The sequence below is a fragment of the Aeromicrobium sp. genome, assembly GCF_047607065.1.
Classification (GTDB): Bacteria; Actinomycetota; Actinomycetes; order Propionibacteriales; family Nocardioidaceae; genus Aeromicrobium.
Genome location: NZ_JASGDU010000052.1, coordinates 1 through 49,209 on the forward strand (window position 1 = coordinate 1; position 49,209 = coordinate 49,209).

Below are 49,209 nucleotides of genomic sequence, written 5' to 3' on the forward strand. Positions count from 1 at the left end.
GGCGGCGCGGGCGGCGGCGCGGCCCGCCGCGTCGCACGAGGCACGGCGACGACCGCATCGATAGGCATGGGGGCCGCCGGACCCGGCCGGGGGACGGCACTAGAGTCCGGTCCGTTCGGTCCCCATCCCTGTGGCCAGGGGGGTAGGTGCGAGAAGACCTCGACGGACTCCTCCGGCGACGGCGCGACGGGGATCTCCGTCAGGAGCGCTGCGGCAGCGGCGGCGCTCGCTGGCCGGTCGCCGGGATCGGTCGCCACGAGGCAGGTGAGCAGTGGCGCGAAGGGGCCGGGCGGCACGTCGATCAGTCCGTGATGACCGGGGCGCACCGCAGTGAGCATCTCGATCAGGACGACTCCGGCGGAGTACAGATCCTGGCGCGGGTCGGGGTCGGCAACCGTGAAGGCCTCGGGCGCGGCGTAACCGGGCGTATGCACGACCTCCCAGGCACGGGTGAGGCGAGGCTCGTCGAGCACTGCGGCGATCCCGAAGTCGGACAGCCGCAGCACGGGTGGTCCGGTGCCGGTGGCCTCCAGCAGCAGATTGGCCGGCTTGACGTCGCGGTGAACGAGTCCGGCGTCATGCACCGCTTGCAGCGCGGCGAAGAGCTGCAAGCCGACCGCGCGTACCCAGTCGTGCGGCAGCGGACCGTGGTCGGCGATCACCTGGGCGACCGATCCGCCGTCGATGATCGGCATCGCGAACAACACGGTGTCGTCCTCGGCCGACCATCCCGTCGGGGCGACGACATGGGCATGCTCGACGCGGGTCGAGGACTCGCGCACGAAGCGCAGGAGTGAGGCGCTGTCGGCCTGGCGCTGAAGTTTGGCGGCACGGTACACACACTCGCGCCGGTCCCAGACGCGCCAGACGTCGCCCATGCCTCCCCGCCCCAGGAGGTCCACGAACTCGTAGCGACCGGCGAACACCTGACCCACCCGTTCAGCCTAATGTCCCGCCACCGATAGCGACCCGTCCCCTGCGTGCTCGTCCCCTACCAGAGGCCGCCTCTGACGCGAGTCCGACCTCGGCTCGGCGTCCGGACACGCCCTGTCCTAGACTCAATCGGCAGCCCTGACGCTCCTGAGGAGATCGATTCGTGAGCACCCCCTTGCGCAAAGTCCTGATCGCCAACCGTGGCGAGATCGCCGTCCGCGTGATCCGTGCGGCCAAGGACGCCGGCATCAGCAGCGTGGCCGTCTACGCCGAACCCGACCGCGACGCGCTCTTCGTCCGCCTCGCCGACGAGGCCTACTCGCTGGAGGGTGCCACCCCGGCCGACTCCTACCTGTCGATCGAGAAGATCATCGCCGTCGCCCGCCAGAGCGGCGCCGACAGCGTCCACCCCGGCTACGGCTTCCTGGCCGAGAACGCCGAGTTCGCCCAGGCCGTCATCGACGCCGGGCTGATCTGGATCGGCCCCTCGCCGGAGGCCATCGACGGCCTCGGCGACAAGGCCAAGGCCAAGCAGATCGCCCTCGCCGCCGGCGCGCCGCTCGCGCCGGGCCTCAAGGACGCAGTCTCCGGTGCCGACGAGATCGTCGCCTTCGCCACCGAGCACGGCCTGCCGGTCGCCATCAAGGCGGTCTTCGGCGGCGGCGGACGCGGCCTCAAGGTCGCCCGCACGCTCGAGGAGATCCCCGAGTTGTACGACTCGGCCGTCCGCGAGGCGGTCACCGCCTTCGGCCGCGGCGAGTGTCTCGTCGAGAAGTTCCTCGACAAGCCGCGCCACGTCGAAACACAATGTCTTGCCGACTCCCACGGCAACGTCGTGGTGGTCTCGACCCGCGACTGCTCACTGCAGCGCCGCCACCAGAAGCTCGTCGAGGAGGCGCCCGCGCCGTTCCTGACCGACGAGCAGCTCGAACGCCTCTACACCTCCTCGAAGGCGATCCTCAAGGAGGCCGGTTACGTCGGCGCCGGAACCTGCGAGTTCCTCGTGGCCCGCGACGGCACCATCAGCTTCCTCGAGGTCAACACCCGCCTGCAGGTCGAGCACTGCGTGTCCGAAGAGGTCACCGGCATCGATCTCGTCCGCGAGATGTTCCGCATCGCTGCCGGCGAGGAGCTGGGTTACGACGACCCGGAGATCATCGGCCACTCCATCGAGTTCCGCATCAACGCCGAGGACGGCGGCCGCGGCTTCCTGCCCGCACCCGGAACCCTGACCACGTGGGAGCCGCCGTCGGGTCCCGGCGTCCGCCTGGACTCGGGCTACGTCGAGGGCGAGACCATCCCGGGCGCGTTCGACTCCCTCGTCGCCAAGCTCATCGTCACCGGCCGCACTCGCGAGCAGGCCATCGAGCGCTCACGCCGCGCCCTGGACGAGTTCGTGGTCGACGGCATGCCGACGGTCATCCCGTTCCACCGCGACGTGCTCGACAACCCCGCCTACAACGCTTCCGAAGGCTCCTTCGACGTCTACACGACGTGGATCGAGACCGACTACGACAACCAGCTGGAGCCGTATGTCGCCACGCCGGCCACAGCGCTGGATGGAGGGCAAGACGAGCCGGCCGAGCGTGAGCGGGTCGTCGTCGAGGTGGGCGGCAAGCGCCTCGAGGTCGTGCTGCCCGGTTCGCTCGGTGTCAGTGCCGCCCCGGCGGCCGGCAAGAAGAAGGCCAAGCGCAAGGCCGGCGGCGGTGCGGGAGCAGCGGTCTCGGGCGACTCGCTGACCTCGCCGATGCAGGGCACCGTCGTCAAGCTCGCCGTCGAAGAGGGCCAGGAGGTCGCCGAGGGCGACCTGGTCGTCGTCATCGAGGCGATGAAGATGGAACAGCCGATCAACGCCCACAAGGCCGGCATCGTGACCGGCCTGGCCGCCGAGGTGGGTGCCACCATCGGTGCCGGCGCCGTCATCGCCGACCTCAAGGACGCCTGAGCGTTCATTCGCGTCACCCACGGAGAAGGCCCCGACCACAGCTGCTGCGGTCGGGGCCTTCTCCGTGTTCACCCGTGTCTTCTCTCAGGAGATCGGCGAACCCACCGTGTAGTAGGACTTCTGCACTGCAGGTAACTGCTCGATCGGCGGAACACTGCCTCCTCCGAGTCGAACCAAAGCCTCGTAAGAGGAGACGTGCTGAATCGTGCGGCCGTTTCCTCGGTAAACCTCCGGTAACCCAGAGAACTGGATGAAGGAATTCGCTGCGAGTTCGGGAGCACCCACAGGGAAGGCCGCAACCACCGAAGCGCTCCAACTCAATATCCTCGGGTCGCCATCCGCCGCGAGTTCAACTAAACGCGACCACGATCGGACATGGTGCATTTGTCCCTGCTCGATCAGGTACACAGCTGAATTTGAGGTGGACTTAACGAAGAAGGGTGGCTCCAAGGTCTCGGCTGCGGTATCAAAAGCAGGGCACGCCTCGTCCGAGACTTTCACGGGCGTGAGGCCCGACGTACCCCAACTCTCGATCTTGAAAGTTTTGCCGTCGCCGACAAGATAGTCGCTACTGCCACAACTGAAAGCAGGACCAAGAGACCCTGACGCTTTCGGATTTCCTGTCAACAACCCGTCCCCCACCGTTACGAGGCGACTCGACCCCATGTCGCGAGCAAGAGCAAAGGAGGGAATGTGCACGAGCTCATTGTCATTGACGCTGAGATATACCGACGGCGACGATTGCTCCTTGACCAAGACCGACGGCTCCAGCAGCGCAGGACCCACGGAATATCGCGCCGCATTACCAGCGGACATGCGAGCGACCGATGTCGATGTTCCACGCACCTGAACCCAAGCGGCATACGTGGTGATATGTCGCCGAGTCCAACCATCCATGAGATAGAGGGCATTTCCGGATTCCACGGCGAAGATAGAACCCACTTCTTCACCAGTCGTGAATCTATCAAGTTGCTCGGTAGTCAGTGGCAAGTAAGAGTCAACTTGGTATCCGTATTTGCCGACGAGATCAATCGTCGGAAAACGGTGTTTCGTGCCGTCCGCATGCAGCAGGTACAAAGTCTGGGTCTGCTGATCGCGCGCATAACGCGTCGCCGAAGGTCCAGTGGGATAACTAGAAAGAACACTGGCGTCAATTGTTTGGATAGTTCCAAACCGGGAAGCTAGAACGGCAAATTCACTACCGTCGACAACATGGTGCTTATTGCCATTGGCCAGGAGATACACTTTGTCGTCATTTGGTGCCTTGACAAAACCCACGGAACCGGTCAATATCGCCGCTTCGACCTGGTCCCGCAGGCCGCCGGAGGCGTTGAGCCAGTTGAAAACCTGCTGGCCCGGACAGGCCGTTGCCTTGACGCTGCGGTGCCCGTCGATCCGCTGGATCGTCACGCCGCCGATGGAGTACGAACCCTTCGCCGGCACGTTGAACAGCGAGTGACGCCAGGCAATGAGTTGCACGAGGGAGTTCTTCATCGCGTCCGGGGGCACCTCGCTGGTGAATTCGCCCATGAGCGAAACCCCAGTCGTATTGGCGTTGACCGCCGTATTGCCCGCGTGCGCACCGTAGGGGGTATTGGTAATGCCACCCGCACGGCCCTCGAAGATCTGGCCGTAGCGGTCGATGAGGAAGTTGTAGCCGATGTCGCACCAGCCTTGGCCGTCCATGTGATAGGCCTGGATCGACTTGACGATGCCCGCCGACTGCGCGGCGGTGTAACTGTTGCTGCCGGCGGTGTGGTGCACGATCGTGCCGGTGAAGGTGCCATTCGCGGGAGCCGAGCCACAGCCGCTTCCTCCGTACGCCTGCGCACCCCATTGGCTGCGCATGATGATGGAGGGCTGGGACACCGACGCGGCCGGCGTGAGCGTCGGCGTCTCGCCAGGATCGACGGTGACGAGGGTCAAACCCTTCGGTTCGATGTCATCGGCGGCCACCACCCGCGCCTGTGCGGCGTCGGACGGACCGACCCACTTCGGGGCGGTGCCGGGGACCCCGCCCTCGACCTCGCCGTCCTCGGGGTCGAGCAGCGTCCACGGTGACCACGTGCCGTCTTGACGCCAGCGCACCTGCACCTCGGCCACCCCCGCAGGAACCCCGTCGGTCCAGGTGACGCCGAGCAACTCGAATCCGGGCAGGTCGTGCGGCTCGAGTTCGGCGACGATCGTGCCGTTCTGGATCGTCGGGGTGACCGGGTCGACCGAGACCACGGCCGCAGCATCGTCGGGGGTGTAGGCGGGACGCTCTTCGTCGGGGATGACCGGGAATTTCTGCTTCTCCACGTCGGCGGGCGCAACCTCGGTGTCGACCTCGTTGTCTGAACGGACGGAGACCACCACAGCCGTCAGCAGTCCACTGATGAGCACTGCCGCGAAGGCCACGAACGCCAGGCGCAGCCCGAGGCTGCGGCGTGAGCGGACTCGCAGCGAACGCAGATGTCGACTAAACATGCATCTCTCCCCATCCGGGCGGCACAGTCGAAGGAAGCTTCACCACCCTGGTTGATTAGACAACATGCAGCGGACCCCTGTCACATCGCGCCGCGAGAAGCCGGACCCCTCACTCCTCGCGGTGGATGCGGCGCGCGACCTCGGCGACCGTGCCCGACAACGACGGGTAGACGGTGAAGGCGTTGGCGACCTGATCGACCGTGAGATGACTCGTGACCGCCAGCGAGACGACGTGAATCAACTCGCTGGCCCGCGGGCCGACGATGACGCCGCCGAGCACCGTGCCGCTGCCGCGCCGGGCGAACAACTTGACGAAACCGTCGCGCACGCCCTGCATCTTCGCCCGTGGATTGGCTGCGAGTGGAAGCATCGCCACGTCGGCGGCGACGCCCTGTTCCTCGATGGCCTTCTGCGACAGCCCCACGGTGGCGATCTCCGGCGAGGTGAAGATGTTGCTGGAAACCTGCGAAAGGTCGAGCGGATGCACCGCCGAGCCGAGGATGTGGGACATGGCGATGCGTCCCTGCTGCGCCGCCACGGATGCGAGCATGAACACGCCCGTGCAGTCGCCGGCGGCATAGATACCCGGAGCCGTCGTGCGTGAGACCCGGTCGACCTCGATGAACCCGCCGTCGTCGAGGCTCACCCCCTGCCCGGCCAGCCCGAGGCCCTCGGTGTTCGGAATGGACCCCAGGGCGAGCAGGCAGTGTGATCCGGAGACGACCCGGCCGCCGGTCAGCGTGACCCGGACGGTATCGCCGTCGCGCTCCACCGAGGCCATGCGCGAGTTCCCGAGCACCTCCATTCCCCGGCGGCGGAAGACGTCCTCGATGGTGTCGGCAGCGTCGGCGTCCTCGCCGGGCAGCACGCGGTCACGGCTGGAGACGAGCGTGACCCGCACGCCTAGGCCGTTGTAGGCGCTGGCGAACTCCGCGCCGGTCACGCCGGAACCGACGACGATCAGGTGCTCGGGCAGTTCGGTGAGGCCGTAGATCTGCTCCCAGGTGAGGATGCGCTCGCCGTCGGGCCGGGCCGAGTCGACGACTCGGGGATGGGCACCGGTGGCGACCAGCACGGCGTCGGCGACGATCCGTTCGGAGTCATGCCCGCCGGGGGCGGTGACCTCGACGGTCGTGGCATCGACGAGGCGGCCGGCACCCCGCAGGATGCGCACGCCGCTGGAGGCCAGCCGTTCGCCGATGTCGGCCGACTGCGCTGCGGCCAGATCGAGGACGCGCCGGTTGATCCGGGCGAGGTCGGCGTGGACCCCCGAAGGCAACTCGACGCCGAGTTCGCGCGATTCGTCGACCTCGGTGAGAACGTCGGCCGTCGCGATGAGGGTCTTGCTCGGCACGCAGTCGGTCAGCACGGTCGAACCGCCCCAACCGTCGCGCTCGACGATGGTCACGCTCGCGCCGTAACGCGCAGCAACGAGCGCCGCCTCGTAACCGCCGGGGCCGCCGCCGATGATCGCCACATGAGGAGTAGGAGGAGTCACCCTCGCATTGTGGCGCACCGCCGGGCCGCCGGACCGAGGCATCCGACGAAAGTCCGGTGCGTCATGTCTGTCGTAGGGTGGGCCGGTGAACCCCTACGACCACGCCCGGCGCGCCGCCGACGCCCTGCGCGAACGCACCGGAGGAACCGACCACGACATCGCCGTCGTCATGGGATCGGGCTGGATGCCGGCCGCCGACGCCCTCGGCACCCCGGAGTTCGAGGTCCCGCTCGCCGATCTGCCGGGCTTCAGCGCCCCGGCCGTCGCCGGCCACGGCGGAACCGTCCGCTCGCTGCGTCTCGGCGAACGCCGCGTGCTGGTCTTCCTCGGGCGCACCCACTACTACGAGGGGAAGGGCGTCGAGGCGGTCGTCCACGGCGTGCGCACCGCCGCCGCCGCCGGGGTCGGCACCCTCGTCCTGACCAACGGCTGCGGCGGCCTGGTGCCCGAATGGGTGCCCGGCTCCCCCGTGCTCATCAGCGACCACATCAACCTGACGGCCGCCTCGCCGCTGGTCGGGGCGAGGTTCGTCGACCTCACGGAGGTCTACTCCCGGCGTCTGCGCGACCTCGTCCGGTCCGTCGATCCGACGCTGCCCGAGGGCGTCTACGCCCAGGTCACCGGACCGCACTACGAGACGCCCGCCGAGATCGGCATGATCCGCGCCATCGGCGGCCACCTCGTCGGCATGTCGACCGCGCTGGAGGCCATCGCCGCGCGCGAGGCGGGCCTGGAGGTCCTGGGCATCTCCCTGGTCACCAACCATGCTGCGGGCACCACCGGCGAACCGCTCAATCACGACGAGGTGCTGGAGGCCGGGCAGCTGGCCGCCACCCGCATGGGCGGCCTGCTCGGCGACATCCTGCCGCGGATGTGACGAGGAGCGCGACGATGACCGATCCCGACCTGCTGGCCCGCGCCGAGGCCTGGCTGGCGCAGGACCCCGATCCCCGGACCCGTGACGAGCTGCACGCGCTGCTGGACGCGGGAGACGACGCGGCCCTCGCCGAACGCTTCTCCGGCCGGCTCCAGTTCGGTACCGCCGGGCTGCGCGGCGAGCTGGGGCCCGGGCCGATGCGCATGAACCGCGTCGTCGTGGCCCAGGCGGCCGCCGGCCTGGCCGCCTACCTGCTGGCGCGCGAGACCAGTCCCCGTGTCGTCATCGGCTACGACGCCCGCCACAACTCCGACGTCTTCGCGCGCGACACCGCCGAGATCCTGACCGGTGCCGGGGTCCGTGCGGTGCTGCTGCCCGAACCGCTCCCCACGCCCGTCCTCGCCTTCGCCATCGGCCACCTGGAAGCGAGCGCGGGGGTCATGGTCACGGCCTCGCACAACCCCCCGCGCGACAACGGCTACAAGGTGTATCTGGGCGACACCAGCCAGATCGTCCCGCCCGCCGACACCGAGATATCCCAGGCCATCGACCGGGCCGGCCGGGTCGACGAACTGCCGCGCGGCACCGGCTACGAGGTCGCCGGCGAGGAGGTGGCTGCCGCCTATGTGACCGCCGCCGCAGCCACCGTGCCGAGCGACCCGCAGCGCCCGCCGGTGACGGCGGTCTACACGCCGATCCACGGCGTCGGCCGCGCGACCCTCGAACGCGCGGTCGCCGAAGCCGGTTTCGCCCCGGTCGTGACCGTGCCCGAGCAGGCCGACCCCGACCCAGACTTCCCCACCGTCGCCTTCCCGAACCCCGAGGAACCGGGCGCGATGGACCTCGCGCTGGCCCTGGCCGACGATGTTGCCGCAGATCTGGTCATCGCCAACGATCCCGACGCCGACCGATGCGCCGTCGCCGTCCCTACCGACGGCAGCTGGCGCATGCTGACCGGTGACGAAGTGGGCGCACTCCTCGGCGATCTGCTGCTGCGGCGCGGTGTGAGCGGCACCTACGCCGCCTCCGTGGTCTCCTCCGGCCTGCTCGGCCGCCAGGCCGCCGCCTGCGGCCGCGCCTGGCGCCAGACGCTCACCGGGTTCAAATGGATCGGCAAGATCGACGACCTCGCCTACGGCTACGAGGAGGCGCTCGGCTACTGCGTCTCGCCGCACCTGACCCGTGACAAGGACGGCATCACCGCAGCGCTCGCGGTCATCGCGCTCGCCGGCGACCTGCGCGCCGAGGGCCGCACCGTGCTGGACCGGCTCGACGACATCCACCGCGAGCACGGCGTCCACCTGACCGGGCAGGTGTCGGTGCGCGTCGACGATCCGGCCGTGATCGCGCGGGCCATGAACGTCCTGCGCACCGCCCCGCCGGCTTCTCTCGGCGCGCTGGAGGTCACCGCCGTCGACGACCTCGCCGACGGCTACGCCGGGCTGCCGCCCACCGACGGGATCCGGCTCGGCTTGGCCGGCGGCGCACGGGTGATCTGCCGCCCGTCGGGCACCGAGCCGAAACTCAAGTGCTACGTCGAGGTGGTCGAGTCGGCCGGTGACGACCTGGCTGCGGCTCGTGAGCGAGCGGCGGCGCACCTGGCCGCGATCCGCACCGACCTGCGAGCCGCCCTCGGTTTCTGAGAGGTGCGCAGATAGGAGGAACCCGGTCATTGAGGTGCGGAGCGAGGAACGAGCGGAGCCGGGTCCTGAGGTGCGAGGAGCTTGCGACGAGCCTCGAAGGGCGAAGCCTGCCGTGGGCGGGTCCCTTCGAGGCTCGCAAGCTCGCACCTCAGGGACCGGCAGGCGGCACACAACCCGAATAAATCAGCACTTCCCTGAGCCGAACCGGTCAGGGCAGCGTCAGGACGACCTTGCCCGTGGCTCGGCGCGACTCCAGCTCCAGCAGCGCCTGCGCCGCCGATTCCAGCGGGAAGGTCGGACCCACGACGGGCGCGATCACGCCCGAGGCCAGGTGCGGTGCCATCGCCTGCCACTGGGCACCGATGGAACCGGGCCGCTTGAGGCAGTAGGCACCCCAGCCGACGCCGACCACGCTGACGTTGTTGAGCAGCAGCCGGTTGGCCTGGACCGTCGGGATCTCGCCCGCAGCGAAGCCGATCACCAGCAGCCGGCCGTCGTCGGCCAGGCAGCGCAGGGAGTCGGTGAAGCGGTCCTTGCCGGGCTGGCTTCCGGGCGGGTTGCCGACCGGATCGACCACGATGTCGATGCCGTCGAGTTCCGGATCGTCCATGACTGCGGCCTTGAAGTCGTCGGAGGGGACCCAGGCGTCTGCGCCTGCGGCGACGGCGAGTTCGCCTTTGTCCGGCGAAGACACGACCGCCACGACCCGGCCCGCGCCGAAGGCCTTCGCCACCTGGATCGAGGCGGTGCCGATGCCGCCCGCAGCCCCGTGGACGAGTACCGACTCGCCAGGGGCCAGGCCGCCGCGCTCGACCAGGGCGAAGTAGGCCGTACCGTAGTTGAAGATGTAGGAGGCGCCGACCTCGAAGGAGACGTCGCCCGGCAGCGGGAAGGTCAGCGTCGGATCGGCGACCACCTGCTCGGCGAAACCGCCCAGCAGCGGGAGCGCGGCCACCCGGTCGCCGGCGGCGAACCCGCTGCCCTCAGGGGCCGAGACGACGACGCCGGCGACCTCGGCCCCCGGCACGAAGGGCAGCGGCGGCTTCAGCTGGTACCGGCCGCGGGTCTGCAGCAGTTCGGGGAATGCCACACCCGCGGCCTTGACATCGATCAGGACGCGCCCGGTCGCGTCGGGGGTCTCGATGTCGACGAGTTCGACGGCCTCGGGACCGTCGAGGCTGGTGATCTGGATCGCACGCATGGCCCCACCCTAGAGAACCGGTGATGTACCTAACGCGGTCAGTACGAGGAGGTGTCGCTGGCACCCGTGCCAGGTCCGCCGGCCTCGCGCGCGGCGGCATCGTCGAGGATCGTCGCCGTCGCACTGGTGCCGAAACGGCTCACCCCGACCTCGCGCATCGCCAGCAGCGTGTCGAGGTCGCGCACCCCGCCGGAGGCCTTCACCTGGACCCGTGGCCCGACGCTCGCGCGCATCAGCCTGAGGTGGTCGACGGTGGCTCCTCCCCCGGCGAAGCCCGTCGAGGTCTTGACGAAGGCCGCCCCGGCGCGCTCGGCGGCCTGCGAACCGGCCGCGATCTGCTCCTCGTCCAGCAGCGCCGTCTCGAGGATGACCTTGACGACGTGGCCGGCGGCGGCCTCGACCACGGCGGCGATATCGGCCTCGACGTCGCCGATGAGGCCCGACCGGAGCCGACCGATGTTGAGCACCATGTCGAACTCGACCGCCCCGTCGGCCAGCGCCTGTACGGTCTCGGCGGCCTTGGCCTGCGTCGTGGTGGTGCCGTGCGGGAAGCCGATCACGGTGCCGACCGCGACCCCGCTGCCGGACAGCCGCCGCACCGCGTGAGCCACGTCGCTCGGGCGCACGCAGACGCTGAAAATGCCGTACCGGGCCGCCATGTCGAGGTCCGCGTCGACCTCGGCCCGCGTCAGGTCGGGCTTGAGGATGGCATGGTCGATGAGCGCGGCGATCTCGGCGGCCGTCACGATGGGGTCGGCGGTCTCAGGCATACCGCCATCCTAGGCGCGCGGCGGTGCGGTCAGCCGAGGGCCGCGTAGCCGGGCTTGATGACGTCCTCGATCAGGGCGAGGCGCTGGTCGAACGGCAAGAAGGCGCTCTTCATCGCGTTGATCGTGAACCACCGCAGATCATCCACCCCGTAGCCGAAGGCGTCGGCGAGCAGGCCCATCTCCTTACTCAACGAGGTGTTACTCATCAGCCGGTTGTCGCAGTTGATCGTCACCCGAAAGCCCAGGTCGGCCAGCGGGCTGATGGGGTGGTCGGCGAGGGAGGTCATGCCGGGCACGGCCCCGGTCTGCAAGTTCGAGGACGGGCACATCTCCAAAGGGATGCGGCAGTCCCGCAGATAGGAGGCCAACCGCCCGAGCCGCGGGCCGCCGGGGGCGTCGAAATCGATGTCGTCGACGATGCGCACGCCGTGACCCAGCCGGTCGGCACCACAGCGCTGCACCGCCTGCCAGATCGACGGCAGCCCGAAGGCCTCGCCCGCGTGAATCGTGAAGCGGGCGTTCTCGCGGCGCAGATACTCGAAAGCCTCCAGGTGCAGGATCGGCGGGAAACCGTCCTCGGCACCGGCGATGTCGAAACCGGCCACGCCCTGATCGCGGTACCGCACGACGAGTTCGGCGATCTCGACGCCCCGGTCGGCGTGCCGCATCGCGGTCAGCAGCTGGCCGACGACGATCTTGCGTCCCTCCGCGCGCGCCTCGGCCCGGCCCTCGGCGATGCCGGAGCGCACCGCCTCGACGGTCTGCGCCAGCGTCAACCCGCCGCGCACATGCTGCTCGGGTGCCCAGCGCAACTCGGCGTAGACCACGCCGTCACGGGCGAGGTCGAGCACGGCCTCGCGTGCGACGCGGGCGAGGTCTTCGGGACGCTGCATGACCGCGACGGTGTGCTCGAAGGTCTCCAGATACTGCGGCAGCGACCCGGACGACGCCGCCTCGGCGAACCAGGCGGCGAGCGCCTCGGCACCCTGCGCCGGCAGGTCGTGGCCGATCTCGGCGGCGATCTCGGCCACCGTCGAGGGACGCAGGCCGCCGTCGAGGTGCTCGTGCAGCGCCACCTTGGGCGCTGCGGCGATCTGCTCCGGCGTGGCCGGTGTGCCGCCGCCGCGCCGGGTCGCGCCGGTACCGCTCATGCCCGGCCGCCTTCCATCAGGAGCACCACCGTCTCGGCGACGCACGCCGGGCGGTCCTCGCCGCGAATCTCGACGGTGTGCCGCAGTGTGGCCCGCTGGCCCTTCTCGATGTCCTCGACCCGCAGCAGGTCGATGGTCACGCGAACCTTCGAGCGCACGCGGACCGGAGTGATGAAACGCACCGCGTTCAGCCCGTAGTTGACCCGGGCCACATGGCCCGCGAAGGCGTAGACCTGGGCGCCCAGGAAAGGCAGCAGCGACAAGGTCAGATAGCCGTGGGCGATGATCGTGCCGAACGGTCCTTCGGCCGCCCGCTCGGCGTCGATGTGGATCCACTGCCGGTCCCCGGTAGCGTCGGCGAACAGGTCGATGCGGTCCTGCGTGATCGTCAGCCACTCGCTCGATCCGAGTCGCGTGCCCGCTGCGGCGGCGATTTCGGCGGCGTCGTTGAACACCTTCATCAGTCACATCCGGGGTAGTTCCTCATGGCGCTTCGACCCTAACCGAGATTCAGTCCACCCGAGCCAAGACGACCGACTCGGGCGCCTCGGGCGCGTCGCCGCCGATCTCGAAGGCCCCGTCCAGCGCCTCCATAGCCCGCGCGAACCGCTCCGGGGTGTCGGTGTGCAACTCGATGAGCGGCTGTCCGGCGCGGACCTGCTCGCCGGGCTTCGCGTGCAGGACGACCCCCGCAGCCGCCTGCACCTGCTCCCCCGGCCCAGAGCGGCCCGCACCGAGACGCCAGGCGGCGACCCCCACCGCGAGCGCGTCCAGCCGGGTCAGCACCCCGTCTCCGGGCGCGGTGAGCACGTGGGTCTCTCGCGGTGTCGGCAGGGGCGCATCAGGGTCGCCTCCTTGGGCGGCGATCATGCGACGCCACACGTCCATCGCGCGGCCGTCGGCGAGCGCATCGGCCGGGTCCACATCGCCGCGCCCAGCCGCCGTCACCATCTCCCGCGCCAGCGCGAGGGTCAGGTCGACCACATCACGCGGACCGCCGCCGGCCAGCACCTCGACGGACTCGGCCACCTCGACGGCGTTGCCGGCCGTCCGCCCGAGCGGCGTGGACATGTCGGTCAGCAGCGCCACGGTCGAGACGCCCGCGTCGGTGCCGAGCGCCACCATCGTCTCGGCCAGTTCGCGCGCCTGATCGAGATGCTTCATAAAGGCACCGCTGCCGACCTTGACGTCCAGGACCAGCGCCCCGGTGCCCTCGGCGATCTTCTTGCTCATAATCGAACTGGCGATGAGCGGGATCGCCTCGACGGTCCCGGTCACGTCGCGCAGGGCGTAGAGCTTCTTGTCGGCCGGGGCCAGGCCGCTGCCGGCCGCGCAGATCACGGCACCGACGTCCTCCAGCTGCGCGACCACGCGCTCGTTCGTCAGGTCGGCGCGCCATCCGGGGATGGATTCGAGTTTGTCGAGCGTGCCGCCGGTGTGACCGAGGCCCCGGCCCGACAGTTGCGGGACGGCGACGCCGCAGGCGGCCACGAGCGGGGCCAGCGGCAGGGTGATCTTGTCGCCGACACCGCCCGTGGAGTGCTTGTCGGCGGTCGGCCGGCTCAGGCCGGAAAAATCCATGCGTTCGCCCGAGGCGATCATGGCGGCGGTCCAGCGCGCGATCTCGGCGCGGTCCATGCCGTTGAGCAGGATCGCCATAGCGAGCGCGGACATCTGCTCGGGCGCGACCACGCCCCGCGTGAACGCATCGACGACCCAGTCGATCCGCGCATCGTCCAGCCGATGCCCGTCGCGCTTGGCCGCGATGACCTCGACGGCATCGAACGGTTCAGTCATGTCGCTCCCCCAAGTCACAGACCAGGCTCGCATAGCCGCGCAGGACCCAGGTGGGGCGGCGCGGGGACTCGACCAGCTCGATGCGGCCGAAGTGCTCCAGCAGCACGCGCAGGCTGATACCCAGTTCCAGCCGGGCCAGCGGCGCGCCGAGGCAGAAGTGACGGCCCAGGCCGAAGCCCACGTGCGGGTTCGGGTCGCGGGCCACGTCGAAGGCGTCGGCCCGCTCGAACACTGCCTCGTCGCGGTTGGCCGAACCCATGAGGCAGGCCACCTTCTGCCCGGCCCGCACCGGGGTCCCCACGATCTCGGCGTCGCCTGTGGCCGTGCGCTCGAACAGCTGCAGCGGCGCGTCGTAGCGGATCAGCTCCTCCAGCGCCGTGGGCACATCCACCGCGCCGGAGCGGACGCGCGCCTCCTGGTCCGGATGCGCCAGCAACGCCACCAGCCCGTTGCCGAAGGTGTTGACCGAGGCTTCGTGACCGGCGTTGAGCAGTAGGACGACCGTCGCCACCAGCTCTTCGTCGGACAGTTTCTCCCCCTCGTCGCGCGCGGCGATGAGATCAGTGACCAGATCGTCGCCCGGACGGCCGCGCCGCTCGTCGATGACTGCGCGGACGTAGTCGGCGAAGGCCGTGCTCGCCTCGACTGCGGCCTGCTTGGTGGCCTCGTCGACGGACGGCTCGTACATATGCACGATGGCCTGCGACCACTCCCGCAGCGACACGTGATCCTCGCGCGGGAAACCCAGCAGGTCGGCGATGACGAACACCGGCAGCGGCTCGGCGAAGTCGGCCAGCAGATCGGCCCGCGGCCCGAGCCGGCCGGCCATCTCGGCGGCCAGCGACTCGATTCGCGGCCGCATCCGTTCGACGTGGCCGCGCCCGAACGCCCCGGCCAGCAGCCGCCGCATCCGGGTGTGCTCCGGCGGCTCGTTCTCCATGAGCTGATTGCGGTGCAGCGTGTTGAACGGCTCCATACGGCCGGTCGGCTCGTGGTCGACCCAGATCCGCCCGAAGGCGCGATGGCGCAGCACCGCGCTGACCGCGCCGTGCGTGGTGGCCAGCCAGCGGCCGCTCGGGGAGTGCCACAGCAACTCGCCGGCGGCCCTCAGTTCGGCCAGCGCCGGATACGGGTCGGCGACGAAGGCCGGATCGGTCAGGTCGAGATCGGTAGTCACCACCCCGGCTTCTCCAGGTCAGTGACGTCGAAGGCGTCGGGCAGCACCTCGCTCATGGGCTTGATGCCCGAGGCGGTCTGCAACTGCAAATCCGGCCCGCCGTTCTCCCACAGCAGCTGGCGGCACCGGCCGCACGGCATGAGCGGGCGACCCTGTGCATCCACGCAGGCCACGGCGATCAGCCGTCCGCCGCCGGTGGCGTGGAGAGCCGAGACCATGCCGCACTCGGCGCATAGGGCCACCCCGTAGGCGGCATTCTCGACATTGCAGCCCAGGACCACCCGGCCGTCATCGACCAGGCCCGCGACGCCGACCTTGTAGCCGGAATAGGGCGCATAGGCGCGCGCCATGACCTCAGTGGCATACCGGGTCAGCGCCTCCCAGTCGACCGGCTCCCCTGCGCCTCGGATACCCAGTCCGGTCGAACCCAGATCCACCACTACCCCGCCCCTCCTCGTCGATAGGGTTTGCCGTCGGCTGCGGGCATACGGAGCCGCTGCGAGGCGACAGCGAGCACGAATAGCGTCACCACATACGGGGTCATGCCCGTGAACGACGCGTCGACCGAGTCCGAGGCGAAGTACCAGACGAAGGCTCCCAGCGAGATCGCCCCGACCACCAGGGCCGCCACCGGTTCGCCTCCGCGCACCTTGAGGACGGCGTACACCGCCAGGCCGATGGCCACGAGCAGCAGCAGCGCATGGACGATGGCACCGCTGCTCGACAGCAGCGCGATGCCGTCGGTGTAGCCGAACATGAGCGATCCGGTGAGCACGCCGCCAGGACGCCAGTTGCCGAAGATCATCGACGCCAGGCCGATGTAGCCCCGTCCGCCGGTCTGCCCGACCGTGAACGACGACGAGGCGACCATCGTCAGATAAGCACCGCCCAACCCGGCGAACGCACCCGAGACGAGCACGGCGATGTACTTGTAGCGATAGACGTTCACGCCGAGCGTCTCGGCCGCCTGCGGATTCTCGCCGCACGAACGCAGCCGCAGGCCGAACGCGGTGTGCCACAACGCCCAGGCGGTGAGGCCGACGAGCACGAACACGAGGACCGTCAGCAGCGAGACCCGCGTCGTCAGGCCCGCGACCGCCCCGGCGAGGTCGGACACCACGAACCAGTGCCGCCCGGCGAGCCAGTTCGCACCGTCGGCCACGAACGGCACGGTGAAGTCCGGCGGTGTCGCATAGCCTGAGAGGTTACGCGGACCTCCGCCGGTCAGACCGTTGAAGGTCGTCTTGGCGAGGAAGCCGACCGCTCCCAATCCGATGATGTTGACGGCGACGCCGGAGATGATGTGATCGACGCCGAAGGTGACCGTGGCGACCGCGTGCAGCAACCCGCCGATCAGTCCCATGACCGCCGCGCCGAGCACTCCCGCGAACGGCCCGTAGTGGTAGGCGAAGAAGGCCGCGCCCCAGGTGCCGAGCAGCATCTGGCCCTCCAGCCCGATGTTGACCACGCCGGCCCGTTCGGCCCACAGCCCGCCGAGACCGGCCAGCAGGATCGGGCAGGCACCGATGAGCGCGGCGCGCAGCGTGCCCGGCGCGGTGAGGGCGTCCGCGCCGGTGTAGAGGCGCACGATCGACACCGTCACCAGGGCGGCCAGCACCGCCAGCCACCACGTCGAACGGAAGGTGCGCGCGCGAATGACCGCCGCACTGGGGTTCACCGCGCTCATGCCGCCACCGCCTCGGAAAAACGCACGCTAGGCGATGCCGGCATGAGAAGACACCTCTCACTCGCTCGCTGACGCTCGCTCATGCCGCCACCGCCTCGGACTCGGCGGCGAGCTGTCGCGACACCCGTTCGGCCTCGGCCTTGGCCCGCCGTCGTCCAATGACCTCATAGGCCACGACCACGGCGAGCACGACGATGCCCTGGGTGATGTCGATGACGTCCTTGGCTATCCCGGCCGACTGCAGGGCGTTGGACTGCCCGGATAGGTAGGCGAACAGGATCGCGCCGAAGAAGATGCCCAGGGTGCGATTGCGGCCCAGCAGCGCGACCGCCAGACCGAGGAAGCCCAGTCCCGCCTGGAAGTTCTCCGGCGGGCCGAAGGTGTGTACCGAACCGAAGTAGGCCGGCATCCACACCAGGCCCGCCACGGCCCCGGACAGCGCCATAGCGACCAGGGTCATGCGGCGCACGTTCACACCGCTGGCCGCGGCGGCGGTCGCCGACTCACCGGTGACCCGCAACTCGAAGCCGAAGCGGGTGCGCGACAGGGCGAACCAGTAGCCGAGGCCGATGATGATCGCCAAACTCGACAGCGCCCACACGTCGCCGGGCGCGTCGGGGAAGATCTTGAAGCCGAGCGGCTGGCTGTCTGGCGGCAGCTTCTCGGTCGTGTAGGTGTAGCCGCTCTCCTTGCCGTACTTCGTCACGAGATAACCGGCCGTCGTCACGGCGATGTAGTTGAGCATGATCGCGCTGATGACCTCGCTGACCCCGCGGAACACCTTGAGCAGGCCCGCGATGGAGGCGTACGCGGCTCCGGCCGCAGCAGCGACGATCAGCGTCGCCACGATGTTGAGCGGCCCGGGTATCACGCCGCTGCCGGCGAAGAACGCCCCCGCACACGAGCCGACGATGTACTGGCCCTCCACCCCGATGTTGAACAGGCCCATGCGAAAGCCGATGGCCGCCGCAAACGCCGCGATGGACAGCATCGCCGACTGGTTGATGATGGTCAGCCGCACCCGCTCGTTGGGCAGGGAGACCATCGTGCTGAGGAAGTCGCCGGCCGATCCGCCCGACAGCGCGATGACCACGCTGGTGACCAGCATTGCGCCGACGACGGCGACCAGCGGCGGCACCAGCGCCCCCCATACCAGGTCAAGGACTTTCCGCTTCATGCCGCCACCGCCGCTCGGTCATTGAGGTGCGAACGAGGAACGAGAGAGCCTCGAAGGGAGCCATCGGTGGGCTTCGAGGCTCGTCGCTGCGCTCCTCGCACCTCAGCCAGCGTGTGTCTCTTCATGCTGCCTCGCCTCCGCCGGTCATGGCCTCGCCGAGGTCGCTCGCGGTAACCCGTGCCGGATCGCAACGTGCCGTGAGCCGCCCGCGCAAGATGACCTCCAAGCGGTCCGACAGGCCGATCAACTCGTCGAGGTCGGCCGAGATCAGCAACACCCCGAGGCCCTCGCGCCGGGCGGCACGAATGTGGTCCCAGATTGCCGCCTGGGCACCGACATCGACGCCGCGGGTCGGGTGCGAGGCGATCAGCAGCTGCGGCGCACCGCTCATCTCGCGGCCGACGATGAACTTCTGCTGGTTGCCGCCCGACAGCGCCCGTGCCGAGGTCTCCACGCCGGGGGTGCGCACGTCGAACTCCTCCACGATCCGGCGGGCGTCCGCGCGCGCTCCGGCCCGGCTGATGAGGCCGCGCCTGACCGCCGGTGCCGAGGTCTGATGCCCGAGGATGCGGTTCTCCCACAGCGGGTAGTCGAGGACGCAGCCGTGCCGGTGCCGGTCCTCGGGGATGAAGCCGACGCCCAGGTCGCGCACCGCTCGCGTGCTGAGGCCGGTGATGTCGTCGTCACCGAGGTGGATCGACCCGGCGCGCGCCCGCACCATACCCATGACCACCTCCACCAGTTCGGACTGGCCGTTGCCCTCTACCCCGGCGATGCCGACGACTTCGCCGGCATGCACGGTCAAGGAGACCTCGTGCAGCACGTCGCGGCCGGTGTCGTCGGCCAACGTGACCCCGGTCAACCGCAGCACGGGCCGGTCGGTCACGGTCGACTCTGACGTCTCCGGCGACGGCAACTCACTACCGACCATGAGTTCGGCCAGCGCGCGCTTGGTGGCCGTGGCCGGATCGGCAGTGCCGACCGTCGTGCCGCGACGCATCACCGTGATGTCATCGGCGATCTGCAGCACCTCGTCGAGTTTGTGTGAGATGAACAGGACCGAGCAGCCCTGGCCGACGAGTTCGCGCAGGTTGGCGAACAGCGCGTCGACTTCCTGCGGCACGAGCACCGCAGTCGGCTCGTCAAGGATGATGAGGCGAGCACCACGGTAGAGGACTTTGAGGATCTCGACGCGCTGACGGTCGGCGACGCCGAGCCGCTCGACCAGCGCGTCGGGGTCCAGGCCGAAGCCGAAGCGCTCGGAGATCGCGCGGATCTCACGGCGGGCCGCCTCGCCGATGCCGTGCCGCTTCTCGGCACCGAGGACGATGTTCTCGGCGACGGTGAGGTTGTCGGCGAGCATGAAGTGCTGGAACACCATGCCGATGCCGGCCGCGATGGCATCGGTCGGCGAAGAGAAGGTCACCGGCACCCCGTCGACGAGGATCTCGCCGTCGTCGGCCGACTGCACGCCGTAGAGGATCTTCATCAGCGTGGACTTGCCCGCGCCGTTCTCCCCGATCAGCGCGTGGACGCTCTGCGGGCGGATGTCCAAGGACACTTCGTGGTTGGCGATCACGCCGGGGAATCGTTTGCCGATGCCGCGCGCTTCGACGTGCATACTCGTCACCGACACATCCTCTCCTCCGTGGAGTCTCTCGCAGATCGGGGGCAGGGACGCGCAGGCCGGTCCCTGAGGTACGGGTGCGCCTCGAAGGGACCCATACGAGTCCCTTCGAGGCACACCCCAGGAGCCGAGGCCCCTGTGACGACCGAACTACTCGACCGTGTCGGGGACCTTGATGTCACCGGCGATGATCTGCGCCTTGAAGTCCTCCAGCTGCGCGATCGTGTCGGGCGTCAGGAAGTCGCCCGACGTCGAGTAGCCGACACCCTCGTCGGCCAGGGTGAAGGTGGTGAAGCCCTGGTCCGGCTCCCCATTGACCGCCGACTTGATGAACTCGTACGTCGCGGTGTCGACCCGCTTGAGCATCGAGGTGAGGATGTGCGGGGCCTGCTCCGGACCGGCGGTGAGGAACTGGTCGGAGTCGACGCCGATGGCCCACTTGTCGGCCGCGACCGCCGCGTCGAACACGCCCGTACCCGACGCGCCCGCCGCATGGAACACGATGTCGGCACCGTCGGCGTACTGCGCCTCAGCGGCCGCCTGACCGCCGGCGGGGTCCTGGAAGCCCTTGGTGTCCTTCTCCTCGATGTACTTCGTGAGGACGGTGATGTCGGGGTTGACCGCCTCGGCACCGGCGCGGTAGCCGGCCTCGAACTTCTGAATCAGCGTGTTGTTGACACCGCCGACGAAGCCGATGGTGCCGGTCTCGGACTGCAGGGCCGCGGCCGCGCCGACGAGGAAGGAACCCTCCTGCTCGGCGAAGCCGAGGTAGGCGACGTTGCAGTTGACGTCGTCCTCGGTCGGGTCGAAGCCGTCGATCACCGCGAAGGCGACGTTCGGGTACTCGGGGGCCACCGTGTCGACGGCCGCGCTGTAGGCGAAACCGACGCCGACGATGGTGTTGTAGCCCTGGTCGGCGAAGTTGCGCAGGCGCTCCTCGCGGACGTCCTCGGACTCGTCCTGGGCGGCCTCGCCTTCGGTGAACTCCACGCCGAACTCGGTCGTGGCCTTCTCCAGACCAGCGTAGGCCGAATCGTTGAAGGACTGGTCGCCACGGCCTCCGACATCGTAGGCGAGGCCGACCTTGGCGTCGCCCTCGATCTGGACCGGCTCGCACTCGGCAGCCTTGTCGTCGTCGGTGTCCTTGTCGGCGGCGGTGCCGCACGCGGACAGGATGAGTCCGCACGTCGCAATGGCGACGCCGTACGTCGAGAATCGGCGCACTGTTCCTCCTCGGGTGTGTCGGCACGGCGGTCTGCCGGCCTCCGCCCGACTCTAGGCCAGCGCGGGACCGATCGCCCACGATGTAACCGACTTGTCACCCAGCGAGCGCGGCCGCCGCCAAAACCCGCGCGGCGACGGCGATGGCGCGTTCGTCGACACGCAGGTTGCCCTGGTGGAGGTCATACGTCGGACCGCCCGGAGTGCGCGTCCCGAGGCGTCCCATCGCGCCGGGCACGGCCTCGACATACCAGGCGAAGTCCTCCCCGCCGAGGCTCTGCGCGGTGCTCGCCACTGCTCCCGGCCCGAGCATGCGCGTGACGGCCTGACGCAATGCCTCGGTCGCCGCGAAGTCGTTGACGACCGGAGGCACGCCGCGCACGTAGATCACCTCGGCGCTGACACCGAACGGCCGCACGATGTCGGCGATCAACTCGCGCACCAACTTCTCGGCCCGGTGCCAGGCGTCGGCCTCCAACGTACGCAGGGTCCCGGTCATCTCGCCGACGGCGGGGATGACATTGGGCGCGTGACCGGCGGCGAGCTGCCCCCACACCATCGAAACACCGGCCCGCGGATCGAAGCGCCGCGAGAGTGCCGCCGGCACCTGGGTGATGAGGCTGCCGAGCGCATAGGTGAGGTCCTCGGTCAGATGCGGCCGGGAGGTGTGGCCGCCGCGGCCGGTCAGGCGGACGGTGACCTGGTCGGAGGCTCCGGTGATGGGTCCCTCGCGCAGGCCCACCTGGCCGACATCGAGGGAAGGGTCGCAGTGCAGGGCGAAGATGCGCGAGACCCCCTTGAGCACCCCGAGCGACAGCATTTTCAGGGCACCACCGGGCATGACCTCCTCAGCGGGCTGAAAGACGAACCGGACCCGCACCGGCAGCGGCGTGACGCGGTGCGCCTCGGCCAGCGCGGTGGCCGCGCCGAGCAGCCCGGAGATGTGGACGTCGTGCCCGCAGGCGTGGGCGACCCCGGCGACGGTGGAGCGCCAGCTGTCCCCGGTGGTGTCGGGGATGGGCAGGGCGTCCAGGTCGCCGCGCAGGGCGACGAGGGGGCCGTCAGAGCGCCCGACCTCGGCCACCAGGCCGGTGGAACCGGGCCACCGCTCGTGGTCGATGCCGCGCTTGTCCAGCCATTGCGCCACCACGTCGGTCGTGCGTTCCTCGTCCCACGACAACTCCGGGTGCGCATGGATGTCGCGGCGCAGGTCGATGAGGTCGGGGGTGATCTCGTCGACCGTGCGGTTCACGACATCGAGAGCGGGCATCGCCCCAGAATACGCCGACTCCGCACCCCGCCGTGACGCAATCCGAGGGCCGAGAGACTCGCGCGAGAGCCTGCTTCCCAGATACGAGAACCCGGTCCCTGAGGTACGAACGTGCGAGCCTCGAAGGGACCTACCCCACGGCAGACTTCGCCCTTCGAGGCCGCTCGTTCCTCGCGGTCCCTGAGGTGTGAGGCCGCCTGCGGCCGAGCCTCAAAGGGACCTATCTGCGCGCGCCCCCGTGCGATCAGCTGCCGATGGCCTCGCGGGCCAGCGCCCCCATGAGGTCGCGGTTGAGCCGGCTGATGACGTCGAGCGGGATGCCCTTGGGACAGGCCGCCGAGCATTCACCGATGTTCGTGCAGCCGCCGAAGCCCTCGGCGTCGTGCTGCTCGACCATACCGATCACGCGCGAGTCGCGCTCCGGCTGGCCCTGCGGCAGCAGGCCCAGGTGGGTGATCTTGGCCGCCGTGAACAACATCGCCGAGCCGTTCGGACAGGCCGCCACGCAGGCACCGCAGCCGATACAGGTGGCCGCCTCGAAGGCGTGGTCGGCGTCGGCCTTCGGCACCGGCAGGTTGTTGGCCTCCGGGGCCGAGCCGGTCGGCGCACTGATGTAGCCGCCGGCCTGGATGATCCGGTCGAAGGCTCCGCGGTCGACCACGAGGTCCTTGACGACCGGGAACGCCCCGGCACGCCACGGCTCGATGTCGATGACGTCGCCGTCGGAGAACGAACGCATGTGCAACTGGCAGGTCGTGGTGACCTCCGGGCCGTGCGGGATGCCGTTGATGACGACGCCACACATGCCGCAGATGCCCTCACGGCAGTCCGAGTCGAACGCGACCGGGTCCTCGCCGTCGACGGTGAGCTTCTCGTTGAGGACGTCGAGCATCTCCAGGAACGACATGTCCTCGACGACCTCGGTGAGTTCGTAGGTGACCATCGAACCCGTGGCGTCGCCGTTCTTCTGTCGCCAGATGTTGACGGTGATCTTCACTTGTAGCTCCTCGCCTTCATCTCGATGTACTCGTACTCGAGAGGTTCCTTGTGCAGGATCGGCCTCTCGTCGCCGTACTCCCACGCCGAGACGTAGGCGTACTCGTCGTCGTGACGCAGCGCCTCGCCGTCCTCGGTCTGACTCTCAGCCCGGAAGTGACCGCCGCACGACTCGGCCCGGTTGAGCGCGTCGATGCACATGAGTTCGCCCAGCTCCAGGAAGTCCGCGACGCGACCGGCCCGCTCGAGAGTCTGGTTCAGCTCCTCGTTCACGCCGGTGACTTTGACGTCACGCCAGAACTCCTTCTTCAACTCACGGATCAGCCCGATGGCCTTGACCAGGCCTTCCTCGGTGCGCTCCATGCCGCAGTACTCCCACATGATGTGGCCGAGTTCCTTGTGGAAGGAGTCGACCGTCCGCGAGCCGTTGATGCTCAGCAGCGTCTCGATGCGCTCCTCGACCTCCTTGCGGGCCGCGATGACGGCCGGGTGGTCGTTGTCGACGGGCGTGAAGCCCGTGCTACCGGCCAAGTAGTCCGGCAGCGTCGACGGCAGCACGAAGTAGCCGTCGGCCAGGCCCTGCATGAGCGCCGAAGCACCCAGCCGGTTGGCACCTTGATCGGAGAAGTTGGCCTCGCCGCCGACGAACAGGCCCTTGAGGTTGCTCTGCAGGTCGTAGTCGACCCACAGGCCGCCCATGACGTAGTGGACCGCCGGGTAGATGCGCATCGGCTCGCTGTACGGGTCCTCACCGGTGATCCGGGCGTACATGTCGAAGAGGTTGCCGTACTTGGCCTCCACTGCCGCCCGGCCCATGCGCGCGATGGCGTCGGCGAAGTCGAGGTAGACGCCCAGGCCACCCGGGCCGACGCCCTTGCCGTCATCGCACTGGTACTTCGCGGCGCGCGAGGCGATGTCGCGCGGCACCAGGTTGCCGAAGGACGGATAGATGCGCTCCAGGTAGTAGTCGCGCTCGTCCTCGGGGATCTCCGAGGCCTTGCGGGTGTCGCCCTTCTTCTTGGGCACCCAGATGCGGCCGTCGTTGCGCAGCGACTCCGACATGAGGGTCAGCTTCGACTGGTAGTCACCGGAGACCGGGATGCAGGTCGGGTGGATCTGCGTGTAACAGGGATTGCCGAAGTAGGCACCCTTGCGGTGCGCGCGCCAGGTGGCGGTGACGTTGCAGCCCATCGCGTTGGTCGACAGGAAGTAGACGTTGCCGTAGCCGCCGGTCGCCAGCACGACCGCGTCGGCCGTGTGCGTCTCGATCTCGCCGGAGACCATGTCGCGCACGACCACACCACGGGCGCGCTCGGTGCCGTCGTCCTCGGGGACCATGATGAGGTCGAGCATCTCGTGGCGGGTGTGCATCTCGACCGTGCCGGCCGCGATCTGCCGCTCGAGGGCCTGGTAGGCACCGATGAGCAACTGCTGGCCCGTCTGACCGCGCGCGTAGAAGGTACGCGAGACCTGCACGCCGCCGAAGGAGCGGTTGTCGAGCAGGCCCCCGTATTCGCGGGCGAAGGGGACGCCCTGCGCGACGCACTGGTCGATGATGTTCACCGACACCTGCGCGAGGCGATAGGCGTTCGACTCGCGCGAGCGGAAGTCGCCGCCCTTGACGGTGTCGTAGAACAACCGGTAAATGCTGTCACCGTCGTTGCGGTAGTTCTTCGCCGCGTTGATGCCGCCCTGGGCGGCGATCGAGTGGGCGCGGCGCGGACTGTCCTGGTAGCAGAACGTCACGACGTTGTAGCCGGCCTCGCCGAGCGTGGCCGCCGCAGCGGCACCGGCCAGGCCCGTGCCGACGATGATGACCTTGATCTTGCGGCGGTTGGCCGGGTTGACCAGCTTGGCGTTGAACTTGCGCTCGTCCCAGCGGCGCTCGATGGGTCCGCCGGGCGCAGCGGTGTCGGCGATCTCGTCGCCGATGACGATGTAGTCGTCGATGGCCTTCTTCTCAGTCATGCCTTCAGCCCTCCAGTCCGAGCAAGATGGCCCACGGCGGCAGCAGGAAGCCGATGACGATAACGAGCGTCACGACGACGGCAATGCCAGTGAGGCGAGAATCGATGCGGTTGCCGCTGTGGTTGGCACCCAAGGTGGTCAGGGCACTCCAGATGCCATGCCACAGGTGGAAGCCGACCGCGAGAATGGCGACGGTGTAACCGATGGTCACGGCCGGGAGTTCGAAGCCGTTGACGACCCGCTGATAGGGGCTGTCGGAGGCACCGCCGGGCGTCGTGACCTGCGCCGTCAGATGCAAGAGGTGGTAGACGATGAACGTCACGATGACCACGCCGCCCCAGCGCAGGGTGAACGAGGCATAACTGCGCTGAATACCCGTGCGGTTCTTCTTCGAGTGATACCGCTTGCCGCCGGCGTACCCGGCGGCCTTGCGGTTGCGCACCGTGAGGACGACCACGCAGTAGATATGGACGAGGATCGCCGCGAGCAACACGAATCGCACGATCCACAGCAGTCCCTCGTACGGGAGCATCGGCTCGCCGAAGGTGCGCAGGTGATGGGCGTACTCATCGAACGCCTGCTGGCCTGCGAAAACCTTCAAGTTGCCGTACATATGCATCAGCAGGTACCCGACCATGATGAGGCCGGAGACCGCCATCGAGTACTTCAGCGCCACCGTCGACCGCGACGCGGGCGTGCGCTTCGCCTGAGATGTTGTCACCACGAGGCACACAGTAGGACGATTCGACGATTCTGGCTAAGTCTCACTGAGGCTCACTTTCATAGCTATCGGCTATGCAACACTGGCACGGTGCAGATCCAACAACTGCGGTACTTCGTCGCAGTGGCCCAGGCGCGGCATTTCACCCGCGCGGCCGAACTCACCGGGGTCTCCCAGCCGAGCATGTCCAAACAGATCCGGGTCTTGGAAAACTCGCTCGGCACGCCGCTTTTCGTCCGCCATCGCGGCGGCATCGAGCTGACCAGCGCCGGCGAGGCCCTGCTGCCGCACGCCGAGCGCATCCTCATCGACGCCGAGGCGGCGCAGAAGGCGGTGCAGGAGGTCGCGGGCCTGCGCCGGGGCCGGGTGCGGCTCGGTGCCACCCCCTCCTTGTGCGACGGCCTCCTGCCGGAGGTACTGACCGCGTTCCACCGCCGCCATCCGGGCATCGACTTGGAGGTGCACGAGTCCGGCTCGCGGCTGCTGGTGCGCGAGCTGGCCCGTGGCCGGCTCGACCTGTCGCTCAACATCGTCGCGGCCAGGTCCGAACACGAGGATCTCGTGACCACCGAGCTGCTGACCGAGCAGCTCGTGCTCGTCGGCCCGCCTCATCGGGACCTTCCGCTCGAGGTGCCGGTCGGGGACCTGCGAGGGGTGCCCCTGGTTATGTTCCGAGAGGGCTATGACCTGCGCGAACGCACCAACTCTGCCTGCCGCCAGGCCGGTTTCGAGCCGCAGATCGCAGTCGAGGGCGGCGAGATGAGCGCCGTCCTGCGCTTCGTCGAAGCCGGACTCGGCCACGCCATCGTGCCGCAAATGGTCGTGGCGACCCGCCCGCAACTGACCGCCGCACGCCTCGTCAGCCCGACCCTGACCCGCACCATCGGCCTGTTCCACCGCAGCGAGGAAGCCATGTCGCTGGCCGCCCGCGCCTTCCGCGACGAACTCCTGCGCCAACTCGGCTAACGCAACACCCGGCAGTCAGGCCAGGTCAGGCGGAGAGCGGGTGGACGGAGTCCAGGAGCCAGGCGGTGCCGTCGTGGGTGAACAACGCGATCTGGGCGACCGGGAACTCCGCCTCGAAACCGGCCAGATCGGCGCAGGCATGGTCGAGCGCACTGCGGTCCAGGTGATGCGCGATGGTCACATGGGGATGGAAGGGGAGGTCTGGCTCGGGCGTCGCCAGCGCCACGCGCACCGCGCGGGCCAACCGAGCGGTCTCCTCGGCCCCGCCGGCCACCACCATGAAGGCCACCGGCGTCACCGGGAAGAAGGTGTCGGTGCCCGACAGGCGCACGGAGAACCCCGGCTGGCCTTCGGCCGCCTGCCGAACTCTCGCGCGCACCGCCGGCAACCGGCCGGCGTCGACCGGCGTCGGCGGTACGAGCGTGATGTGCGTCGGCACCCGCTCGCCCTCGGCATCGCCGTACTCACACCGTTTGGCGGCCAGCACTGAGGCGTGCGGCTCTGGCACGGCGATGACCACGCCATACCTCAGATCGCCCACGGTTCAGCCGAGCGGAGCAACGAAGCCGGAACGCTCGTAGACGCGCTCCAGCGTCGGCACGGCGATCTCGCGGGCACGGGCGGCACCTGCGGCGAAGATCCGGTCCAGCTCGGCCCGGTCGGCCAGCAGCTCCTCGGTCCGCCGGCCGAAATCGCCGACGAAATCAGCCAGCAGCTCACCGAGCGCCACCTTCAGGTGCCCGTACTGCTTGCCTTCGTACTCGGCCACGATGTCGTCGATCTCCTGGCCGGTCAGCGCCGCGTGGATCGTCAGCAGGTTGGCGATGCCCGGCTTGTTCTGCGGGTCATAGGAGATCTCCGACCCGGAGTCGGTCACCGCCGAGCGCACCTTCTTCGTCACCGTCTTCGGCGTGTCGATCATGTCGATCACCCCGGCGTGCGAGGGGTTGGAGCCGCTCATCTTGCGAGTCGGGTCCTGCAGGTCGTAGATCTTCGCGGTGGCCTTGACGATGTGTGCCTCAGGCACGGTGAACGTCTCGCCGAAGCGATGGTTGAAGCGCTGCGCGAGGTTGCGGGTCAGCTCGACATGCTGGCGCTGGTCCTCGCCGACGGGCACCTTGTCGGCCTGGTAGATGAGGATGTCGGCGGCCATGAGCATCGGGTAGGTCAGCAGGCCCACGCTCGCCTTGTCGGCACCGCCCGTGGCCGACTTGTCCTTGAACTGGGTCATGCGGCTGGCCTCGCCGAAGCCCGTCAGGCAGTTGAACACCCAGGCCAGCTGCGCGTGCTCGGGCACGTGGCTCTGCACGAACACGATGCTGCGCTCCGGGTCGACGCCGGCGGCCAGCATCTGCGCGGCGGCGATGTAGGTGCGTTCGCGCAGCAGCGCCGGGTCGTAGTCGACGGTGATCGCGTGCAGATCGGGGATGAAGTAGAACGCCTCGAACTCGTCCTGCATCGCGGCCCACTGGCGGAACGCGCCGAAGTAGTTGCCGAGATGGTACGAATCAGCGGTCGGCTGGGCACCGGAGAGCACCCGTGGCCGCCGCGCAGGGGAAGCGTCGGACATGCCGCCATTGTGCCTCAGCCGGACTGCTGCGCCGCCGCCCACTCGGCGACGCGGCGGGCGCTCTCGGCCTCCGACAGGTCCTCGACGCGCGACAGGATCGACCAGCGCACGCCGAACGGGTCGCGGATCGAGCCGTACCGGTCACCGGAGACGAAGGTGCTGACCGGCTCGCGCACCACGGCCCCGGCGGCGACGGCGCGCTCGACCAGGGCGTCCACATCGGCGCAGTACAGGCCCATCGAATAACAGTCGCCCTCGGGCGGCGGCACGAGTCCATAGGCCTCGCTCGGCTCGCCGATCTGCAGATGCCCGTGGCCGAAGTCGAGTTCGGCATGCACCACGACGCCGCCCATCTCGGTCACGTCGATGACGCGGGCGTCGAAGACCGAGCGGTAGAACTCGATGGCCCCGGCCGCGCCGGGGACCACCAGGAACGGTGTCAGACTGGTCGAGCCGTGGGGAATGCCGTCGGTCGTGTGCTCCCCGGTGACCCCGAGGCGGAAGGTATCGTCCATGACATCGACGGTAGGCGTCCGCCTCGGCGGCGGCTTGGAGATTCACGACAGGAGGCGAGGCCGGTGCAGATCGACGACGACCGCGGCATCCTGCGCCCCGAGCACCTGCCGACGTTTCACCGCGAACCGGCACCGGAGCGCCTCGCCGACCTCGTCGGCTGGTTCTGGATCCCCCGGTGGTCACTGCCGCCGGGAGTCGTCTCCCGTCAGGAGCTGCTGCCCTTCCCCGCGTCGAACCTCGTCGTGGAGCCAGGTGGTATCGGCCTGAGCGGGCCGGCCACCCGTATCGCCCATCGCGACCTGACCGGAACCGGATGGGCCGTGGGCGCGCTGCTGCGCCCCGCCGGCCTCGCGGCGCTCGGCATCGACCCCGCGGGCCTGCGCGACCGGGAGGTTCCCTTCGAGGCACCCGATCTGCACGCTGCGGTCCGCGCCGCGATGCAGGGCGACGACACCGGCCTCGGGCGACGCCGCGCCGTGGCGGCATGGGTCTCCTGGATCGAGGAGCACCTGGACGGTCCGGACGAGGCCGGCCTGCTCGCCAACGCGGTGGAGGACCTGATCGCCCGCGACCGTTCCATCGTGCGGGTCGACCAGGTTGCCGCGCACCTGGGCCTGTCGGTGCGGAGTGTGCAGCGGCTCGCCCGCAGCCACGTCGGCCTGCCGCCCTTGGCGATCATCCGGCGCTACCGCCTGCAGGAGGCTGCGGTCCGCCTGCGCACCGACCCCGGAACCACCATCGCCCAGGTCGCCGCCGATCTCGGCTATGCCGACCAGGCCCATCTGAGCGCCGACTTCCGGACAGTGCTCGGCTTCACCGCGACGGACTATCGCGCCACGACCCGCGCGCCTGTGGACGACGGCGTGCCGCCGGCCGCCGAGGAGCCGTAGTCTCGCGCGGGTGAGTCAGATCAAGCAGCGATACGTTCCCGGCCGGGTCAACCTCATCGGCGAACACCTCGACTACAACGGCGGACTGACCCTGCCGTTCGCCCTTGATCGCGGCACGACGGTCAAGGCGCGTCGTCGCGACGACGGCCGGATCGCGGTGTGGAGCGGCGGTGAGCACGCCGAGTTCGCCGCCGAAGCCCGGCCCGGCGATGTCGACGGCTGGGCGGCCTACGTGGCCGGTGCCGCCTGGGCGCTCGGCGAGGCGGGCCTCCCGGTGCCGGGTGCGGACGTCGTTGTCGAGTCGAACCTCCCCCAAGGTGCCGGGCTGTCGTCCTCTGCGGCGCTCGTCTGCGGGGCCGTCCTCGCGCTGGCCGACCTCACGACGGACACCCCGCCGGACGGCCAGACGGCCGCAGCCCTCGCCCAGCGCGCCGAGGCCGAGTTCGTGGGAGTCCCCGTGGGCCGCATGGATCAGCTGGCGGTGCTGCTGGCGCGCGCCGGCCACCTGCTCGCCCTCGACCACCGCAGCGACCCGCCGGCGACAGAGCCGGTCGCCTTCGATCCTGCGGCGGCCGGCCTGGCGCTCGCCCTGATCGACACCCGCGTCCACCACGACCTCGCCGCCGGGGAGTATGCGGCCCGCCGCAGTGAATGCGCGGCGGCCTGCGACGCCCTGGGCCTGGATCACCTCGCCGACGCCCCGGTCGACGCGGTGCTGCGACTCGACGACCCCGTGCTGGTCAAGCGCACCCGCCACGTCCTCACCGAACAGGCCCGTGCTCGCAGGGCTGTCCAGGCCGTGCGCTCGGGTGCCTGGACGCAACTCGGCACTATGCTGACCGCCTCGCACGCCTCGCTGCGCGACGACTACGAGGTCAGCTGCCCCGAACTCGACCTCGCCGTGGAGGCCGCCCTGGTGCACGGCGCGCTCGGTGCCCGCATGACCGGCGGCGGCTTCGGCGGCAGCGCCCTCGCGCTGGTCCCGGCGGCGAAGGCGGCCGCGATGGCCGAGGCGATCAGTGCCGCCTGTGTCGCGCGCGGGTTCGCCGAGCCGGTCGTCGCGCCCGTGCGCACCGCTGACGGCGCGCTGCCCACGCCGTAGAGTCCGCCGGCGCTGCGGGTGGGAGACTGGGCCGTGTGAGCACGCCACGCATCGCCTACCAGGGCGAACCGGGAGCCAACTCCCACATCGTCTGCCAGCAGCACTACCCGGCGTTCGAGGCCCTCGCCTGCGCCTCCTTCGAGGACGTGTTCGCCGCAGTGCGGGCCGGTGAAGCCGACCTGGCGATGATCCCCATCGACAACTCCATCGCCGGGCGGGTGGCCGACATCCACCATTTCCTGCCGGACTCGGGGCTGCACATCATCGCCGAGCACTTCTGGCGCATCCAGTTTCACCTCATGGCGGTGCCGGGCGCGAGCCTGGAGACGCTCAAGACCGTACACAGCCACGTCCACGCGCTCGGCCAGTGCCGCCGCATCATCGGACGGCTCGGGCTGACGACCGTCATCAGCGGCGACACGGCCGGGGCCGCGCGCGAGATCGCCGACGCCGCCGACCCGACGCAGGCGGCCATCGCTCCCCCGCTGGCCGCCGAGATCTACGGTCTGGAGGTCCTGGCCCGCGACGTGGAGGACGAAGACCACAACACGACCCGTTTCGTCGTGCTCTCGCGCGAGGACGTACGGGTACCGGCCGGGCAGGGGCCGGTCGTCACGACCTTCGTGTTCAACGTCCGCAACCTGCCCGCCGCCCTGTACAAGGCGCTCGGCGGCTTCGCCACCAACGGCGTGAACATGACCAAACTGGAGTCCTACATGGTCGGCGGGGGCTTCACCGCGACGCAGTTCCTCGCCGAGGCCGACGGCCACCCCGACGACCCGGCGGTCGCACGGGCGCTGGAAGAACTCGCCTTCTTCACCACCGACGTCAAACTGCTCGGCGTCTACCCGGCCGACCCGTTCCGTGCCACGTTGGACGCATGAGTGAGGCACTGACCTGGCCGTTGAGCGTCCCGGTCCTCAGCGACGGCACGGTCACACTGCGCGCCCACACACCCGCCGACGTGCCGGACATGACGTTCATGTGCCAGCAGCCCGAGGCGAGCCGGTACACGACGATCCCCGAGCACTACACGACGCAGACGGCCGAGGACTACATCTCGCGGGTGATACCCGATGGATGGGATTCGGGCACCGGGCGCGTCTGGGCTATCGAGGCACCGCACGAGGATGACGGCCCCAGCCGCTTCGCCGGCAACATCAGCCTGGGTCGCGGCAGGGCTCCCGAGATCGGCTTCATCGCCCATCCGGGGGCCAGGGGCCGGGGCATCGTCACCGCCGCCGTGCGCATGGTGACCAACTGGGCGTTCACCGAGGGCCTCGCCGAGGCGATCGGCTGGAAGGCGGTCGCCGGCAACACCGGGTCGCTGCGAGTGGCGCATGCGTGCGGCTTCCGGCTCAGCGCGGCCGTGCCCGATCTGCTCGACCACCCGACGGGTCTGTACGACGGCTGGATGGGGGTGCTCTGCTTCGGCGACCCTCCGGTGCCGCGGACCCGGTGGGCCGAGCCGGCGGTCTTGGGCGGCTCGGGCATCGCACTGCGCCCCCTGCGCACCGATGACGTCACGCGCCTCGTGCAGGCCCACGCCGACCCGGAGATCCGGCACTGGTTCGCCGACCTGCCGCGCCACCCCACGAGCGACACGGCCCGCCGGGTCGTGGAGGACTCGATCTGGTTCGCCGCGCGCGGCGAGCAGGTCACGTGGGCCGTCGCCGACGATCAGGACCGGCTGGTCGGCTGGGTGTCCATCGCCGACCTCGCCCGGATGCAGTGGACCGGCGGCGAGGTCGCGTACTGGACGCATCCGGAGGCACGCGGCCACGGCGTCATGCGGCAGGCGGTACGGCTGGTCCTCGACCACGCGCTGCGCCCGGAGGCCGACGGCGGCCTGGGGCTGCGCCGGATCAGCGCGGCGGCGGCCGTCGGTAACGCCGCCAGCCTGCGGGTGATCGAGGGTGCCGGGTTCAGTCCGACCGGGCGGCAGAGCCTCGTCGAGCCGCTGGGCGACGGCACCTGGTCGGACCTGCTGGAGTTCGAACTCCTGCGCTGAGCGCGCCCGCGACGCCGTTCGTTTCCCGCCAGAATCAGAGGTTCCGCCGATAGGTGCACCCGGTCGTTGAGGTGCGCCCTTCGAGGCCGCTCCTTCGTCGCGGCACCTCAGGACCCGCTTGCGAGACTCGAAATGACCCGCCACGGCAGGCTTCGAGGCTCGCTCGTTCCTCGCTCGCACCTCAGCCAGCAGGCCTATTGGCGCGCGTTCTTAGATGTGACCTGTCTCACGACATGGTTGCCGGCGGCAATCATGTCGGTGGTGACCGGCAGACTGTCCCGGTGACCACATCGCCCGCGCAGCCCGCATCGCCCGCCGGTGCCGCCTCGCTCCCCGCCGACTACCGGCCGTGGCCCGCCCTCTGGGCCATGGTCATCGGCTTCTTCATGATCTTGCTCGACAACACCATCGTCTCGGTGGCGACGCCGGACATCATCACCGACCTGCACACCGATTTCACCAACGGCATCTGGGTCACCAGCGCGTACCTGCTGGCCTACGCGGTGCCGTTGCTCATCACCGGCCGTCTCGGCGACCGCTTCGGCCCCAAGAACGTCTACCTCGTCGGACTGGTCATCTTCACGCTCGCCTCGCTGTGGTGCGGCCTGACCGGCTCCATCGGCGGACTCATCACCGCCCGTGTGGTTCAGGGCATCGGCGCCTCACTCATCACCCCGCAGACGATGGCGGTCATCACCCGCACCTTCCCGCCTGCACGGCGCGGCGCGGCGATGGCCCTGTGGGGTGCCACCGCCGGCGTCGCCACGCTCGTCGGCCCGATCCTCGGTGGCGTGCTGGTCGATGTGGCCGGCTGGGAGTGGATCTTCTTCATCAACGTGCCGGTGGGCGCCATCGGCTTCGTACTGGCCTGGCGACTCGTACCGACCCTCCCGACGCACAGCCATTCCTTCGACCTGATCGGGGTCGCACTGAGCGCCGTGGGCATGTTCGCCCTCGTCTTCGGGATCCAGGAGGGCGAACGGTACGACTGGGGCACCATCACCGGCATCCTGAGCGTGCCACTGCTGATCGGCGGCGGCGTGGCGGTTCTCGTCGTGTTCGTGTGGTGGCAGTCGCGCGTGCGCACCGAGCCGCTGGTGCCGCTGGGGCTGTTCCGCGACCGCAACTTCGCCGTCGCCAACGTCGGCATCGCCCTGGTGTCGGCGGCCATCACCTCGATGAGCCTGCCGTTCATGTTCTACGCACAGGGGGCCCGCGCCTGGAGTCCCATCCAGGCAGGCCTGTTCATGCTGCCGATGGCACTCGTCCTGATGATCCTGTCCCCACTCATGGGTCGCCTGGTCGACACCGTGCATCCCCGGTCGATCACCCTCGTCGGCTTCTCGACGGCGGCCGTAGCGATGGGCTGGACGGCACTGCTCATCGACCCCGACACGCCGCCGTGGCAGCTGCTCATCCCGATGGCCCTGTTCGGCGTCTCGAACGCCTGCCTCTGGGCACCACTCGGTGCCACCGCCACGCGCAACCTGCCGATGTCGGCCGCCGGTGCGGGCGCGGGCGTCTACAACACCACCCGGCAGGTGGCCGCGGCGCTCGGCAGCGCCGCAGTGGCCGCGCTGATCGGGGCGCGCCTGTCGGCCAACGGATTGGAGGGCAGCGCCGAGTCCTTCCAGCAGGCCGGCGGCACCATGCCGAAGTTCGTCACCGGGCCGTTCTCGACGGCGATGGCCGAGTCCTACTGGCTGCCGGTCGGGGCCTTCGTGGTGGGCCTGGTCGCCGTGCTGTTCTTCCGCGAACCCACCCACGACCGCACCTAGGAGCGGCGCAAACCCGCTGACTGAAACGTCCGCCAGTAGGCGATACCTCGGTCCGTCCCTGAGGTCCATCGTCCTCGCACGTTCTCAGTCCGGTGCCAACCCGAGGTCCATGACCGCATCCACGTCGACCTGGAGACCTGCCCCACGGGCACCGGCCTCAACGATCCCGCAGATGGCGTCGGCGAGAAAGGCGACCAGCTCACCGGTCGTGGTGACCTTGGCGCCAGTGGCGAGCCAGCGGTTCACGACGCTGTCCACCAGACCGACCGCACCGTAGGCGAGGTTCTCGGCGACGCCAGGCGGCAGCTCCTCGCCCCCGCTCCCGCGCGTCCAGCCAGCCTCGATGAGATCACGCACCCGCGCGGCAAAGCTCCGCTTGCCGCTGCGGCCGGCGCGCGAGGAGGTGGTCGGTGCGCTCTGGGAACCCGATCCGATGAAACGGTGCAGATTCGGGTGCGCCGCGACCCATTCGACGTAGGTCCCGGCACCTCCGCGCACGAGGTCGCGGATGCTGCCGGTCACGGCAAGGCTGTCCCAGATGGCCGCGCTCACCTCGGCCACGATGCGCTGGCGAACCTGCTCGTCGAGGTCTTTGCGGTCGCCGAAAAGTTTGTAGACGACCGAGCGCGGCATCTCGGCGGCCTGCGCCATCGCCGCCACACCGACGCCGGAACCCTCGGCGTCGATCAGCGTGATCGCCGTGTCGAGGAAGTGGTCGCGCCGTGCCTGGCGGTGGTCCTCCCAACGGCTGTCGCGGCCGTCACCGGTCGCGGGCGCGTCCTTCACCGTCGATGACATGGCACGACGATAGCCCCACCCTTGCACAGACAGGATGTCCGAGATACTTTGTCATGGACAGTTTGTCCACGGTAGATCGCCATCGTGATCTACCGCTCACCTGTGAGGAACGCATTCATGGCCACCAGCAAGGTGTACGTCGTCGGCGTCGGCATGACGAAGTTCGAGAAGCCCGGCTCGCGCGACTGGGACTACCCCGACATGGCCCGCGAGGCCGGCACGAAGGCACTGGAAGACGCCGGGGTCTCCTTCGACCTCGTCCAGCAGGCCTACGTCGGCTACGTCTACGGCGAGTCCACCTCCGGCCAGCGCGCCGTCTACGAGCTCGGCATGACCGGCATCCCGGTCGTCAACGTCAACAACAACTGCTCGACCGGCTCCACCGCGCTCTACCTCGCCGCGCAGGCGATCCGCGGCGGCCTGGCCGACTGCACCTTGGCGCTCGGCTTCGAGAAGATGCAGCCCGGCTCGCTCGGCTCGACCTTCGACGACCGCGAGCAGCCGATGATGCGCCACCTGCTCGCCCTGGCCGAACTGCAGGAGTTCGCCATGCCGCCGGCCCCGTACATGTTCGGTGCCGCGGGCAAGGAGCATCAGGAGCGGTACGGCACGACCGACGAGCAGTTCGCCAAGGTCGGCGTGAAGAACCACCGCCACTCGGCCAACAACCCGTACGCGCAGTTCCAGGACGTCTACACGCTGGAGGAGGTTCTGGCCTCGCGCCAGGTCTACGGACCGCTCACCAAGCTCCAGTGCTCGCCAACCTCCGACGGCTCCGGCGCGGTGATCCTGGCCGGCGAGGCCTTCGTCGAGCAGCACGGCCTGGCCGACCAGGCCGTCGAGATCATCGGGCAGTCCATGGTCACCGACATGACCAGCACCTTCGAGGACCAGTCCGCACAGTCACTCGTCGGCAAGGAGATGACCCGCCGGGCCGCCCAGGAGGTCTACGCCCAGGCCGGCATCACCCCCGAGGACGTGAGCGTCATCGAACTTCACGACTGCTTCAGCGCCAACGAGCTGCTGACCTACGAGGCGCTCGGCCTGTGCGCCGACGGCGAGGCCGGCAAGCTCATCGACAACGACGACACCACCTACGGCGGCCGCTGGGTCGTCAACCCGTCCGGCGGGCTGATCTCCAAGGGCCACCCGCTCGGCGCGACCGGCCTGGCCCAGTGCAGCGAGTTGACCTGGCAGCTGCGCGGGACCGCCGAGGCGCGCCAGGTCGAGCGCACCGCCCAGAGCGGCGGTGTCGCCCTGCAGCACAACATCGGCCTCGGCGGTGCCGTCGTCGTCACGGCCTACCGCAAGGCCAGCTGAATCCCCACCCCTGAAAGAAAGAGAGCACATCATGGCCAACGTCTCCGTCACGCAGGACCTGTCCGTCAGCCCCCAGGCCGCCTGGGACCAGCTCACCACCCTGGAGAGCTGGGAGAACTGGCTGACCATCCACCAGGGCTGGAAGTCCGAGCTGCCCTCCGAGATCACTGTCGGTGCCCAGATCACCGAGGTCGTCTCGGTCATGGGAATGGCGAACAAGATCGAGTGGAAGGTCACCGAGGTCGACGCCCCGCGCTCGGTCGCCATCGAGGGCGCGGGCATGGCCGGCGTCCAGGTGAAGTTCGCCCTGAGCATCGCCGAGACCGACGGCGGCTCGTCGATCACGATGGACGCCGAGTTCACCGGCACGATGATCGTCGGCCCCATCGGCAAGGCCGTCGCGAAGAACACGCAGAAGGACCTCGAGGCCTCGCTCACGAAGTTCGCCGAGCTGGTCGCCGCCTGATGCCTGCGGCGGTGACCTTCGCCGACGAAGGCCTGGAGAAATGGAGCGAGGACCTCGTCTTCGAGGTCACCGCCGAGCGCATCGCCGAGTACGCGGCGGCCACGAACGACCCCATCGAGGCGCACCGCTCTGGCGCGGTCGCCCCGCCGGTGTTCGCCGTGGTCCCGACCTTCATGTCGATGGCCCCTGCGGCCCTGGAGGTCGCGCCAGTCGAGTTGCTGATGAAGCTCGTCCACGGCGAGCAGGACTTCCACTTCCACCGCCCGATCCGGCCCGGTGACGTGCTCACCTGCAAGGCGAAGGCCACCGGCTACGCCTCACTGAGCACCGGCTCGACGGTCGTGATCTACGCCGAAACCCGTGACTCGGGCGGCGAACTGGTCAACGAGCAGTGGATCACCGCCTTCTTCCGCGGCGTCGACGCCGGCCGGACCGTCGGCGAGCTGGCCCCGGAGCACGCGCTCGATGCCTCGGCCACCGTCGGCCCGCCGGTCGCCGAGGTCGTCCAGCACGTCGACGACGATCAGACCTTCCGGTACTCCCCCGCCTCCGGCGACCCGATGCCGATCCACCTCGACGACGAGATCGCACGGATGTCGGGCCTGCCCGGCATCATCAACCACGGCCTGTGCACGATGGCGTTCACCTCGTGGGCCGCGCTCGAACAGTTCGCGGGCGGCGACGTCACCCGGCTGAAGCGTCTCGCGGTGCGCTTCGCCAAGCCGGTCCTGCCCGGCCAGGACCTGACCACCCGCTTCTGGGACCTCCCGTCGAACGACGGCGAGCGGGCCGCCGGCTTCCAGACCTCCGTCGGCGACGATCTCGTCCTGCGCGACGGCCTCGCCGTCATCGCCGACTGACCCCTTCTTCAAAGGACACACATCATGGGAACTCTTGACGGACGCATCGCCATCGTCACCGGGGCCGGCCGCGGCATCGGCCGCGAGCACGCGCTGCTGCTGGCCGCCGAGGGCGCGAAGGTCGTGGTCAACGACCTCGGCGGTGCCAACGACGGCAGCGGCAGCGACGCCGGGCCGGCACAGGAGGTCGCCGACGAGATCGTCGCCGCCGGCGGCGAGGCTGCGGCCAACACCGACGACGTCTCCAGCTGGAGCGGCGCGCAGAACCTCGTGCAGCAGGCGATCGACACCTTCGGCGGCCTGGACATCCTGGTGAACAATGCCGGCATCCTGCGCGACGCCTTCATCCCGAACCTGGAGGAGTCGCAGTGGGACGCGGTGCTCGCCGTGGTGCTCAAGGGCACCGCCGCGCCGCTGCACCACGCCGCCGCGTATTGGAAGGCGCAGAGCAAGGCCGGGAAGACCGTCCAGGCCTCCGTCGTCAACACCGCGTCGGCCTCCGGCACCTTCATGCCGAACGCCGGCCAGGCCAACTACGGTGCCGCCAAGGCGGGCGTGGCCGCGCTGACCCTGGTCGCGGCCGACGAGCTCGACCGCTACGGCGTGCGCGCCAATGTGATCGCCCCCATCGCGCGCACCCGGCTCACGCTGGCCACCCCCGGCATGGGCGCGATCTTCGCCGACGAGGTGGCCGACGGCGAGTTCGACGCCTTCGCCCCGTCCAACATCTCCCCTCTCGTCGCACGGCTCGCCGCCGCCGACTGCCCGCTCACCGGCAAGTTCTTCGCCGTGCAGGGCGGCGTCATTCAGGAGATGGCCGGCTGGCACGAGGTCTCGATGATCGAGTCCGAGGGTCCGTGGGAGATCGCCGACCTCGCCGAGCGCCTCGGCTGAGGGACGCTCATGTACGCATGGCCGAAGCGCGGGCGGCCGGGGAGCCGCAGCCGCCGAAGAAGGACCGTTCCGGCGAGCCGAATCCGATGCTCGACATGCTGAGCATGGGCGCGGTCGTCGGGTCGGAGTTCGCGGGCGTCTCGCTCGGGACCCTGGTGTCGCCGGGGGTCTCCATCGGACTCGGCGCGGCCACGATCCAGCAGTTGGGCACGCTGGGGCACATCGCGGCCTGGTCGATCACCGAGTCCGACTCCGGCACGGACGCCTTCGGCGGCATGAAGACCACCGTCCGGCGCGACGGTGACGGCTTCGTGCTGAAGGGTTCCAAGACCTTCGCCACCAACGGTCCCGACGCCGACGTGGCCGTCGTGTACGCCAAGTCGCTGATGATCTACGCCGGCAGCAACGAGGTCCAAGTGACGCATGTCGCCAAGGGCCTCCTCGCCGGGAACTGACAGGAGACACCCATGTCACGCCAGCAGTACGAACTGGGCCTCGGCCTCACCCCGGAGCACGTCGACCTCGCCTCGGCGGTGGCCGACCTCGCCGACAGCGTCATCGCACCCGACGCGGTCCGCGCCGTCGTCGAGGCGAAGGGCGAACCGGAGCAGCCGCCGTTCTGGAAGGCCTTGGTCGACTACGACCTGCTGGGCCTGCACGTCGACGAGGCACACGGCGGTTCCGGCGGCGGGTTGATGACGCTCGCGGTCGCGCTGGAGGCACTGGGACGCCGGGCGATTCCGGGGTCGTACGTCCCGACGGTGCTGGCGTCGGCGTTGCTGCAGGCGGGCGGTGTCACGTCGCTGCTGGGTTCGCTGGTCGACGGCACGACGCTCGGCGCGGCGGCGCTGGCTCCGGGCGGGGCGCCTGAGGCGACCGCCGACGGTGACGGCCTCCGGGTGAACGGCGAGTGGAACGGCGTGGCCGGCGGCGGCCAGGCGGACGTGCTGGTCCTGCCGGTGACAGTCGACGGCGCGACGCGCTGGGTCGTGGTCGATGCCGGCCAGGTGAAGGTGTCGCCGCAGGACGGGCTCGACGTGCTGCGCCCGGCCGCCCGCGTCACCGCCGACGACCTCGTGGTTCCGGCCGGCCGGCTGCTGTCGCTGGACGAGAACCGCGCGAACGCCGTGGCTGCGGTCGTGCTCGGCGCGGAGGCGGTCGGCGTCATGGCCTGGGCCGTGGCCGAGGCGTCGGAGTACGCGAAGATCCGTGTGCAGTTCGGCCGGCCCATCGGGCAGTTCCAGGGGATCAAGCACACCTGCGCCCGCATGGGCATCGCCCTCGAACAGGCCCGCGCGGCCGTGTGGGACGCAGCCGCCGCGCTCGACCGGGGCGATGACACCGCCGGCTTCGCCGGGAACGTCGCCGCGCTCGTCGCGCCCGACCTCGTCGTCGAGGTCACCCAGGACTGCATTCAGGTCCACGGCGGCATCGGCTTCACCTGGGAACACGACGCCCACCTGTACTACCGCCGCGCGCTCGCGATCCGCAGTCAACTCGGCACCCGCGAGGCGCGGGCCGCCCGCGTCGCCGATGACGCGCTCGCAGGGATCTCGCGGTCGATGGACATCGAGCTGCCGCCCGAGGCTGACGCCGTCCGCGCCGAGGTGCGTGCCGAACTGGCGTCCGTCGCCGCGATCAGCGACGAGGAGGAGCGGTTCGTCGCGCTCGGCGACGGCGGCTGGGTCATGCCCCACATGCCCCGCCCCTACGGACGCGCGGCCGGACCGCTGGAGCAGATCGTCATCGCCCAGGAACTCAAGGCCGCCGGCATCCAGGTGCCGAGCCTGCTCATGGGCATCTGGGCGCTCGCGGCCATCGTCGGCCACGGCTCGCAGGAGTTGAAGCAGGAGTTGGCCGTGCCAACGCTGCGCGGCGACCTCATGTGGTGCCAGCTGTTCAGCGAGCCGGGCGCCGGCTCCGACCTCGCCTCGCTCCAGACCAAGGCGGTCAAGGTCGACGGCGGCTGGAAGATCAACGGGCAGAAGATCTGGACGTCAATGGCCCAGTTCGCCGACTGGGGCATCCTCATCGCCCGCACCAACCCCGACGCGCCGAAGCACCAGGGCATCACCTACTTCCTGCTCGATATGTCCAGCGACGGCGTCGACATCCGGCCGCTGCGCGAGATGACCGGATCGGCGCTGTTCAACGAGGTCTTCTTCGACGACGTCTTCATCCCCGACGCCTACGTCGTGGGCGAGGTGAACCGCGGCTGGGAGGTCACCCGCACGACGCTCGGCAGCGAGCGGGTGGCGCTCAGTCAGAAGATGGAGGCCTACGCCAACGACGGCGACCTGATGCGCTTCGCCCGTGGCCGGGAGCTGTCGGCCGTGGCGCGCCACCGGCTCGGCGAGTTGATCGCCGAGAGCCAGGCCATCGACGTGATGGGCGCGCGGGTGGTGCTCAAGCAGTTGATGGGCACCGACACCTCCACCACGTCGAGCGCGGGCAAGCTGCTGGCCATGGGGATCAGCCAGAAGATCGCCGAGTTCATCGTCGCCGAGCTGGGTGTGGCCGGGACCGTGGCGGTGTCCGGCGAGCCGAGTGACCACGCCATCGAGCAGTTGCTCGCGGGCCGGGCGACGACGATCTACGGCGGCACGACCGAGGTCCAGCTCAACGTCATCGGCGAGCGTATGCTCGGTCTGCCGCGTGATGCCGAACCACAGAGCTGAGGCCACATGCAACCGCGAAGGAACGCCACGACCCTGCTCCGCTCGGCGCGCACGGCGTGGGCGATCTCCCCACTCGGCCCCGGCGTCGAACCGGTCCACGAAACGCCCTCGACGGTGCTCTACGAGAAGCCTCACGCGCTCGTGCGGCGCATCGCACCCGCAGCGGCACAGTCTGGGAACCCGGTGCTGCTGGTGACGCCACTGGCCGTCCCTGTGTCCTGCTGGGATCTGCGTCCGGGCCAGAGTCTCGCCGCGCATCTGGCCTCCACTCGCCCGACATACACGATCGACTACGGCGACATCACCTTCGCCGACCGCGCGATGGGCTTCGAGCATTGGGTCGACGGCATCCTGCCCGAGGCCGTCCGGCGCATCGCCGACGAGCACGACGCGCCGGTCCATCTCGTCGGCTGGTCACTCGGCGCGTCGATGTCGCTCATGCTCGGCGCACATCTGCCCAACCTGCCCATCGCGTCGATCACCGGCTTGGCCGCACCCATCGACTACCGGCGAACCGGAACCTACGCGCCGCTGTTCGCCGTCGGCGACACCGTCGGCCTGACGCCGCTGCTCGCGACGACGAAACTGGCCGGCGGGGCACCCGCTGTGGCGACCCGGCTGGCCTACCGCTGGCTGTCGCCGATGCGCGAACTGACGAAGCCGTGGACACTGCTGACCAACCTCGACCAGCCCGAGACGCTGGCGCGCATCGAGGCGACCGACCGGTTCACGTCGTCCATGCCCGGCTATCCCGCGCGACTGCTCAACCAGTCCATCGCCGTCTTGACCCACGGCCGGGCCTTCATGCACGGCGAGGTCCGGTTGACCGACGACCTGACGATCCGGACGCGCGATCTGGCCCTTCCGACGCTGCTGATCGGCAGCACGAGCGATGCCATCGCCCACGCCGACTCGGTGAGGGCCGGCCTGGAAGCCTTCCCGAAAGCGAAGGTCGAGTTCATCGAGGTCGACGGGTTCAGTCATCTCGGCATCGTCGCGTCGCCTCGTGCGAGCGAGGTCGTCTGGCCCGCGCTCGACCGACATCTCGCCGCCACCGACCGGGCGTGAGCGCACCGCTTCGTCACCTTGCCTAGGCTGATCCCATGAAGGCGCACCTGCTCCTGGCCGATCACGCCCAGCAAGAGTCCGGCGGCAAGGTGCACGCCTTAGGCCTGGGCTGGACCACGACCCGCACCCCGACCCCGCCGCAGGCTGTCGTCGTGCTGCTGCGGGTGCCGTGGAACGAAACCAACACCCGCCACCGGCTCACCCTCAGCCTGGTCGACACAGACGGCCGCCCGGTCATCGTGGGCCAGGGACCGCAGGGGCGACCCCAGCCGCTGCAGATTCAGCATGAATTCGAGGTCGGCCGTCCGGTGGGCGTGCCGGCCGGCTTCGAGATCGAGTATTCGCTGACCACCCAGCTCGGCCCGGGGATGCCGTTGGAGGCGGGCAAGGTCTACGAATGGCGCCTCGACATCAACGGCGTCCACGAGGACACCTGGCGCACCACCTTCTTCGTCCGTCCGAGTTGACACCTGTCGCGCCTGTGCGGCACCTCCGCTAGCCTCCCCACAAGACCGGGGACGAGGGAGGCATCGATGTCAAGCACCGTCGGCGAGGAGAGGCTGCGCGAACTCATCGGCCATTCGATAGCGTCCGCCGACTTTGGCGCGATCGAGCACCTGACCGATGCCGATCTCGCGGCGCTGCCGACCGCGCTCGCCGGTCAGGACGACGTGATAAGTCGATTTATCGTCACGGCCTCCTCCACGGCGGACCCGGCGGCCGCCGCCGGCTACCTCGCGCGAGTGAGCGCGTTCTCCAACTACCCGAACCTCGTCAAGAGTGCCGCCACGTTACCCGCCGACGAGGCCCTGCTGCCTGCGGCGCTGAAGGTCGTCGACGACGAGGTGACCGCCGACCAGTTCAACGCCGCCGACTTCTCCTTCCCAGGAATGGCTTTCTGGGGACTCGCGGTGCTCGCGGCCCGCGCCGACGTCACGGTGCTCGACCGACTCGCGGCCCGCCTGTCCGGAGGGAACTCCGACACACTGCTCGCGTCGTTGCGCAGATCTGCGGCCACGCGCAGCCGGGTGACCACGACGGCCACCGCCGACCCGCCCACGGCACCGCAGAAGGTCTCCGAGGTGAAGGGCTGGCTGGCGGCCCACCCCGATCCCGACCCCACCGTGCTCGCACCGCACGCGCGCCAGAAGGCCGCCGCGAAAGTGGCGGCGATCCGCACGCTCGGAGCGATCGGCGGGCCTGCGGCGCTTGAGGTCCTGGCCGAGTACGCGGCCGACAGCTACTCCGACGCCATGCTCAAGGAGATTCACGCCGCGTGGAAGGCCTTCGACCGGCGCGAGTTCGCGGCGGCCATGCTCCTGCCGAGCGCGGGCGTCCTCAGGCTCGGGGAGACCGGCAGCGTGGAGGGGATCGATGCCGTCTCGGGCCTCACCTCCCTGGAGCTGATGGTCGCCCCCACCGTCGACCTCGCGCCGCTGGCCCTGTGCCGGAGCCTGACCAACCTCACGGTGCTCGTTTTCGATCCGGGCGTGGACCTCGCATTCGTGGCCGACCTTCCCGCGCTGGAACGACTCGGTCTCAGCGGGCCGCTGCGCGACACCGACCTCGCGCCGCTGGCGCGCACCTCGGTGAAACGCCTGGCCCTCTCCCTTGACGGGCAGGCCGGCGATGTCCTGTTGGAGATGACGGGCTTAGAGACGCTGCGGCTGTCCGGCAGCAAGATCGATGGCGAGCACACCGACCCCGGACTCGTCGATGTCGTGCTCGCTCTGGTCCGTCGCGGGGTCACCGTGGCGGTCTACCGTCACGAAAAGACCTGGGTGCCGCACCTCGTCGACGCAGCGACCACGGAGGGGTTGTTCACCGTCGAAGCGAACGGCTACGTGGGTCTCACCCGCGATGCCTCGGCGGCCGACGACCTGACCAGGCGGCTGTTCAGCAACCTGCTGCCCTGAGCAACGCGGAAGAACCCACGGTCACCCAGGTGTCGGTGCAGCGGCCCGCGCGGAACTCTCAGTCGTACAAATGCACGATTGACTGGGTGCCGTTCTCGCCCTCGCCCCTCGCCTGCAGCGTGCTGTACAGCTTCTCGGCCAGCGTGGTGCCCGGCATGTCGAGACCGATATCCGCGGCTTCGGCCAGGGCGATGCCGAGGTCCTTGACGATGTGGTTCACGTAGAAGCCCGGCGCGAAATCCCCGGCCAGAATGCGTGGCGCATAATGCTCCAGCGACCAACTGCCGGCCGCACCGTGTCTGACCACGGGCAGGATCTTCTCCATGTCCAGGTCGGCGTGCTTGGCGTAGGCCATGGCCTCGCCGAGGCCGATCATGGTTCCCGCGATGAGGATCTGATTCACGATCTTGGCGTGCTGGCCGGCACCGTGACGCCCCTGGTAGACGATGGTGCTGCCCATCGCCTCGAGCAGCGGACGGACCTCCTCGAAGACGTCGGCCTCGCCCCCGACCATGACCGACAGCGACCCGTCCTGCGCCCCCACGTCGCCGCCGGTCACCGGCGCGTCCAAGGCGCGCACGCCGATGCGCGAGGCCGCTTCGGCGATCTCGACCGCCAAGGACGGCAGGCTCGTGGTCAGGTCGACGACGATGCTTCCCGGGGAAGCCGTCTGAAGCACACCGTCGGCCCCGAGGGTCACCTCGCGCACTTCCTCGGGATAGCCGACCATCGTGAAGACCACCTGGCTGCTCGCGGCGACCTCCGCCGGCGACTCCGCCCAGGCGGCTCCGCTCTCGATCAGGGCGGCGGCCTTGGACTTCGTGCGGGACGTCAGTGTGACCTCGTGTCCGGCTTCGACGAGGTGAGCGCACATGGCGGCCCCCATCACCCCGGTCCCGATCCAGCCTACGCGCATGAGGCCGACTCTATCGCCTCGAAGGGCGACCGGCGGTCCGCGGGCGTCCGCCGGGAGCAGTGGCGAGGATCAGAACAGGGCACCGGGATTGAGGAGGTTGTCGGGGTCGAAGACATCCTTGATGCGGCGGGCGATCTCCATCGCGTCATCGCCCACGTACTGCGGAAGCCAGGCCTTCTTCACACGCCCGATCCCGTGTTCGCCGGTGATGGTCCCGCCCAGTTCCAGGGCCAGGTCCATGATCGCGGCGAAAGCCTCGTCGGCCCGGTCCCTCATTGCCGCATCCTCGGGGTCGAAGACGATCTGCGGGTGGACGTTCCCGTCGCCGGCATGCGCGACAACCGGGATGAGCACGTCGTGCTGGCGAGCGATCTCGCCGATGCGGTGGATGAGCGTGGGCAGCAGATGCACCGCCACGCCGATGTCCTCGACCAGGACTGCGCCCTTGTCGTGCAGCGCCGGGAGGACCGCGCGGCGGGCCGCGGCGAGCTGGTCGCCCTCGGCCTGGTCGGACGTGGTGAACACCTCGGTGGCCCCGAAGCCCCGGACGATCTCTTCCATCCGCGAGATCTCGTCGGCCGCAGCCGCGCCGGGCGCATCGGAGCGCGCCAGCAAGATGGCCTCGGCACTGCGGTCCAGGCCCATGGGCATGAAGTCCTCGACGGCGTTGATGCTCCCGTGATCCATCAGTTCCAGGATCGACGGCCGCAATGCGGAGGTGATGCCGAGGACGGCCTCTGCGGCGCTCTCCACCGACGAGAAGACCGCCACCATGGTCGACGACGGAGGGAGGGCCGGAATGAGGCGGAGGGTGATCTCGGTGAAGACGCCCAGCACGCCGCCGGAACCGACCAGCAACTTGGTGAGCGACAACCCCGCAGCGTCTTTCAGCCGGGGTCCGCCCAGCGAGAGGACCCTGCCGTCGGCGAGGACGACTTCGACACCGAGCACGTAATCGGTGGTGACCCCATACTTGACACAGCACAGGCCACCGGCGTTCGTGGCGACGTTGCCGCCGATGCTGCAGATCTCGTAGGACGCCGGATCCGGCGGGTACCACAGGCCGTGCTCGAGCGCGGCGTTCTTGACGTCGATGTTCAGGGCGCCCGGTTGCACCACCGCAACCCGGGTGACAGGGTCGATGCGGACCGATCGCATCTTCTCCGTCGACAGGACGATTCCGCCGTCGACCGCAGTGGCGCCTCCGGACAGCCCGGACCCTGCACCGCGAGGGACCACCGGTACGCGATGCCGCGTCGCCCAGGCGAGGGTCTCCTGGACGTCTCCGGTGTTCTTCGCACGGACCACGGCGAGGGGCATGCCGACAGCGGGGTTGCCCGACCAGTCACGGCGGTAGGACTCCATGATCGACGGCTCGGTGACAAGTGCGCCGGCGCTCAGCGCGCCCTCCAACTCCGCAAGGAACTCCGTGCCCTTCAGCATGAGGTCACCGACATCTTCTGGTGCGAGAGCAGGGGCGCCATGAGCCGGAGCATACCCGGGCAGCGCGGTCCCCCGCGCGAGAACCGCGAGCACCCCGCCACGGATATGAGAAAGACCCCGCTATTGATTCGGCGGGGTCCTCGCGGTTCGAGTGGACGCAATTGAGCACTACGGGAACAGGCGACCACGAGTCGAGAGGCTGGTTTCCGCGTGGAATCAAGGCATCCGCGGGGATGCCGAGTCCGAGGGCGGGGCCGATGACCCGTTGATCGAGGCGTCGGCGGAACCAAGTAAACGACCTCGAACACGGCTGACGGACACCGAAGTGGACGCTATGCGAACAGCCCGTGCGCATGGGGTGAGCGTGAACGCGCTGGCGCGTCATTTCGGGGTTCACCGGGGCACGGTGTGGCTGAAAATCCGATCTCCCAGGGATGTTTCGACCACGCACAGCGGCTAGATAGTCCACAGTAATAAGCTATGCGGTACGCTATAACTGTCCCCGCGATCCATGACATACGAGGAGAGTTCATGCTCACATACGCCTTCTGGAACAACAAGGGTGGGACCGGGAAGACCAGCCTGGCCTTCCAGTCCATCACCACCTATGCCCATCAGCACTCCGACCAGCGCATTCTCGCGATCGATGTCTGCCCGCAAGCTAACCTCTCAGAACTCTTGTTCGGCGGCCTCGCCAATGGAGGCAGCGGTACACTCCTCCAACTCCAAGCTGAAGCGACTCGTCGGACCATCGGCGGTTACTTTGAGACGCGCTTGCCCTCACCGTTCACGGTCCCCTCCATTACGCCGAGTGCATTTGTCTCGACCCCGCACACACACAACCCCCAGATACCGGCGAATGTCGACCTTGTCGCCGGAGACCCCCTGCTGGAGCTTCAGAGCAACGCGATGTCGACCTTGTCGAACACCAACGTTCCTGGGACCAATGCTTGGCTTGCAGTGATCGACTGGATCCGCGATCTTCTCGCTTCTCTCAAGGATGACTACGACGTAGTGTTCATCGACGCAAACCCTTCGTTCTCGATCTACACCCAGATCGCGCTCTCGGCAGCTGACCGATTGGTGCTCCCCGTCATGGCGGATGACTCATCGCGGAGGGCAATCCAGAACGCCTTCTCGCTCGTTTACAGCCTCAAGCTCCCGTCCGAGATCTACGCACAGTATGCCTTCGCCACGAAGCTTCGCGCTGCGAATCGAGACCTGCCGAAAGTACACGTGATCGCCAAGAACCGCATTACTCAGTACATGGGTTCTGCTTCTGCATACGCCGCCGTGCTCTCGTCCATCGACAACGACACCAAGGTGCTGCAAGGAACCAACCCGGAGATGTTCACCAGCAGCCACATTGAGGATGTTGTTGTCAATGTGCGAGACTTCCAGACTGCTGGGGTGGTTGCTTTCGCGCGAGGCTGCCCACTCTATGCGCAGCGTCCGGGAAGAGCTGACATCATGGGCCGCCGCGTAAGCGTGAAGTCTGAGTATCTTCAAAACTGCGTCGACTCTGTGCAGCTGCTCGTGGATAAGCTCTAGCGAGTGCTACTCATAGGGTCCGAGAAAGCGTTCGCCGTTGTAGTGGATCATGTGGGTGGGGTGGTCGGCGCACCAGACTTCGGACTCCCAGGCGATCTTGTCGACGTACTTGCGAAACTCGGCCCGGTCGGGGAAGCAGGAGACATAGACGAACCCAGCTGTCGATTCCGCGAACAAATCAGCAAGTTCGGCTTGCCGCTTTGAATCAACCGGGCCGTGGGAGCTGGCGGCTTCGAGAAGCACGAGCCAGTTGCGGTCTGGTAGGTAGATGACGAGGTCGGGCATCTTGCCGTGCTCGTCAACCTCTACGTTGAGCGACGCGAGGGTATCGCGTTCGA

44 protein-coding genes are annotated in these 49,209 nt (G+C 69.1%); 19 read left to right on the forward strand and 25 right to left on the reverse strand.

Annotated elements, in window-relative coordinates; all coding sequences use genetic code 11:
* A partial coding sequence (locus QM597_RS08390) for a serine/threonine-protein kinase (RefSeq protein ID WP_415004425.1) occupies positions 1-935 on the reverse strand: 935 nt, incomplete at its 3' end.
* Between the two features lie 173 nt (positions 936-1,108).
* Between QM597_RS08390 and QM597_RS08395 the strand changes: the two genes are divergently transcribed.
* Positions 1,109-2,878 carry an acetyl/propionyl/methylcrotonyl-CoA carboxylase subunit alpha gene (locus QM597_RS08395; protein WP_415004466.1) on the forward strand — a complete coding sequence of 590 codons (1,770 nt, stop codon included), beginning with the start codon at positions 1,109-1,111 and terminating at the stop codon, positions 2,876-2,878.
* Between the two features lie 84 nt (positions 2,879-2,962).
* Here the strand turns inward: QM597_RS08395 and QM597_RS08400 are convergent, their stop codons facing one another.
* Together QM597_RS08400 and QM597_RS08405 are read right to left on the reverse strand one after the other, a co-directional pair.
* Positions 2,963-5,347 (reverse strand): peptidoglycan recognition protein, encoded by a 2,385-nt coding sequence (locus tag QM597_RS08400; RefSeq protein ID WP_415004426.1) that lies wholly within the window; start codon positions 5,345-5,347, stop codon positions 2,963-2,965.
* Positions 5,348-5,456: 109 nt separating this feature from the next.
* Positions 5,457-6,845, reverse strand: coding sequence for an NAD(P)H-quinone dehydrogenase (locus QM597_RS08405; protein WP_415004427.1), 1,389 nt, complete (start codon positions 6,843-6,845; stop codon positions 5,457-5,459).
* Positions 6,846-6,930: 85 nt separating this feature from the next.
* On the opposite strand from QM597_RS08405, the gene QM597_RS08410 reads away from it, so the two are divergent.
* Positions 6,931-7,722 (forward strand): purine-nucleoside phosphorylase, encoded by a 792-nt coding sequence (locus tag QM597_RS08410; protein WP_415004428.1) that lies wholly within the window; start codon positions 6,931-6,933, stop codon positions 7,720-7,722.
* Positions 7,723-7,736: 14 nt separating this feature from the next.
* Entirely contained in the window at positions 7,737-9,365 is a 1,629-nt protein-coding gene (locus tag QM597_RS08415; RefSeq protein ID WP_415004429.1) for a phospho-sugar mutase, read from the forward strand.
* Positions 9,366-9,573: 208 nt separating this feature from the next.
* Here the strand turns inward: QM597_RS08415 and QM597_RS08420 are convergent, their stop codons facing one another.
* The 15 genes from QM597_RS08420 to QM597_RS08490 form a co-directional block, all read right to left on the reverse strand.
* Positions 9,574-10,566 carry an NADPH:quinone oxidoreductase family protein gene (locus QM597_RS08420; protein ID WP_415004430.1) on the reverse strand — a complete coding sequence of 331 codons (993 nt, stop codon included), beginning with the start codon at positions 10,564-10,566 and terminating at the stop codon, positions 9,574-9,576.
* Between the two features lie 38 nt (positions 10,567-10,604).
* Positions 10,605-11,336, reverse strand: coding sequence for a deoxyribose-phosphate aldolase (gene deoC / locus QM597_RS08425; protein WP_415004431.1), 732 nt, complete (start codon positions 11,334-11,336; stop codon positions 10,605-10,607).
* A gap of 29 nt (positions 11,337-11,365) precedes the next feature.
* Positions 11,366-12,487 (reverse strand): adenosine deaminase, encoded by a 1,122-nt coding sequence (locus QM597_RS08430; RefSeq protein WP_415004432.1) that lies wholly within the window; start codon positions 12,485-12,487, stop codon positions 11,366-11,368.
* On the reverse strand, positions 12,484-12,948 hold the full coding sequence (locus QM597_RS08435) for a MaoC family dehydratase (RefSeq protein WP_415004433.1): 465 nt from the start codon (positions 12,946-12,948) through the stop codon (positions 12,484-12,486). Before QM597_RS08435 ends, QM597_RS08430 begins: the two co-directional genes overlap by 4 nt.
* Positions 12,949-12,997: 49 nt before the next feature.
* Complete coding sequence (locus QM597_RS08440) at positions 12,998-14,284, reverse strand: thymidine phosphorylase (RefSeq protein WP_415004434.1); 1,287 nt, start codon at positions 14,282-14,284, stop codon at positions 12,998-13,000.
* The gene (locus QM597_RS08445; RefSeq protein ID WP_415004435.1) at positions 14,277-15,461 is read right to left on the reverse strand and encodes a cytochrome P450; all 1,185 of its coding nucleotides are present in this window, start codon (positions 15,459-15,461) and stop codon (positions 14,277-14,279) included. The genes QM597_RS08440 and QM597_RS08445 overlap by 8 nt, the downstream gene beginning before the upstream one ends.
* A complete protein-coding gene (locus QM597_RS08450) occupies positions 15,458-15,892 on the reverse strand; it encodes a cytidine deaminase (RefSeq protein WP_415004467.1) in 435 nt (144 codons plus the stop codon). The genes QM597_RS08445 and QM597_RS08450 overlap by 4 nt, the downstream gene beginning before the upstream one ends.
* Before the next feature lie 8 nt (positions 15,893-15,900).
* Complete coding sequence (locus QM597_RS08455) at positions 15,901-17,148, reverse strand: ABC transporter permease (RefSeq protein ID WP_415004436.1); 1,248 nt, start codon at positions 17,146-17,148, stop codon at positions 15,901-15,903.
* Positions 17,149-17,227: 79 nt separating this feature from the next.
* Positions 17,228-18,325 (reverse strand): ABC transporter permease, encoded by a 1,098-nt coding sequence (locus tag QM597_RS08460; protein WP_415004437.1) that lies wholly within the window; start codon positions 18,323-18,325, stop codon positions 17,228-17,230.
* Between the two features lie 121 nt (positions 18,326-18,446).
* The gene (locus tag QM597_RS08465) at positions 18,447-19,946 is read right to left on the reverse strand and encodes an ABC transporter ATP-binding protein (RefSeq protein ID WP_415004468.1); all 1,500 of its coding nucleotides are present in this window, start codon (positions 19,944-19,946) and stop codon (positions 18,447-18,449) included.
* A 156-nt stretch (positions 19,947-20,102) separates the two neighbouring features.
* A complete protein-coding gene (locus tag QM597_RS08470; RefSeq protein WP_415004438.1) occupies positions 20,103-21,176 on the reverse strand; it encodes a BMP family lipoprotein in 1,074 nt (357 codons plus the stop codon).
* A 94-nt stretch (positions 21,177-21,270) separates the two neighbouring features.
* Positions 21,271-22,443, reverse strand: coding sequence for an amidohydrolase (locus tag QM597_RS08475; RefSeq protein WP_415004439.1), 1,173 nt, complete (start codon positions 22,441-22,443; stop codon positions 21,271-21,273).
* A gap of 244 nt (positions 22,444-22,687) precedes the next feature.
* Entirely contained in the window at positions 22,688-23,440 is a 753-nt protein-coding gene (locus tag QM597_RS08480) for a succinate dehydrogenase/fumarate reductase iron-sulfur subunit (protein ID WP_415004440.1), read from the reverse strand.
* Complete coding sequence (locus tag QM597_RS08485) at positions 23,437-25,407, reverse strand: fumarate reductase/succinate dehydrogenase flavoprotein subunit (protein WP_415004441.1); 1,971 nt, start codon at positions 25,405-25,407, stop codon at positions 23,437-23,439. Before QM597_RS08485 ends, QM597_RS08480 begins: the two co-directional genes overlap by 4 nt.
* Before the next feature lie 4 nt (positions 25,408-25,411).
* The gene (locus QM597_RS08490) at positions 25,412-26,131 is read right to left on the reverse strand and encodes a succinate dehydrogenase cytochrome b subunit (protein WP_415004442.1); all 720 of its coding nucleotides are present in this window, start codon (positions 26,129-26,131) and stop codon (positions 25,412-25,414) included.
* Positions 26,132-26,218: 87 nt separating this feature from the next.
* On the opposite strand from QM597_RS08490, the gene QM597_RS08495 reads away from it, so the two are divergent.
* Positions 26,219-27,094, forward strand: a complete 876-nt coding sequence (locus QM597_RS08495; RefSeq protein ID WP_415004443.1) for a LysR family transcriptional regulator — start codon at positions 26,219-26,221, stop codon at positions 27,092-27,094.
* Between the two features lie 25 nt (positions 27,095-27,119).
* Here QM597_RS08495 and QM597_RS08500 read toward each other — a convergent pair whose 3' ends face one another.
* Genes QM597_RS08500 through QM597_RS08510 form a run of 3 tightly spaced genes read right to left on the reverse strand, consistent with a single transcriptional unit; the run spans position 27,120 to position 29,179 of the window.
* Positions 27,120-27,635, reverse strand: a complete 516-nt coding sequence (locus QM597_RS08500) for a 2'-5' RNA ligase family protein (RefSeq protein WP_415004444.1) — start codon at positions 27,633-27,635, stop codon at positions 27,120-27,122.
* A gap of 3 nt (positions 27,636-27,638) precedes the next feature.
* Positions 27,639-28,664: a tryptophan--tRNA ligase gene (trpS, locus tag QM597_RS08505; RefSeq protein ID WP_415004445.1), complete on the reverse strand. Its 1,026-nt coding sequence runs from the start codon at positions 28,662-28,664 to the stop codon at positions 27,639-27,641.
* A 14-nt stretch (positions 28,665-28,678) separates the two neighbouring features.
* On the reverse strand, positions 28,679-29,179 hold the full coding sequence (locus tag QM597_RS08510; protein ID WP_415004446.1) for a VOC family protein: 501 nt from the start codon (positions 29,177-29,179) through the stop codon (positions 28,679-28,681).
* Between the two features lie 63 nt (positions 29,180-29,242).
* On the opposite strand from QM597_RS08510, the gene QM597_RS08515 reads away from it, so the two are divergent.
* The 5 genes from QM597_RS08515 (at position 29,243) to QM597_RS08535 (ending at position 34,961) form a co-directional block, all read left to right on the forward strand.
* Positions 29,243-30,070, forward strand: coding sequence for a helix-turn-helix domain-containing protein (locus tag QM597_RS08515; protein ID WP_415004447.1), 828 nt, complete (start codon positions 29,243-29,245; stop codon positions 30,068-30,070).
* A 10-nt stretch (positions 30,071-30,080) separates the two neighbouring features.
* Positions 30,081-31,172 (forward strand): galactokinase, encoded by a 1,092-nt coding sequence (gene galK, locus QM597_RS08520; RefSeq protein WP_415004448.1) that lies wholly within the window; start codon positions 30,081-30,083, stop codon positions 31,170-31,172.
* 35 nt (positions 31,173-31,207) lie between these two features.
* Positions 31,208-32,056, forward strand: coding sequence for a prephenate dehydratase (locus tag QM597_RS08525; RefSeq protein ID WP_415004449.1), 849 nt, complete (start codon positions 31,208-31,210; stop codon positions 32,054-32,056).
* Positions 32,053-33,183, forward strand: a complete 1,131-nt coding sequence (locus tag QM597_RS08530) for a GNAT family N-acetyltransferase (RefSeq protein ID WP_415004450.1) — start codon at positions 32,053-32,055, stop codon at positions 33,181-33,183. Before QM597_RS08525 ends, QM597_RS08530 begins: the two co-directional genes overlap by 4 nt.
* A gap of 281 nt (positions 33,184-33,464) precedes the next feature.
* Positions 33,465-34,961, forward strand: coding sequence for a DHA2 family efflux MFS transporter permease subunit (locus tag QM597_RS08535; RefSeq protein WP_415004451.1), 1,497 nt, complete (start codon positions 33,465-33,467; stop codon positions 34,959-34,961).
* Between the two features lie 84 nt (positions 34,962-35,045).
* Here the strand turns inward: QM597_RS08535 and QM597_RS08540 are convergent, their stop codons facing one another.
* The gene (locus QM597_RS08540; protein WP_415004452.1) at positions 35,046-35,759 is read right to left on the reverse strand and encodes a TetR/AcrR family transcriptional regulator; all 714 of its coding nucleotides are present in this window, start codon (positions 35,757-35,759) and stop codon (positions 35,046-35,048) included.
* A gap of 117 nt (positions 35,760-35,876) precedes the next feature.
* On the opposite strand from QM597_RS08540, the gene QM597_RS08545 reads away from it, so the two are divergent.
* The 9 genes from QM597_RS08545 to QM597_RS08585 all read left to right on the forward strand — a co-directional run bounded on the left by QM597_RS08545 (position 35,877) and on the right by QM597_RS08585 (position 44,961).
* The gene (locus tag QM597_RS08545; RefSeq protein ID WP_415004453.1) at positions 35,877-37,079 is read left to right on the forward strand and encodes a lipid-transfer protein; all 1,203 of its coding nucleotides are present in this window, start codon (positions 35,877-35,879) and stop codon (positions 37,077-37,079) included.
* A gap of 31 nt (positions 37,080-37,110) precedes the next feature.
* Positions 37,111-37,545, forward strand: a complete 435-nt coding sequence (locus QM597_RS08550; protein WP_415004454.1) for an SRPBCC family protein — start codon at positions 37,111-37,113, stop codon at positions 37,543-37,545.
* Between the two features lie 11 nt (positions 37,546-37,556).
* Positions 37,557-38,405: a MaoC/PaaZ C-terminal domain-containing protein gene (locus QM597_RS08555; RefSeq protein WP_415004455.1), complete on the forward strand. Its 849-nt coding sequence runs from the start codon at positions 37,557-37,559 to the stop codon at positions 38,403-38,405.
* Positions 38,406-38,429: 24 nt separating this feature from the next.
* Positions 38,430-39,299 carry an SDR family oxidoreductase gene (locus QM597_RS08560; RefSeq protein WP_415004456.1) on the forward strand — a complete coding sequence of 290 codons (870 nt, stop codon included), beginning with the start codon at positions 38,430-38,432 and terminating at the stop codon, positions 39,297-39,299.
* Positions 39,300-39,316: 17 nt separating this feature from the next.
* Complete coding sequence (locus tag QM597_RS08565) at positions 39,317-39,754, forward strand: acyl-CoA dehydrogenase family protein (RefSeq protein ID WP_415004457.1); 438 nt, start codon at positions 39,317-39,319, stop codon at positions 39,752-39,754.
* 12 nt (positions 39,755-39,766) lie between these two features.
* A complete protein-coding gene (locus tag QM597_RS08570; RefSeq protein ID WP_415004458.1) occupies positions 39,767-41,977 on the forward strand; it encodes an acyl-CoA dehydrogenase in 2,211 nt (736 codons plus the stop codon).
* Positions 41,978-41,983: 6 nt separating this feature from the next.
* The gene (locus QM597_RS08575) at positions 41,984-43,045 is read left to right on the forward strand and encodes an alpha/beta hydrolase (protein ID WP_415004459.1); all 1,062 of its coding nucleotides are present in this window, start codon (positions 41,984-41,986) and stop codon (positions 43,043-43,045) included.
* A 35-nt stretch (positions 43,046-43,080) separates the two neighbouring features.
* Positions 43,081-43,512 carry a DUF6941 family protein gene (locus QM597_RS08580; RefSeq protein ID WP_415004460.1) on the forward strand — a complete coding sequence of 144 codons (432 nt, stop codon included), beginning with the start codon at positions 43,081-43,083 and terminating at the stop codon, positions 43,510-43,512.
* A gap of 66 nt (positions 43,513-43,578) precedes the next feature.
* A complete protein-coding gene (locus tag QM597_RS08585) occupies positions 43,579-44,961 on the forward strand; it encodes a hypothetical protein (protein ID WP_415004461.1) in 1,383 nt (460 codons plus the stop codon).
* A 58-nt stretch (positions 44,962-45,019) separates the two neighbouring features.
* Here QM597_RS08585 and QM597_RS08590 read toward each other — a convergent pair whose 3' ends face one another.
* Positions 45,020-45,877: an NAD(P)-dependent oxidoreductase gene (locus QM597_RS08590; RefSeq protein WP_415004462.1), complete on the reverse strand. Its 858-nt coding sequence runs from the start codon at positions 45,875-45,877 to the stop codon at positions 45,020-45,022.
* Between the two features lie 69 nt (positions 45,878-45,946).
* A complete protein-coding gene (locus QM597_RS08595) occupies positions 45,947-47,320 on the reverse strand; it encodes an FAD-binding oxidoreductase (protein WP_415004463.1) in 1,374 nt (457 codons plus the stop codon).
* Between the two features lie 531 nt (positions 47,321-47,851).
* Here QM597_RS08595 and QM597_RS08600 point away from each other — a divergent pair.
* Positions 47,852-48,871, forward strand: coding sequence for a ParA family protein (locus tag QM597_RS08600; RefSeq protein ID WP_415004464.1), 1,020 nt, complete (start codon positions 47,852-47,854; stop codon positions 48,869-48,871).
* 6 nt (positions 48,872-48,877) lie between these two features.
* Here QM597_RS08600 and QM597_RS08605 read toward each other — a convergent pair.
* On the reverse strand, positions 48,878-49,209 hold a 332-nt coding region (locus QM597_RS08605), incomplete at its 5' end, for a BsuBI/PstI family type II restriction endonuclease (protein ID WP_415004465.1).

Coding starts and splice junctions, on each gene's coding strand:
- QM597_RS08460 (WP_415004437.1), bottom strand. CDS start 18,325: ATGAAGCGGAAAGTCCTTGACCTGGTATGGGGGGCGCTGGTGCCGCCG.
- QM597_RS08475 (WP_415004439.1), bottom strand. CDS start 22,443: ATGCCCGCTCTCGATGTCGTGAACCGCACGGTCGACGAGATCACCCCC.
- QM597_RS08530 (WP_415004450.1), top strand. CDS start 32,053: ATGAGTGAGGCACTGACCTGGCCGTTGAGCGTCCCGGTCCTCAGCGAC.
- QM597_RS08430 (WP_415004432.1), bottom strand. CDS start 12,487: ATGAGCGGTACCGGCGCGACCCGGCGCGGCGGCGGCACACCGGCCACG.
- QM597_RS08595 (WP_415004463.1), bottom strand. CDS start 47,320: ATGCTGAAGGGCACGGAGTTCCTTGCGGAGTTGGAGGGCGCGCTGAGC.
- QM597_RS08600 (WP_415004464.1), top strand. CDS start 47,852: ATGCTCACATACGCCTTCTGGAACAACAAGGGTGGGACCGGGAAGACC.
- QM597_RS08585 (WP_415004461.1), top strand. CDS start 43,579: ATGTCAAGCACCGTCGGCGAGGAGAGGCTGCGCGAACTCATCGGCCAT.
- QM597_RS08575 (WP_415004459.1), top strand. CDS start 41,984: ATGCAACCGCGAAGGAACGCCACGACCCTGCTCCGCTCGGCGCGCACG.
- QM597_RS08590 (WP_415004462.1), bottom strand. CDS start 45,877: ATGCGCGTAGGCTGGATCGGGACCGGGGTGATGGGGGCCGCCATGTGC.
- QM597_RS08510 (WP_415004446.1), bottom strand. CDS start 29,179: ATGGACGATACCTTCCGCCTCGGGGTCACCGGGGAGCACACGACCGAC.
- QM597_RS08570 (WP_415004458.1), top strand. CDS start 39,767: ATGTCACGCCAGCAGTACGAACTGGGCCTCGGCCTCACCCCGGAGCAC.
- QM597_RS08440 (WP_415004434.1), bottom strand. CDS start 14,284: ATGACTGAACCGTTCGATGCCGTCGAGGTCATCGCGGCCAAGCGCGAC.
- QM597_RS08415 (WP_415004429.1), top strand. CDS start 7,737: ATGACCGATCCCGACCTGCTGGCCCGCGCCGAGGCCTGGCTGGCGCAG.
- QM597_RS08400 (WP_415004426.1), bottom strand. CDS start 5,347: ATGTTTAGTCGACATCTGCGTTCGCTGCGAGTCCGCTCACGCCGCAGC.
- QM597_RS08545 (WP_415004453.1), top strand. CDS start 35,877: ATGGCCACCAGCAAGGTGTACGTCGTCGGCGTCGGCATGACGAAGTTC.
- QM597_RS08485 (WP_415004441.1), bottom strand. CDS start 25,407: ATGACTGAGAAGAAGGCCATCGACGACTACATCGTCATCGGCGACGAG.
- QM597_RS08580 (WP_415004460.1), top strand. CDS start 43,081: ATGAAGGCGCACCTGCTCCTGGCCGATCACGCCCAGCAAGAGTCCGGC.
- QM597_RS08560 (WP_415004456.1), top strand. CDS start 38,430: ATGGGAACTCTTGACGGACGCATCGCCATCGTCACCGGGGCCGGCCGC.
- QM597_RS08565 (WP_415004457.1), top strand. CDS start 39,317: ATGGCCGAAGCGCGGGCGGCCGGGGAGCCGCAGCCGCCGAAGAAGGAC.
- QM597_RS08465 (WP_415004468.1), bottom strand. CDS start 19,946: ATGCACGTCGAAGCGCGCGGCATCGGCAAACGATTCCCCGGCGTGATC.
- QM597_RS08435 (WP_415004433.1), bottom strand. CDS start 12,948: ATGAAGGTGTTCAACGACGCCGCCGAAATCGCCGCCGCAGCGGGCACG.
- QM597_RS08455 (WP_415004436.1), bottom strand. CDS start 17,148: ATGAGCGCGGTGAACCCCAGTGCGGCGGTCATTCGCGCGCGCACCTTC.
- trpS (WP_415004445.1), bottom strand. CDS start 28,664: ATGTCCGACGCTTCCCCTGCGCGGCGGCCACGGGTGCTCTCCGGTGCC.
- QM597_RS08550 (WP_415004454.1), top strand. CDS start 37,111: ATGGCCAACGTCTCCGTCACGCAGGACCTGTCCGTCAGCCCCCAGGCC.
- QM597_RS08420 (WP_415004430.1), bottom strand. CDS start 10,566: ATGCGTGCGATCCAGATCACCAGCCTCGACGGTCCCGAGGCCGTCGAA.
- QM597_RS08540 (WP_415004452.1), bottom strand. CDS start 35,759: ATGTCATCGACGGTGAAGGACGCGCCCGCGACCGGTGACGGCCGCGAC.
- deoC (WP_415004431.1), bottom strand. CDS start 11,336: ATGCCTGAGACCGCCGACCCCATCGTGACGGCCGCCGAGATCGCCGCG.